We start from the raw sequence: 57,671 nt of genomic DNA, 5'->3' as shown, positions 1-57,671 counted from the left end.
AGAATGGATCCAGTCGGAAGACTGTGCCCGCCACTCGACAGTGGGATCGCAGTGATGCTCAAGGACCAGCCGGATGAATTCAGCTGATTATCCTGCACACGAAATGTGCAATTTGCCAAACTTAAGGATTGCCCAACACCAGTCAATGTTGAAGCGACAGCTACAGAGCTGACCGGATGATCATCCCCTGGAGAATCTCCACCACTGCTGATATAGAGCAATGACCCGATATTGCTCACCGTCACGTTACTTGCCATCGTATTTCCGGCATTATCTTTCACATGAAATACATACGTCCCGTTAGCGTCCGTCTGATAAGTGGCCGTGCTGCCTTCATGCCACACGCCGTCCGGAGTTTCAACTTGATCGACGCCGGAATTTGTATCCGTTCCGTTTACCGTCAGCGTCACCGGGGTATGAACCGTGTGGGTTGGGTTACCTGAAACGCTCAGCGAAGGCACGGTCGTGTCGATGTTGGATATCGTTTTTGTCACCGTGGCCAGATTGCCTGCATTGTCCGCGACTTTAAATGTGTACGTTCCATTCGCAGACACCGTCTGAGATGCCGATGAACCAGACACAACGCTGCCATTTGGCAGCGTAATTGACTTAACCCCGCTACCGCCGATATCCGCAGCCGTTGCCGTCAATTTTACTGAACCGTTCGTCTAGGCCGATGTTGAGGGTGTCACGGAAAGCGTTGGAGCCTGAGCGTCCGTAATAACGAATTTTGTCCGGCCGTCCAGGCCATCTGCCGCCTTCGCGCTTGAGCTGAATGTAATTTTGCGCATGCCACCGTCAGCGGCTTTGAACGTCACAGTCGGCAGCCCTCCGGACGGATAAATCAACTCGTTGTTTGATACGGATGGCGTCCCATTTGAACCACTTACTTCCGTCAGATCATATCGGAACAAATACGGTGTGCCGAGCGACAGGTTCTGAAGCGTGGATAGAGGGATCACAATGTTCTTTTTTCCAAAGCTGAAGCCATCTGAAACACTGTATTCCGTTCCTGATGACGTCGTATATTTAGTGATATAACTGCTTTGCGCTGAAGCTGACTGAACAACGGATGTCGTCAGCGAAATATTGGATAAATTGCTGACACCGGGTACAAGAGGGTTGCCGCTCGTATCCCCCTGATAAAAAACTGTATTTTTAAGGAGTTCTGAGTCAGATGTTTGATCCGTGTTGGGGACAATAGCAGTCCCATGCATGTCCAGATACAATCCATCCGCAGACATGGTTGCACTGATCTGGTTAGCAATAGCCTTTATACTGGCCAATGTCAGCGACACTTTATGATCAGCGTTTGCCGATTGATAGATACGTCCGACCCACCCATGCGCATTATTCCCAATCGTTACCCAACCCGTATCGCTCACAGACGAATTGGGTGAATTGAAATACGTATTATTCGAGTTTCCGGAAACAACGGCGTTGTGGAAAAACAGATAATGCGTCCCTGCCCCACCGACGGACCAGGAAGCAATCGATCCTTCCCAGGAAAACGACTTATGATCGCTTCTAACATTGGTTGATAGATTTTTATAGAGCGTTGGTGTGTCCGAACTGTGGTTATAAACTGCCAGTTGAAACGTGCTTGGAGCCGGTGGGCTCGACGTATAATAATGCTGACCATTGATGTATATATTTTCTGTTCCGTTGACGTTGGCAAAGCCAATACTTGAACTTGACAGCGTCCAGGTTACAGCCAATGCCGGATGCGCTGTCATGCCAAGGATAATCAACCCCACAAGCAGTGCGCCGGCAAAATGTTTCCGACGTGCGTGGATCCGTTGCTTGATCATCGTTTTCTCTCCTCTCGTTCTTAGTTTTTAAGTGAGGATTCAGCTGAATCCTTTTCCTCTTCCTCTTTCTTATGCCGTTTAATGAATATGAAAAACATCAGGAAAACGATCAGACCGCCCAACACAAAAGCGCCGATGAGCCATACCCACCAGTTAATGCCCGGAGCAGCGACGGACGCTCTCCCGTTTCATTTTGATAATTTCTAACGGTCTGATCCGGAACGATAAAGTTAAAGACTTTGCTGAACTTTTTCCCATCGATGGTGCCCTGCATCGAAAGTCTATACTGGCCAGGAGCAAATGTTTTCGCCCGCCAAGGAATCGAATAATAGACTTCAGAGGAAGGAGCCATTTCCATATCCGTTGATTGGCCTTTAAAAATAAGAGTACCGTGTGCATTGAACACTTTGTAATTGAAAGAAACATGCTTGACAATGATCGGCGAAACATTTTTAAGCATTGGAAGAACAAGCGGTCCCGACGGCGTGGTTCGAACAACCGGTTGATTGATTAGAACATTTTCTTTTGGTTGGTTTTTATAAATTCCTTCAATACCAATGACCCGCTGCGGCTGATTGATCAGCAGTTCAGTTAGCTCACCGTTTTTCACTTTTGTCTTTAATTTACTCGTGGTGCGATCCAGAGGACTGCTAAACCCAAGAGCGCCGACGATCAACCCTTTTTTAACATTCTTGGGCGTTTTGAATGCATAAGTGACAACCTTCCGCTCCTTTCCCTGAAGCTTAATCTTTGTCGGTCCGAAAATGTATTGCGACGCAGCACGATTCATATCAATCAACTTAGAATAGGGTTGCTTCGTCTCTGGCTCATACGCAATTCTGCCACCATTGCTTGAAGTCAGAGCATTCAGCTTCTGCACGGTAACAGTCGTTGATTTTGTGCTGCCGTTTTCAAGCAAGAATGAGACTTTGTACGTGCGGCCGGGATCAACGCGATATTGATAATAGCCAACCTGATTCGCTTGCTTCGCTGCAGGCTCGACGCTGAAACTTGGGGTCTGCGCATAAGCGGAAAATCCTGAACCAACTAAAAAACATCCGGCCGCAATCAGTGTGATAAACTTTTTATGCACAATAAATACATCATCCCTTCTCAAATTTTTTGCCTTTCGATTAATTTGAAAGGCTATGTATAGAGGGCTTTTCAGCCCTCATCAGGAATCAAATCAAGGAGCGGTAGACAGATTGTAAGTCAGTGTAGTCGTATAGGTTCCGGCATAAGCAGACGCCGGAATGATCACCGTCAGATTTTTCAGCGCCGCGCTATAGCTGCCCATCCCGTCACCAGCTGCTGCATCAAGCAGAGTCACCGATCCGGTATCCACTGGTGCAACGGAAGACGTACTAATTGCTGGTGTCGCTGAAGAAGTGGTGTCCACTTTGCTGACGGACTGCACTGGATCGAGTTGCACACTGCCGGCCGGCAATGTTTTGGATTCTGCCGAAACCTGTGGCGCATCAATCGTCACATGCCAACCAGCCCCACTGCCAGACGCATCAACAATTCCCAGATTGCTCAGTGCCAAAGCGGTCGTCTGCTGAGCTCCGTTCAGGGTATCCGCGGGAAGAGTGACATCACCACCGGAGGTTATCGTACGCGAGCCTGGATTAATCGTAATGGTTGCCTGTTGGCTCGCGGTCGAACCGGCCGCGTGGCTCGTGCCCCAGAATCCAACAAAAAACAAAGCGGCCACAAGTAACGTGACCGCCATTTTAAACCAAGTGTTCGGTTTGGTTAGAGCGTACATGCAAAACACCTCATTTTATTTTTTCACCGGCTGACCGACGGGAAACAATTCCTCACCTCCTTTCGGAAAATTCATGTGCCCGTCTACTCAGTGACTTACCATAGGAGAATGCGCCCGGTGTTTTCCGGAAACGTTAATTTTGGGGGATCGCCCAGGTAAGGCGTAGGCCGCTGAACCCTTAGCATTGGGGACTGTTTCTCTGGCGTTGGGCTGTTCTTTTCCCTTGGCCAGTTCGCTTTCCAAGGTCGCGATAAAGCTCAGTGACGTCTCGTGGACTTCACCGATCAGTTTCTTTTTATCGGCTAATGTTTTATTTTTCGTCCAGCTAGCTAGATAGTGCAAAGACTCATTCTGAGTGTCAATGCCAAAGTGGGCATGCACAACATATGCAGTCATCTCTGCCTGAAACTCTTTTTCTCTAACGGTCGTTTTGACTCTTTTGTCCTGTGGATGAAGCGCCGCATGTGCCAGCTCATGAGTTAAGACGGTGGCGTTCTCAAACGACGTGTTCCGAGGGTTCAACTCAATCTTATTAAGTTTTGGAATAAAAACGCCTTTAGCTGCGCCGAATGTATAGGGGCTGGTCTCATCAATCGTCACGCCCAGGTTTTTTGCCTCCTGGCGCAAACCACGCATCCAAAGATCAAAATTTTTGATTTCCCCCGTGATATGGCGGTTAGGAAAAAGCTCCGGCAATTTCTCAATCGGGCAGGTTGTTTGAGAAATATCAAAAACCGTTCCGATCGTGTAACTCCTGTGCGCCTCAATTTGCCGGAGTGTGCCCTGTTCAAGCGCAACCCGCTCAGCCTCTGTTGCTTGACGGATAGGTTTCCACTCGCCCGTCTTAGTCTGAAATTTGGCCGGCACCTGAATCGGCACCCAAATTTTCTCGCCATGTTCTCCTTTTCTAACGGTGTAGTCCTTGGACTTCCAAAATTGAAATGAACCGACCGCTTTTGCACCAGGAAACTGCTTTTCAATCAGCGCAACATTGGCCGGCGAATAGCGATGAAACTGGCTCATAAACGAAAGATACTGTTTGAGCTTCTCCGGGTCGACAAAATAGCTGTCCACGGCCTGATCCATCTGACTGACCAAGGCCTGAACCTCCGCTTGTTTTTGCTTAAACGTTTTTTGATGAAAGCTTTTATTCGGCATCGAAAAGTTCCTCCTCTGCCTTGGCCAGTTCCGGAAGCTCGGGCTGGTTCATCCACGCTTCCGGCTGCCCGTACGCGTCAAGTGTCACCGGTGCATCGTGGTCAGACTGGCTATTCGTCTTCATTGATAAGTCCCCTTTCATAACTGATTGTTGAGACTGGAGAGTACGCGTTTTTTATCGCTTAACGAGAGTGCTTCTTGCCCCAGGTGATCTTTAAAACGTTCCAGATCCTGCAGGCGAGATTTAAGTTCCTCTTCGGTCTTTCCAAAAACGCAAAGATAGACATTGCGCATACGATGCTTCTTTTCAATGTAGCGTAACTTTTCCAATTCAAAATTCTGAACGCGCAGCCGATTCGGATCCGTCGTATGCTCAATCTTATATTTCCAATAGTTCTGCTGCTCCTGATTGTCCTCCGGAAAATTGAGGTAGACCTCTTTAAGCGGCGGCGCATACAGTTTGTTTAGATTCCACTGCCCGGACGTCAGCGCATCATACTGCGCGGCGTCGAGTTTATAAAGATCATACTGGCGGACTTTTAGGATCTCGAAAAATCCATCAATGAATCCAAGCGCCTTCGTCCGAACAAAACCCTCATCGGTATAACCACAAACCGGGTAGATCCGATTAATTCCGTTTAACTCGGCAAGTGCTTTCTTCTCGCGGCGATTCTTCGGCTGTCGCGCCTTCTCGCGCTCTTCGATCGCATTAAACGGCATGATCCCTGCCCCCTTCCGCGGATTCCACTTTATCCGGCGGTAGGACGGAGCGGTACACCCCGTGATCACGCAACAGCACAATCAACATTTCCTGCACCATTGACTTGCCCGCAGCATGCCGGCTGGGCATCAGCAGCACGTACAGCGTAATAGGTACTAGGAAAACATAGAGGTACGAAAATCCGGGCAACACGAGAAATTTCGTCAAAAAAGCCATCCCGGCGCTGGCAAAAACAAACAGCCACTGCGGAATCGAAAGCCCATAGAATCCTAGTTTGACCTGCAGATTGTGAGGCGTTTGAATGAATGTGCGCATCTGGCTCACGATTTATCTCCCCTTTTTCTTATTTTGAGAAAGCCATCCCGGAACGCTCCCAGCGGGCATTGTGGTCTGGCTAATGTCGTAGACTTCACCAGAATCGAACCCTGTGACCTTGCCTGCGGCATCCTTGACAGGTACAGAAACAGAAATCGGCCGCGCATCAGGTTGGATGGCCACACCATGACTGCGCCAAAAACTAGCCGATCCTACCGCCTGCGCTCCGGGATACTGCTCTTGAACACTGTTCCAGTTGGCCTTTGAGTATTGATGCAATTCCTGCGGAACGGACGGAACTGCGGACGACTGGAAATGTGCAACCGAGTGCGACGTGTCCGCCGTAGCCGGAATTGAGAGAGAGGTCGGCATAACCGGTGGACCGGCTGAATGACTGGACGAACCCGCAGAACCTGGAGTGGACGACGAACTACCTGAACTGCCCTCATCTTGCACGGGAACACTCTCCGGCGGCGGTCCCGCGATTGAGTTATACGTTAAATCGCGGCTTTTACGATAGGCCTGAAAGGGCGCAGAATCGGAAACACGCTGGGCCATGCCGGCATAGCCGTCAGTCAACTTTCTGCGCGCTGCCTGGCCCAGGGTTTCGCACGTCGTAGGTTTCGGTACGGAAGCTGCGATTGCCTGCTTGCCCGCAGCGGCGCGTTGAGCAACGGAAGCCGGCAAGGTCGCATGCGTTGGCAATGGCGCAGGTCTCGTAGACTGGGGCGAAAATGATGAATGACCAAATCCCGCAAACGCCCCTTTTGCTGCTGAAGCTGGTGTCGTTAGTCCATCAGAAGATGAACCACCCATAGCTGCAGCTGGCGAGGACATGGGTGCATCAGATGCCCCCAGGCTCTCATCAGCCGACTGATCAGACGGCACTGTACCAGCGGAAGAACCAGCCGAGGATTGACTGTTTCCTTGAGACGCGTCTAAGGTCTGACCGGCGCCACGGACGCCCAATCCCGATCCCTGAGCCGCTTTTGCAATCTTGTCTTTCGTTTCCTGTGCTGCTGCTTCGTTGGACAGTGGCGCCTTCATTCCAGACAGGCCTCCAGATGAATCCTGCCCGGAAGACTTGCCAAGTGCACCTCCGAGCTTATCCGCAGCAGTTGAGAAATTGCCGGCATCTCCGGATGCAGCTTTGTCTTTGAAACCATCCAGTGCGCCTTTCCCAGCACCAAGCGCTGCACCACCTGCAGTCGCTGCATGCCCGGCCATTTTCTTGCCGACATCCAGCGCCTTTTTACCAGCACTCGCCATACCACCGGCCGCACGGGAAGCCAAGAAGCTGGCACCCATGAGGCCCATCGCTCCTTTAATTGCGCTACCCATGCCGGCATTGACGCCGAAGAGCTCTTCAATGATATTCGGTCCGTCGATGACTAGGAAACCAGCTGCCACTGTAAAAATCACGCGTACCAAATCGTTTATACCGCCGACACTGCCGATATAATCCAGAAAAACAAAATAAATCTTCAAGGTCAGTGCCATTAAATAAAGGACAATGAAGATGTTCCGGATCTTAAGGATCAGCTTTTTTGTCCGCTGCCCACTCTCAATATCCGTAAATGAGCTGCCGATGGCAATCGCTTTGACAAGAGCGAGCTCTATGCTCAGTTGAGCTACCTTGAACATCGTGCTCAGGACCACCACCATTGTCATCAGCAGGCTGATAATCATGAGAAACGGATGCCAGGAATACCGGTAGTACGCTTCGTCCGCCGTGAACCAATGCGTCTGCATGTCTGCCAACTTTAATTTACCGGATGAATTGCTCAACTTTTTGGCAAGGATCTGTTTGCCATCGTCCGACAGTGGCGAGTCACTGCCAGTGTCCACAGCCTCATTGATGTCCATGACTGAAACATCGCTGTCGCTTGTGATGTAATTCTTACTGCTCATCTTGCTCGCCTTGAATTTTGCCTTATCTAGCAGATAAAGATCGGTGATATTGGACTTAATCACCTGTGTCCCGTCACCCATATGGCTGCTCAGGCTTTTGGCTGAACTGAGATCTTTTTGCCCGGCGTCGACCATCTTGTACATTTGCTGCATGCCCCAGGGCATCGCCGCAAAAAAGGTGATGACAACCAGGGCATTAACGATCAGCTTGTTGTAATCCGTCCGGTGCCGGATGATAATCGTCCAGCCCAGATAGGCAATGGCAAGTCCTGCCATCGTAAAGAAAAATCCCATATAGGGATTGATGAAGCTTTTGAATGCAGCTGAATCGTAAAACGCCATCAGTTTATAAGCCATCGTAACCCCGGCGCTCAATGTATTATCGACCGTAGCAAGTCCTTTAATGATTTGCCATCCCATCCAGCGCAGAATATCCGTCCCAGGCGAATTTAAGCTCAAAAAGTCTAGGATGCTTTTCAACTTAGAAATGATCTGGTCGTCGTTTAGATTCCCCATGGTCAGGCCTCCTTTCGCTCGGGCAGCAAGCTGAGGATCTGTCGAATGCCGTCCGCCTCACGCAGTGCAGCATTGGCTTCATAACCAAAAAACTGCTCGACCGCTTCGACGGTGTCCAGTCGATTAAAGGTTTCCGCGCGATCAGGATCTAATCGGGCAAAAGACCGTCGGAGCAGTTCCAACTGATCACCCGTCAGGACAGTCAGAATGCCAGTTTCCGTCCCAGGGATGCCTTCGATATTCCTGTTTTCCAAAGGATCACCTTCTTTCGTTTTGGAATGGTTTTCGGCAACCGGAGCAGATAAAGGCTCCGTAACAGCTTCCGGATGCTGAAAGTCAATAACCAGTTTGTTAAGATCAATATCCTTGTGTGCTCCCCACAGATTCATTTCCTCAAACGTGCTCGGATGATTGAAACGATGCATCAGGTACTCATGGCGTGCCAGCATCTGCGTCCCATCGGTCACATTCGCAAAAATCGGATAGGCCTTAATTCGTCTGCCCTTCAAATCGCGTCGATGTTTTGTGCGGACCAATACCCACTCGCCATCCTGAAGCGTCATCAGCTCGTCCGGCATGAGCAAGGGACGCGGAGCCTCACGTTCGGAGTACACCTTGTCGATCGCCAGGGGATCGCCTTGGCGATCAGGCGCAATGATCGTCTGAGTGCCAAGCAGTTTAGAAAACTCCTCAGCGTCTTCCTGTCCGTCGGACATGATGAAGTACCTGTTGCCGCAGGCACCAATAATCGCCGCGGCAAGTTCTTTTCCGTATTTATCCTCCATCTGCGCACGGCTCTGAAAGATTAAGTGGTAGAGAATATTACGGCTAAGGCCAACGTTCATTGCCCGCGAAAGGCCTTCAATTGCCGGAATGTTTGCGACTTCCTCCAGCACATAGTGAATGCGCCGGGGTAAACGGCTGTCCTTTGAGAGTGTTGCTTTCTCGCTGAGTACGGCGTTGGCCTGACTCAGGAAAGTTGAGATCAAGCTGTAATTGGAGTCGTCCCAATCGGGATAGACGATAAAAAGCGCAACAGGTTTTTCTCCATACGCCAAATCTTCAAAATTCAGATCATTAGCTGAGGTCATGCGCGCAATCGTGTCATAGGCATAGTTTTTCAGCTTGGCCATCGTGCCGGTGAAGATACCGGATCGCGTGACGCCTTGGCTGAACTGCACCGTTCCGTACTGTAGCTTGGCCGGATCGTTCACCGGAAGACCGCCGAAGAAAGAATCCAAATCGGTCATACCATCCTCGTCCGGATTGCTGCCAAGCTCGTTGAGCATGACGGTCACGGTATACATCGTGATGCATTCCGGATGGCCAATTTTTTCGCAAATCCCGCAAACAGCTAAGATCAGCGCGTTTGTTAGCGAAATGCTCGACTCCTCCCACATCGGATCCTTTGCGTTTGGATTGTGGAATAGTGAGTAGGAAAGCGTATTGCACAGTTGCTGCGCCTTCGCGTAATCCTTCTTAAGATAAGCGCGTTTGATTAGCTCCAAAGGGTTATACGCAATCCCCTGATAGGGCAGAAGCAGGTTAAACACTTTTACGTCGTAGCCATGCGCAATGAATTCAGCGCGCGTGTTCTTCAGCATATCCCCTTTGATGTCAGTGAGAACAACCGAATCCTTTATCTCAGCACGCATGATTGCGTCAATCAAAGGATAGGTGAACGTTTCCGTCTTACCAGACTGCGTAGAGGAATCCACAGCAGAATGCGTATTCATCGTTTCGATGTATAGCCTGTGATTGTAGTGCAGCACAGGATAGCCGGATTTACCAGGATATTCTTTATCATCATCCGCGATTGATTTGTATTGTCCCTTAATCTCCTTTAGCGTCGTCCATCGCCGAGTGCCTTCCGTACCCAGATTGATGTCCCGGTAAGCAATCCGCATTTTATACACCCGAATCGGAAGATAGATGGCTAAAATAATCGCAACGATTGCATAGACGGGAAAGAGTGATAGAATCGGCGTAACCAGCCATTGCGCCCAGCCTTTTAAAAGAGACGGACGATTTGCCGCCTGATCGGCTGCGGTCTGCAGTGTTTCATGCAGGTAACCCGGCAGGCGCGCGAGCATGTTCAGAATAAAGTTAACCGTCAGAAAGGCGAGCCAAATCACGCCAATCGCAAACGTCACGAGAAACCACGGCGCTGCAAGCACTTTCTTCCATTGCTTGTAGCGCCGATTCATTGTCGCGCACTCCGTTCAATTTGATCGGCGGCACGGCGAAGCCGGCTCAGTATCTTAAGAATAAAGACACCAAGCACTATGGCGGCCAAGCCATAAGCTGCCCAGATCGACGGATGGGGAGTGATAAGCCAGGAAGGCGTAAAACCTGAAAGTAAATTGGGCAACCCACCCTGTCCCAGTGAACCGTCGTGTGTCTGAGTCGTCAGCGCACGCAGCGTAACCGGCAGTCGGCCAATCAGTGTCAGGCAGAAATTTGCGGCTGCGTAAGCCAGAATTGCCGCAGCCACAATCCAAAACGGCCACACATAAGGGCGCAGTAGGAAAGCGGCCCAGTTCGTGCTTTTTTTCTTTTTTTCCACTTACCTCGTCCTCCTCTCAATGCAGCCCAAAGTGACCAAAGAGCTGATTTTTAAAGGTCAAAATCATTTCCATCGTTTGATGGGCCGTAGCCGGATGCTGCCATAGCCATAGACCACCGAAAAGCATCCCAGCAACCATCAGGGTGCCGGCAATTGCCCCTCCATGCCCAGAATGCACGCGCGCACCCCGGGCTTTTTTCAGCTCTTGAGCTAGCCGTTCCTCGCGCCGGGCATCTGACTCCACCTGTTTTTTGACCCGGTTCCGGTCCGCCGCCAGCTCCTCATAGAGCCTTGCTTTCTGCTTCTCCCGTTCCAGTTGCACGTCCAGTGCCTTGGCCCGACGTTCTTCACGATGAAACCTGACTGCCTGGTGATGTTGAATCGCACTTTTAATGCCCCGCACTATGAACTGAGTGAAATATTTAGTGACCCGCATCAGTCTCGGTACGCTTTTTCGCCAGGAGGTTCGACAGAATGCGAGCGCCTTGGCAAAGCTGGCTGTTAGGTTCCATTTTTGCCTACCCGAATCAGGAATACGGGAAGGTTCCCCGCGTTCCTGATTCGGTTCCTGAGAGGCAGCTGGTTCCGGCTGCTGATGTGGCCGTTCGTTTTTAATTGGTCGATCATTCGGATCAGTCATCGGTTCATTCCTTTTCTCAAGGGGACTCTTTGGAGGGTTCGGCCTCTGGATTGTTGGCTGATCACGAACCCCAGGTTCATGTTTGAGTACCCGGTAAAAGAAAGGCCGCTTCCCTGTCGCCCGCGGCAGGCCGCCCGTTTGTTCCGGTTCATCCGGATCTCGCATCGCTTCAGCCAGCCGTTGAAGCAACCGGTTTTTATCTGCCTCTGGCTCGCTGGCAAACACTGTCGTGAGAGCCTCCTGTACAAGAAACAGCAGATTGGTAGGCTGTCCAGCGCCAACCGGATGACGGTCTTTAAAGAGCGGACGCTCTCCGTCGTAGATCGTGTAGACGACCGCCTCGGTAAATCCAGCGATTTGCGCGCGTTCCTCCATTTCTTTTAAAATGCTGCTCGCCCGACGCGTGGAAAATGGCTGATTTTTCTTCGCCAATTTCCGAAAGCGCCGGCCAGCTTCAAAATAGACAGTTATCAACTCGGCCCACCCTCTTTTAGAATTTCAGGTTGCCCTGAAGCCACTGCGAGATGGTCAGTGAACTCAGACAAATAGCAAGGCCAATGGCTACGTTGATCATGCCGTCTTTGGCTTCCTGGATCTTCTGCGGATTTTTCTGCATATAGCCAATGGCATAGATGGCCAGTTTTAATGCAGCGTACGATCCGCTAATTGTGGTAACAAAGTTCAAACAAGCAGTGATCACATTAATAACGCCACTCGGCATAGTCAGTCACGTCCTTTTTTCTGATTTTCAATCAATAAATTCAGCGCCGCACCCACCGTTGGCGCACCTTCCTCAATGACGGTGCGGTGCCGCTCGTCCAGCCAGTCCTCATACACGAGGCCTTGAGCCGCCAAAATTTTAACGGCCATTTCCTTCCGTTTGCGCCGCTCCGCGCGTTCTGTTTTCTCAGACATCTGCTGCCTCCTCTCTTCCCCCTTCATGCCAGCTGTAGCTCAATGCCTTCATCCCTGGGCACAAGCCTCAGAAGATGAAAAACGCGGAGCGAATTAATCGCCCCGCAATAAAAAACGACCGGCAAGCGCTCCATCTTTTCGCTCGTCGGCAGCTGGTGGACCGGAAAAGTCCGCTGATCAGAATGCCAGAGAAATCGCTTTTCCCGGTCAATTTTTTGATACTCTGTGAAATTGACATCAATCGTCAAAAACGACCTCCTCATTTTTTTGTTCCCCCTGACTGCTCACCCCTGCCATATCGTGTTAAACCACGTCCACATCGACCCAAGCTCAGTTCCCAGATGCCCGGTCACGGATTGATAAACAATGAGGGTCGCAGCGAGGCCAACAACGACTGCCGCTACCTCCATTATCCAAGTTCGCATGAAATTCACCTCCTTAAAAAGGATATTTAAAATCTATAAAAAGCCTTTAAACAGGGCTTTTTATACATGAAAATTAGGAGCTCTCGCCACGCACCAACGAGACAGCTGATCCACGGATCGTGAGTGGAGTCAGTTTAATGTTCAGCAGTGTCAATCGCTCTGGGACCTTAACCTGATAATTGATCACTGTCCCATAGGGCTTCATGCCATTTCCACTCTCACTCTCCAGTTGATAACGGCCGCCATATTTTTGCTGGTTATAGGCGTTAATTTCAGTAAGCGCATTCGTTGTAAGTCCTCCATTACGCTGAATCTGGTAGTCGACATACTGCCGAAAATCATACGCCTGGCTGCGCTGTGCCCAATAAGCTGCGGATGCGACTAGTGCGGCAATCAAGAGCGCAAAAATAATCAGCGTTGCGATATTAAGTATCCAGGATCGCATAGTTTTCCTCCTTAACCATGAAAGGCCATGATTTTGCTAAAATTCGATAGGTAACTGACGAGCGAGCCGGAAAAAGGGATCAGCATGCCAAGGAAAATCGCAAAGGCCAGATAATTAAACTTGGCGATTCTCATCTCGCGAATCTTTTTTCGGTTACGAAACAGCTCATCGCTGGCTATCCTGGCCAAATTACGTAACACCTTCGGATCCTTGGTATTCTGTTGAAACTCAAAAAGCGCCGTACAGAGCGTGCGTGCCTGATCGCTTCCTGCTCCAGCATGCTCGCCAAATTCCCAAAATACTTTGATGTCGTTTGGCTGCTCAATCATTCGGTCAATAAGCCGGTGCACGTCACCCCGGATGGGAATTTCCGGATTTTGCTTTAGCGCCTGTTCCAAGGCGTTGGTAAAGGACGTCTGTTCCGCAATCGGCGCGAGTACCCGGAAATACAAGGCAAAGTTGACACGTCGTTTAATCACTGACAGCTGGGCAAGTTGCCGGATGTTCACGTAGTGAAGTTTCCAAATCAGAAAAGCGACGCCCAGCGCAATAATCACCGGGAGTACTGATCGCATAATTAAAGCAAAAAAACCGGCAAGCAGAACAAGTAAAAGCGGCACTAGCAGGCGACGGCTCCTTTCCCGTTGCCGTCCTTGCTCCGACGCATACACCGTTTTCAACAACTCTTCATAATCCGGCTCCGAGAGTTTTCCTGAAAACCAGTTCAAGATGTTCAATAGTTAATCTCCTCCACCTCGTCATTGACGTAATTTTTAAAGAAAATGCGAAAGACAAGGCCAATATAGACGAAGTATAGTGTGTTGCAAAACCACCCTATCGGCTGATGGCTGTACAAATTAATCCAGTTCTGCAGTGTGAATACATAACTGAGTACAAAAAAAGCAAAGAAGGTCATAAAAAGCATGATTAAAAGCTCGCTTCTTGGCCCTCTTTTCTCCTCAATATAAATCTCGCGCTCTACAAGAACCTCATTGTGCTGCCGAGTAATCTGATCAAGCACATCTGTGTTGATTCGGCCAAAGGCAAAGATTGTCGCCACCTGTTCCAGATAGTGTACAAAGGAAATGTCTTTCTTATATTGTTTTTTTAGTCCATCAACCGCTGCGATACCCTCCTTTTCGTTCGCTGATCGCAGCTTAGCCGTGAGCGTCGTCAGCTGCTGACCCAGCTCCCCCAACGTGATGCTCGCAATTTCATGAAGGCAGCTAAGAAAGGATCGGGATGGATTTTTAATCATCTGTGTGAATGTGTTTGTGAAGCGGTCTCGCTCGCGATAGGATTGCATCTCATAGATGCGGCGCGCTTCGGCCGGAAGCACCCACAAATATGTGCCCAAGATCCCTATCAGTCCATATATGACAGAAAGCCACCAATAGCGATACAGAATGTAAGACATGATATAGAGTGCAAGAAAGGCAATAACAAACCGGCCCAGAAGCTCACGAGTTCGGATTTTGTGTCCGTACTTCTCGCGCCAGACATTTATTTCCTCAATTGTCCATGTTCGCCGCTTAAACATTGCCAAACACCTCCTTCAGCTCGTCCGTATCCACTTCGTCCACATCCTCAAAGTGCTCCCGAAGCCGGCCGCTGAATGGGTAAAAAGTATCTATGAATTGGCCATTTCGACGTTTTCGTTGAAAAATGGGATGTGCCGTGCAGTCCGGGTAAAACTCAATGAGTTCAGCCAACCAGCGGATCGTCTGGCCGTTTTCCTTCTTCTTTTTCAGGTAACCGCCAATCGGAAAGGCAGAATAAATATCCTTCAGCATCCTTTCCTCATTCACACTGTGATACTTCGTGATCATGCTGAGAAGGCGATCGGGGATCATTGGCGCGCTAAGGACATGCATCGTTGTAAAGACATGCGTGCCCCCAATTGCGCCTTCCACCAGCGTTCCGGTTTCCCGGCCGCGGATCTCAGACGGCATGACCCACACGGCGTCGTTCCGAAAGGCGTCTTCAATGCTTTCTTCATAATTTGCGCCCGGGCCGACCAGCCACTCATAAATGTTCAAGTCTGGAAACAATGTCTTAGCATGGGTTTCGTCTTCATCTTCCAGCAGAATGATTTTTTCTTCCGGGTTGGCCTTGGACAAAACTAGTTTTTGAAAAGATGTTTTGCCAGTACCCATGTCGCCGGCCAGGAGCATGTTAACGTGTCCCCACAGGTTAGCGGCACAGAACTTAAAAATTGACGGCGGGCAAAACGCATCTATATTCTTCTCCGTCATGACCAACTCGGGACGTGACAGACGAATAGAGAAGGTCGGACCGCTGACCGTCATCGTCTGATGACGCGATGAGAGACGCATGTTTTCAATCTGCCCGGAGAGTCTAGGCTCTTTCCTGCTGAAGTCTTTTTTTACCCGGGAAGCCATCCGCTGAAGCAAACGATTGATATAGTCATCACTGATTCGGGAATCGTCAATATAATGGAGCCCCTCGTTGGTCTTTCGAAATAGACGGGATCCATGATAGCCAATATCCGTATTTTCCGGATCCCGTTGCAATTCCTCAATGATTCCTAAGCCGACAATCTCTTGCACAGCGTAAGCAGCCTGTGCCTCCGTTTTGACCAAATCAGGGAACCGTTCTTTGATAACCGGGCCAAGAATGGCCCGAGCTTCCGGCCGTGCCACCGGATCGTCGGAGTAGCAAGCGTTCAATAGTTCGGCGTGGGAGGAAAACAGACTCTCCTCAATAGCTTTTATAGTTGTAGGCAGCAATCGCCTGCTCGGTAAATCTATAACTGTTTCCATTGAAATCTCCTTTCGTTTTAATCGGATGTGGTTATGTTAGGCACATACGTGGTATGGTAATCATTACCTTTACCATCGTGAATTTTGATTTTAACTGCTTTGACCGCGCCGGTTTGGCTATCATTCCGGAAATCAAAGGTGTATTGCACATTCGTCAGATGAATCTCCATGTTCCTCTGAAACAACTGCTCAAAATTTTGTTTAAATGTGCCTTCGTCCACTATCATTTGGCCAGAGTCGATGCGCGAGCGCGAATTAGCTGCCAGAACCGATGCAACATTTGCAGATTCAGTCATATCCGCAATGACTTCTTTATGCTTGTCATCGTAGGAGAGCCAGGTGTTGAGCATGACCATCAGCCCGGCCCAGATAATAAACATAAGAAAGAAGCGTGTATAGACATTCACGTTTTTCACTCACCCCCTTTCAAACAGAAAAAGAGTCATTCAAAAATGGTCCTTTTGAATGACTCTTTTTCTTTTATTTATTAAATTATCAATTTTTATTTGAATTTCTAAATAAAGTAAATTAAAATTTTAGCTGTACGTTATGAATTCAATAGGAAAACGGTGAACTACATGCAGATATTTCAAAGTGTTGTTTCTATTATTAACAGTTTATTGAGCATCGTGCTTATCGTATTACAAATATCGAAGATACATAATAAAAATCCCTCTAAAAATCAGGCGCCAAAACTCATTATACCTCGCACGCCTATAAAAACACCCCCTGTCAAAGTGCATGTCACAAACACGCAGAACGAGAATTTCATGATGGTTCTATGGGGCGTGTTCTTAGTGCTATTATTCGGATTGTACGCTTTATTCTTTAGATACATTTCAATCATCTCAACGACACTATTAACAGTCCTACTCCTTGCCAGTATGATCGTTAGGTACAAAAAGAGATCAGATTTTACAATACCATTTATTGTCGGCGAAGTGATTGCTCTGTTTCTGTTTATGTCAACCTACTATGTTCCCGATCCGATCAAAACAGTATTTAATCGAATTCCTCCTCTTAATTTCGATGGAAAATCTGAATTTGATAATTGGTCTGCAGCCGTTGGGAGCATCGTTAAATCTATTTATGGGACTTATCCCTTTTATTATATTTTTGCGCGCCTTGTTTCTTTAATTGCACTGAGCATAATGACTACACGTTTTTTATTTCACGACAAAAAAGAAGAAAGCTTGAGATTTATAATTGGCTGTTATTTAGGATTTTTCGTGTTTTTTATAGGACTTCATCTAAATCTTACATGGCCGTATCTCAGCACTCTTTTTAGTGAAATATCAGCATGGCTTAATCGTTAATTCATTATCCATTGCAGTGTACAGAGCAACATAAATTGAAAAACGAGCAAACCTACAGTAAATAAAAGAAACCAATAACCCTTTTTCAGTGTTAAAGACATTTTGGTTACTCGGTGGATTAATTTCCCGTTTTCAATTTGTTCTTCTTCACAGAACAGACCAGCAGTCATTTTCTCGGTGATCCTTTCTTTTTTTACACACAAGAAACAAAGCATTAACCCAATAATAGATGTCCAAACTAAGGCACATATGACAAAGGTGATTTGCATGCTTTTCCTCCCTCAATCAATAATTGCGCAGATGTGCTTAATCATTTTTAATCCATTGCTCATCAGCCTTTGTGAATCCAGCCGGCAGACCGTCCGGAAACGGATTGTCGGTGTTTACCGGTTCCATGAGTAGTTCATCTTTGCTGATTGTCGGGCTGCCCATCCAGGCATACATATAGGCTACCAGCCGCAGCTGATCCTGAATCTTCAGCGTCACTTTATTGACGCCAAGCGGATTCGTGGAATAGTCCACAGCGTAGGTTGCGGGAATGTTCTGCGACTTATCCGGCCAGATGGGCGTATAGAACTGATATTTCCCATCATACAGTTTATTTTTAATTCTGCTATCGTGAGCGTTTACTTGTTGGTCGGTGAACAGCTTGCCCGTTTTATCTTCCACATTGACATGCGGAAATTTGAAACCTTCGTTCTTCTGGTAAGCTGAGGCCGAATCATTTATGTTACGGTGTGACAGCATGGGCACATTGACCTTTCCGTTCTTCGTCGGATAGTTCAAATAGGAAGTATCCTGAAGTACCGAAGGGGCCCGGAAAGTAAAGTTGTCTTCAGCGACACCTGTTGCATAATTATAGTCATGACCAAGTTCATTGTTATAGTTGAGTGTGACATCGGCCGCAAAGCCGTATCCCGTTTTCATTTTTGGTATGGGCCGAGCGTAATATTTAAAGGTTTCGTAATGCGTCTCCATCGGTTGACCGACGGCTATCTCTGTCATAACCACCCGTTTCTGCGAATCTTGATGCGAGGAATTGCTGTTTACATTAAATTCAACCGTTTCTTCACTGCTCGTATACCCCTGAGTCGTCAGCTGGCCGCCAGCCGGAGAAACGTCAAAATCATTGGCGCTGAAACCGTCTAATTTAACGGTATAAGGCTTATTTGTATTTCTCGTAAGCACGCTGTTCGGGATTGTAAAAGTGAGATTGGTCGGTATGCTCTTAGCGGCGTACTGTTGCATCGCAAGCTTAGCACTCCCACGATAAAGCGAAACACTGATTTTCTTAGTGCCCATGTCGCCGATCGAGGTCGCATAATTATAGAACACTTTGCCCATAGTCACCTTGACTGGCAGCCCTTCGGAAGCCGGTGCCGTGTAAATCTGAAGTTTCTTCAAGTTTACCTGGGCAAGGGGAATGTCGTAATAATAGTTGATTACAATGTTTCCTGTACCCACGGTTCCCTTCTGCGTATTCCCAGTGGCTTTGACAAAGCGATAGGCATAGTTTTTCCCGTTCTTGGTAGTCGTGATTCCTGGGTGATTCTCCTGGTAGGAATCGCCCTGATGAAGGGTATAGACTTTGCTTGTCTGGATTTTCTTTCCCGTTCGGTTGTCGTAATAATTCACCGTGACGCTGCGCCTCAAAATATAGAGAAAGGTTTGACTTAAATCTTTGTCCGGCTGCTTGCCGGTATAAGTGTAATTTGCGTTTTGAAGGGATCCGTTATTGTATAGATCGTAAGTGTTCCCTCCGGCCGTTACAGATTTGGGAATCGTCCACAAATACGTATTGCCTACTTTTACCTCTTTCGATGCCTGATTGAAAATTTGATGATTCGGATACCTGTTTTGATAGACAACCTTGTTATTCCGGTAACGGTCGTAATAAAACTTGACGTACACATCCGTGCTTCCGGTCTTTCCCGTGACCTTACTTTTTCCGGTTTCTTTGTATGTGGCCCCCTTGGCCCCTTTCGTTCCGTTTCCTGTGAAACCACTTGTTGAAGCTGTAACGCTGTAATTACTACCTATCGTAGATTTTCCTTTAGACTCCTGCCACATGACGCTGTTGTCATAGGTATCAATGTACTGAGCGTAGACGTTGACAGTGCGGGGATAGAAGTTTGCACTAATACCATCAGCAGACGGCGGATCGTCCTCCGGCATATAAACTACAGGCTGATAGGGCTTACCATTAACATCTTTTCCGTTAAACCTAAGAACTAGAGGCTGATAACTTTTAAGATTCCCCTTAACGGCACCACTCGAATAATTATTATCATAACTTAAATTTGCCCAAAGATAGAAAGAGTCTCCACCATGAATGGTTTCATTGCCTGTTCCGTTTGTACTATGGGTTAAGTTTTTTAAGTGCAGGCCTGAAGGCAATTTAATAGTTACATAATTTGAAGAACTTCCGACCAATGTTGTTGTTTGTGAAACTTGTTTATCTCCGTCAACATGAACAGATAAATTTTCATCTGAAAAATGGAAATGATAGTCAGGAACAGAATCAGAATCATTAGCTTTATCCAATAATTGCTGATACCCCCAGGGTGCTTTTCCGTATGATTCTCCATTTACCACTGAAGATAAAGCAAGGGAGGTGGCAACTATTGCAGAATCTCTGCTTGAGCCATGTGCCTTAAAAATATCTTTTGTCCCGTTATACCCATAGTACAAAATTCTCAATACTTTATCATTATTGTAATCGTTTAATCCCTTTTGTGATGTATTAGTTGGTGGTGTTCCATCATCATGTTTAATACAAAATGCTTGCTTTCCATTTATTGAAAAATCTCCAACAATATTTGGTCCAGATGTAGCTGTTCCGTTATACTTAATAATTAACATTTGCGCTTGCATTGTAAGGAAACATTTCCGGCAAAGTAATTAATGCGACTAGCATGACCGATAAAATTAATTTGATGAATTTACCTTGCTTACTATTCATTTCATCACCTCATAAAAATAGAGAGTGTCTCAATAGTCATTTTCTTGACTCTGAGACACTCTCATTAATTATACACAGCCTTAATTCATCAACGTCATTAATTCGTGGAACTGTTTGCGAATACACTTTCGGGACAGCCCCTTTCCTAGTTAAAACGTATTTATACTGTAAAAATTACAAATTAAGGATTGCCTAGTATTGTAAAAAAACCTCCCTCTTCATAAGTATTATCACTATTCTTAATCTTACCAGTCTTAACTGTAGAAACACTACCACTTGTTTTTGCAGAACTTGTACTGCTTGAACTTGTTTCATTTTTACTCTTGTTGTTACCGCTCGAAGTTGATTTCTTTGCCGTGATACTTGCTTTCTTTGTTGTACTACTCGTTCTTGATGTACTCGCCGCTGTTGACGCACTTGAATGAACCGAGCTCTTTGGATGACTTGCCGCTGAAGAAGAAGCTGTCGATCTGCTCGAATGAGAACTCGTCGAGCTTCTTTTAGTCGGCGTGCTTGATGTCGCTGCTGTTGCTGTAGAACTGCTTGTTGCGCTTGAATGGTCTGTTGAAGAATCTTTTGCTGGCGTCGAACTTGATGTTGAAACAGGTGCAGAACTTGAACTCGTCGCAGTGCTGAAATCAGAAGCAGGACTCGAATTGCTGGAATCGGATGACGAGGACTGCGCCTGTTCATCAGCTTCTGATTGAGATTCATTTTTATGTGCTGCACTGGCCGAGACTTTTTTTAGATGAGTTGGCTGCGAAGCTGTATACGCAAGCGCACCGCCGCCAATTCCGATAACGAGCACAGCAGCCAGCACTGACATAAGCACAGGACGCCTGATTTTAGTCTTAAGGTTTCTCACCTGATTCACCATCCTTTCTTTGGTTTTTTTATATGTTATGTGTCGGGCACTAGGAAGTCTGATTCAGGTCTTTTATAACTGCATTATACCATGATTTTCCTGAGCGCAGACGACCTTCGTGCCAATAATAATCGCCACAGTTAAATAGCGAATAGACGTGTGGCGTATGTACGGGTTTCTAGCAGTGGTTTACCCGAAAACTCTATCTCAGCACAGTATCTGACAGCGCCGGAAATCGGCAAAATCACAAATGCGTGTCAAATCTGAGAATGCGCAGCCAAACCTGCCTTAATACTAATCCTCGCTCCCCACCAGGAGGGACCCACTCAACCCAGGACGTATTTTTGCATGGCCGCGTATTATACGCCTGGAGGGACCGCTACGTCCCTGTTATTTGTCCGGCGCTTCGCCGGGCTGCTGCTCCATCACCTCCTTAAAGATTTAATTCATTAATAAACCATCGTGTATTTTTCCTTCGCCAGTCGGGGAAAGGCTCCCTCAACCGCCCACAACTTCCCAACGCGTTTACCAATACGCTTGGCAATGACTTGGCCGTTTTCATTACGTACGTTCCTTATTTCCCAATAAGCACTGGCTATGGATAGAACGGCTCCAGAAGTTAAAAAAACAATATACTTCCCGTCGACTTCTCCGAGATTTCCATTCATCATGCGAACGCTGTGGCCAAAATGCTCAATTTCTCTTGGTGTAAACACGTGTCGAATTGGTGCTCCTGAACGCATCGTTCTCTACATCCTCCTTATGGCTAATTAAAAAGCCATTCAGATCCTGTTTACGATCCGAATGGCTCCATCAGTTGCGCGGGCATCTTGCAACAAACTACAACCTCTACTGCTTTATAGCCAACCCGTTTTGATTATAGTCAAAATGTCGGTTATAATTTGGTTGCATGGTTTGTACGGCCGTGCACCTGAGGGCGGGTTCGTAAACAGCTGTCACTGTTTGTCGAGCTTTAGCCTCTTCGACGAGTTGGCGCTCACCGAAGGGCTGCCCTCCTATTTTTTTGTCTTCACAAGTCAAGATACACCTACACACGTTCGGTTGTAAAGAGAAAAATGCAATTTAAATTATATTTTTTTCAATTGTCTAATTTTTACTTTGAATAAGTTTTTTTAAGTTTTAATAAGTTTATTTTCCCTATATTACCGGGGAAAAATTGATTTTCAGAATTAATATTCAAAAGATAACAACGCATAAAAAAAGATCACATATTTACGATCTTTTTCGGGACTTCGAGATGCATTGCTGTTTCTTTTTTTTACGTTCGTCCAAACATGATCCAATAATTTGCTGCGCCATGTCAAGCCACATTACCGGAAATAAATATAAGGAATGCTTTATCATATAAAGACAGTAAACCTTATTATCATACCAATTAAATTGAGTACATAAATTTCCCTTGATTTCAATGCCCCCTTCAACAAGAATATAATTATTTGTGGGATTAATAAATATGTTCTTTCCCTCTAGTTCACGGAAATTAGCGATCACCTTATATTTTCTAGATTCGTTTTCAAGAGCGTGAGCTTCCATGAATCCTCTAAAATATGGCTCGTTCATTTTATCTTCAAGGTGGAACCAAACAAAGCTTTTAAATTTATCTTTATATTTAAGCCTATAATTCGATTTAGCACTACTATGACCGGATAAATTAATTCTTCCTGTAATCGAGTAATGGTTTTCATCTTCCAAAGTTAATTCGTTGGTATAATGTATGATTTTTTTATTTTTGAAAATGTTCTTCTCTTCATCACGAATAGGCCGTATATAATATCTGTCAGATAAAATCAAAAGCATATATACACAAAGTGGAGCACATAATAACAGAATGATACCTTTTGCCCCGAAAGAACTAATAACAATGCCCGCAGTAATAAGAGAAATAAGTACGAGGGGAAACGTTACTAAACTCATATATAATCTGAATCGAAATTTTGCCACTTTCGCTGTATCACGTTTTTTTGTGCTCAAAATATCACGATCCTTCCACGCTCTTTCTTGTAGAACCATAATCCCCTTTATTTTATTATCGGTAAAATTTCATACAGCGGTAATATTTTCCTCTACCTTTACTCTGTCGGATTGGTATTCGGATGATTTTCAGGATCATTCGGGGCACATTCAAGTTGCCCAGATCATCACGATCAACGATCAATAGACGCGAGGATGATCAAGTCTTCAGAATTGCCGAATCGCGTTTAGATTGATTCAACTAAGAGCGTTGGGAAATCCGCTTTTTCAGCCCTCTAAGTACGTGTTCTTTAAAATTATAGTCATCGGGTTATAATGAATAGAAACAGGTAATATTGTAGATACGGATATTAAGGTGGGAAAGGTTCCCCATGCGCCATCATTGCGATAGTTAAAAGAGATCCTGGGTGCCGTCCAGGTAATATCCGTTACGGTGGGCCCCCATATTAAGGGAGTCCTTTTATTTTTTATGAAATTAAAAAATTCCCTGTAGGCTTTCGGGAACAGGGAAGAAAAATATTAAACGGCTGGCTGGATGATTGTCAATATTCCAAATTAGATGTTTTTCAGGTCAACCTCGTTAAATTACCGGAGAAAAATTGATTTTAGAATTAGCAGCAAACAAGATGATAAATAAAGTTATTTACCCCTGAGACAAATTGTCAAGGAGTTTCCATCAAAATAGTAAAAGCTCTGCAACCATACAGCATTGATAATGAATTTTACGAGATAGATATCATGACATCATTTCTATTCTTAATTTTCACTGGTTCCAGAACTCTGTATTCATTAAGGATATCCTCATACAAATTACCTGTGTACTTGGGAATATCAATCGTCACAACTACTGCATAATCCATTCGATCATTACTACCATCTCTTCCAAGGGCGTGTAAGACGAGAAAGGGGTTATGCAAAGATAGTGGACGCATACTCTTCCATCTTTTAACAACAGTGTCCCATTTTAACTCTTCTCGCCTTGCAAGTTCAGTCTGATATTTTTCAGGAGTTTTTGATACAGGAAGAGTGCTCAATTTGTATCCCTTTTGGATGTATTCTTCTATTGTTGTTGAATCTGTATCAATGTTTACTTCAATTGACTTATTTATTCCAGTATTACTTAATTTATATTTCCTATCATGAGGATAAAAAGTATCCTCAATAGCTGATTCAGTGTAATCTTCAGTATGTGAGTTATTGGTTTTAGATAAAATTGCAATAGTCCAAGAAATCTTTATTGTTGTCGTTATATTTGCATTTAGAGGTAATGGGATTGGAAGTTTTGCAAGACCCTTAGGGTTCATTGAATTTGAGTAAATAATATTTACTCTATTTCTATCACATCTCAAAATATCGTCAACACTTTGATTTAAAAACCCGTAACCAATTTCTTTATCAACTTTATTTGGGTTTATTGCAGAATTTATCAGTAAAGCTCTGGCAACTAATGGATTAAATCTTGGACATCTCCCCAATAATTCAGCTGCTTTTGCCGCAACTATTGGGGCTGCAAAACTTGTGCCTGCTGCCAACCATTTAAAATTAGAATCGCTCGCATTTAATAGATGGATTGGAAAATGTTGGTCCCCGCCAAATGCACATAAATCAGGTTTTACTTTACAGCCTTCTCTGCCATCTCCAATGCAGCTATAGCTTGCTCTTTCCAATTTCGATGAGGTCTGATTAAATGTATAAGCTCCAACACTCAGACCATTTACAATGTCCGAAGGAGCTTGAATACGATTGAGAGGAGCTGGCCTTTCTCCATCATTTCCAACTGCTACAACGAACAATTTACGATCATTCCAAGCTAAGGTGTCCAAAGAGAAAGTAAATCTCGTAATTTCATCATCAAGAATTGGACCAACAGGGCCAAATGATAGATTATAAACATCAATATCATGTCTTTCTGGTACAACTTTCTCAATGAAATCAATTACTTCATACAAATCAAAATCAGTAGGGTCGCTTACTGGTAATACTCGAAAACTTTCTACATAAACAATCGGATCAATTAGTCTTGATTTTGCTTCATACTGATTTAAATCACCATATAGGGCGACCCCGGCAACTGCAGTTCCATGTTTTATGCCGTCCGAGATTGCAAATGAACTGATCGATTTATTTTGATGAGTAAAATTTTTCAAGAAAGGATGGCTCTCATCAATTCCACCATCAAATATTCCAACTTTGATCTGCGATACCTGTTCAGCTTTAGGGGGATAAAGTAAATTTATATCCGCCACATTGGATCTTAGCTCTGGGAAGAAATTAACTTTTAATGGATGAACTGTCCTTAAAGGATTGAAGTCTGCGATTCCATTAATTACATTCTTTTTCACCTGTGCGCTTACAAATGTTGGACCTCCAGCATAAGTCTTTATTTTTAATCTATCTGTATCTACTCCAAGCTTTTGTAAATTTAGTTTAAATTTATCTATCATTTTATCAGTGTTTTTTCCGTAAGGATGAAGAACAAATTCAACTGTTCCTTCGTCCCATTCTCCACTAAATCCTTGAACAACTTCATTTTTTGAAAGAAGTGAAATTTGTTCTATTTTTCTAATATCATTTTTAAAATTATCTGGAATTTGGCTTTCATTCGTATCAAGTATTTGCTCAAATCGAGTCAAAACATTATTATTCAGCATTAAAAAATGAAGTTTACTATACTTCTTTTCTTCATTTTCCTCAAATACCCAACGCCTCGAACCAATGTTCTGGAATTTTGCCTGTTTGAATAAAGTTTCAGGTACATAGGACTTAGCTAAAAATTTCTCATTCAACCTTAATGTAATTACAAAGTCATCCATTCTCTTTTCCATAGGAACATTAGCTAAATTCCTTCTAACTACGCTCAGTTGAGTTTTAATTCTATTCTTAGCTTCACCATAAGTTCTTGGATATGCAGGTTGTCCTCCAAAGAATGTTTTGCTAATGGGCTCAATTAAATTTTCTCCACTACCTATTATTGGTAAATAATCATTTGTATCATCCGCCATAATATTCCTCTTTTCTAGATGTCATTTTACTTACCCTTTAAATGGTGGCTAACGGTCGATGGACTTATTCCTAACATCTTGGCTATTTTTGCCTGTGATATTTTGGTTTTATATACCTCTTTTAAATTCTTAACCATTATTTTATTGAATAATGTACTGTCTTGCTTACCAAGTTCTTTAAGCTGTGATATCAAATTTTCAATGGGATCTACATCTTCCACCAAAACCTGTCTTAAAACTCGTTCAGAAATTTGCTTAATATCTGACGGGCTTAGTTGTTCAAATGATTTAGCAATTGTAGTTAAGAATAAATGATCTATCTTAATGACATTTTTCTTGTTCAAATAAATGTCCCATAACTTTATTCTTTCCCCTTCATCAGGATAGGAAATTTCTATTTTAATATCGAAACGTCTCCAAATAGCTTTATCTAGAAATTCTGGGTGATTTGTAGCGGCAATGATAATTGATTGATATGGCCATTCTTCAAGTTCCTTAAGCAACACATTAACAATTCTTTTCAGCTCACCTAGGTCAGAAGGATCATCCCTTCTTTTTGCAACAGCGTCAAATTCATCCAATAATAACACCGATGGTGCACTCTTTCCATATTCAAGAACCTTTTTAAGATTTTTCCCTGTCGAACCAAGATAACTTGATATAGCTGATGATAAATCTAATGATATTAAAGGTAATCTAAGCTTATGGGCTATATACTTAGATAGTAATGTTTTTCCTACTCCTGGAGGACCGTAGAATAAAATACTATTCGGTGGCTTAACATCATTAGCTATTAATTTGGCTATCGCCTCTCTCTCTTTTAGGAAATTCGATATGAGATTATTCAATGCTGAATTAAGCACAACAATCTCATCAAACTCAGACTGATCGCTAATATTTACTAATGACATAAAGGAATCCTTATCAACGGGGGGGGGATCTATTCCCATTGATCTTGTCATAGGTGCACCAGCATTATAGGTTGCCAATATTTTTGCCAATTCTGAAGATAATTGTGGCTCTTCTTTTTTTAGCTTTCTTATAATGGACAAGGTAGATAATTCAACAGTTCTTTTTTCTCCATCTAAAGATGCTCTAATTAACGTCGGCAAATGTTTTAAAACCGTGTTCATTCGATGACGTCCTTTCTTTGGTTTCTATCGAACGATATTATTATAGCTACAATAAAGGATTTTAGTCAATGTAATTCGATGTATATATTTTTCTATGTTCCGTCGAATTTTTATTCAGAAGAATTTATTCTTCATAAATCAAAAAATTCCCTGTGGGTGTTCGGGAACAGGGAAGAAGAATATTAAATATGCTGATTGGATGATTGTCTATATTCCAAATTAAATGTTTTTCAGGTCAACATCATTAAGAATATCGTCAAGTTCACTTGACTTTGAATCTGTGCCATCAAAACGCACAGGTGGAGAAGAAGACAGTTTTTCTCTCGACTCTGTCAGATTTTCTGAAGACGACGGCAAAAGATTAAGTACATCCGCATAGAGTTGTTTCTGCACCTCATAGTCCATAACATTTTTATTGCCAAATCGATCGGCGAAGTACAGAACAAGCATTTGCAAAGAATCCCGAACATTGTTCTGTTGATCCATCCAATCATTTATACGTTGCCGGGCATCCGGATCCCCGTCGTAGCGCCAGAAATAGGTGCTCCGTTCTTTCTTTTCCATTTTTGTCTCCGCCCCCTCAAACGACCGTTATGGCGACGTCTTTATAGAACAGATGACGATTCAGAATGTCCATGCCTTTTGCATTCATAGTAACAGCGTACTTTTTGGGCACCCACAGCAGATTCGTATTGACACGTTTGGCGAAGATCTTCAGTCTTTCATACAGTGGATCATAAAAAGCAATACTGCCACCGCCGTAAACCATGATATAATCCAACGAAGCCGACAGCTCCATGAACTTTTCCTCTACATCCTGCTGAATCTGTTCCGCCTGGGTAAGCAAGGTTTCAGAAAAATATTCTTTAGCCTCTGAATAATAGTTATTTTCGGGATCAGCAAGGACATCCATGTACTGCTGGCGTGTCAGCTTCACATATCCATCGGTTTGATGAGATAGCATCTTGATTGCCTCTTCAGTCGCATGTCCCACACCACGCCGGGCGCCGCTGCATTTATCCGGCACCGGGTTGACACCTTCCGTATAGATGTACTCCGTTGTTCCATCACCAATGTCTATGTGCAATGCACGTTTATTTTTAAAATCCATAGGCGATTTTTCAGGCCCTTCGTAATCATTAAGAATATCCTTATCGGCCTGCAGCAGGGCGTAAAGAGCCGGGATCCCTTCCTGAGTGATCTTTACTTGTCTGAAAAAATGAGTTACTGTGACAATCTCATTGAGCGCATGAACAGTGACAATATGAGGTGACGCCATGTATTTTTCTTCAAGAGCTCTGGCGATTCTTGGAGTGTATTCGCTGGCAGGAATTGCCCCCGTCATGAAATCTTCTACCGTAAGCGAACTGGGCAGCTCATGCGTTTGGAAAAAACTCTTCTGAACCGCTTTCGCCGCCGCCATACCTAGCGTCGTAATCACCGGAATATCACTCTCGGCTTTCCGACCAACATGAATGTTCATGGACTCCGATCGCGTACTCGAAGCTTTTGCTCTCTGGCCAATCATATAGAGTCCATTCCTTCGAAGCGCCGGTGACGAGAGATCAACAAGCAACTGGTTCATTAATCCACCCACTACTTCATTCATTGTGCCTTCTGAGCTATTTGGAGTCGAGGGCAGGTGGCGTACTGTGGTCGGTTGCTGGAGTAGCTCGCCATTCAAAATCATTTTTGTTGTAGAGTTACCATTGTCGTCTGCAATCATCATTTTCATTTGCTATCTCTCCTCTATCTAATAGATGTTTTTTTATATCTCATTGTCTTACCTTTGGCTTGACCGGCAAATAATCACGCATTTTATATATCTCTCAGCTATTTATTTGATATATTCTTTGATTCAAAGGCGTGGAATACTTCTTCTGAATATCATTTATACATCATTTTTCAATTGCCAAAGATTCGTTCTAAACGCTCATATTCAGCAGGCGTCAACCGCTGCGATTCCATGCACTCTTCATACGAATAGCCTCTTCCATCGCACATGCACTGCAAAGAGTGTGTCCCTCGTCTACCCACCAACAAGGTCCGTAGTCCGTCATACAAGCATGATCATCGGTGCAGCCGCACACTTTGCAAGTTCCATACGCCATTATTCATCACGCTTCTGTTCTGATGAAAGATCAAACGGGTTCCAAACACTAAATTGCTTTTTATTACTTAGATCTAACTTGACAACTTGGTCATCAAATCGCTCTACAAGTTTCTCATATGAATCGCCTTTTTGGGGATTCGCTTCCCTAATATGAAAGCCCACTCCTTTTCCCATCTTCCCGATTACAAATTCATTTTGTTGATTCATGCTTAGTCCCCCCTCGTTAAAGTTAATAGATGTCCACGATCCTAGTTATTAATACGAATAGCGTTTCTATTATCAAAGTCAGTAGGCAAAATGCCAATGCATAAGTCATGATCAAACCCTTTATTTTGCTGATTTCTTTGCGAAAATGAATGGCGTTGCCGATCATTATCTCAATTTTTATTTTCTTTTTGTGCTCGCTTTTTTTGTACTTAATTATTTGAGCCGCAAAAATTAATAGCATCATGATATAGAGAGACATCGCAATCATTCCGGCTGCCATTGCAAGTTGTCCCAAAACATATTTCACACTTTGTCCCGTCCTTTCTGCAAAAGCCTATTCGTTATATTCTCATTGAATGATATTCTGGTTGTTTTCAACCTTTCTTTGATTTAGAAGGGCAGATCATCCTCCGAAATATCGATCGGCTGGCTGCTGTTTGCAAATGGATCGTCAGCGGCTGCGGAAGAGCCAGCACCTGGCCCAGCTGTACCGGCATGGTTAGAAACAGATCCATCCTGCTCTTGTGCTGCGCCATGCCGGGTTCCTTTTGGCTCAAGAAATTCAACTTGACGGGCGACCACCTCCGTCACGTAAACGCGGCGACCTTCGTTATTTTCATAGTTTCGCGTCTGAATCCTCCCTTCAACGCCGGCTAAACTGCCCTTTTTCAAATATTTAGCCGAACTTTCGACCGTACCCCGCCAGGCAATTACGGAAATAAAGTCTGCCTGTCGCTCACCATCCTGCCCAGAGAATGGCCGATTCACTGCCAGCGTGAATTGAACTACCGCAACACCATTCGGCGTGTAGCGCAGTTCTGGAGCCCTTGTCAGTCGTCCAACCAGTGTCACATTATTAATCATTTGAATCCTCTCCCTTGCCCTTTTTTAGAATGTTCAAATTCCCGGCGCTCCTGTTCTAAAATCAATTCAAAGTCGCTGATTCCCTGCCGGATCTCCCGACGTTTTCCCTGATACTTTTTGGCAAATTGTCGATCAGTCATACGCATTTCTCCCTGATGAATGGCGATGAATGTTGCAGTAATTGGATTCATGAGCTTCTCATCCTACGATTCACAGGCTTTTTGCGAACCTTTTTCTGACGAAATTTGCTCTGGTCAAACTGAAAAACCAATTTTCCCTCCTGGATCGTCAAAACCGCGTCAAAGGATTTTCCGGTTTTGCTTTTAAAACCCTTCAACTTGCGTGTTTTTTTGCCGGAAAGCAACGTTCTAATGATTGACGGGTCCAAGTCTTTTGAGAGTAATTCTTTCGGCAGCGTAAACTTGCATCCGCTGACATAGCCCGCACAACCGTAGAATTTCCCTTTATCAAGTACCGGCTGGCCGCAAAGCGGGCAGCGACCCATCGACTGCGCTGTTACCACTTCTTCCAGCTGGTCTGTGGACGCTTGCAGGGCCTTGGGGGCTTCGTCCATTAAATACTATGAATCGTTGGATTCCGCTGAGAAAGCGCTCCTGAGTACCTTCATGAAGTCGGATTTTTTTCAGGTAAGTCTCCCATTCGGCCGTAAAAGCAGGACTGGTAAGCTTGCTGCCGGAGAGCACATTGCAGAGCAGCATGCCCTTCTTCGTGACCGATACCGTGCTCTTCCGGACCACAATGTAATTCTGCCGTTTAAGTGTTTCAATAATGCCTGATCGCGTCGCCTCCGTGCCGAGACCTTCCGTCTCTGCCAATGTCTTGCGGGCCGCTTCGTCGGCTGCATCTAACGTGCGCCCTGCGGTCTTCATGAGCGTAATCAGCTGGCCTTCCGTATAGGGCTTAGGCGGCGTGGTCACTCCCTCTTTCTGCGCAAGCGTCGTGGTTACTCCCTCTTTCTGCGCAAGCGTCGTGGTTACTCCCTGTTCCTCGCTGACCTGGGGCAAGGGCCGATCCTTGTCCGGTTCGGATGAAAAAAGTATCTTCCAACCCGGATCCCGTTCGACTTTTCCTTGAGTTTTGAAGATGAGACCACCAGCGTTCGTCAGAATGATCGTTTCCTCATAAACATGCGGTGGATAGAACATGGCGGCGGTATTTGCCAGTACATCCTGGTAAATCGTGCGCTGCGTCGCTGGAAGTGCATCGAGATCCGCCGCAGACGGCAAGTTTCGAGTGGGAATGATCGCGTAATGCTCCTGGACCTTCTTCCCGTCCACGTAGCGTTTTTTTGCATTCATTTCGGGATTATGCAGCTCCACGCCAAGCAGCAGCAGATAGCTTGAAAGATTGGCCGATAAATAGGTGAATTCACCTTCTGTAATGAAGTTACAATCCGTTCGCGGATAGGACAGCAGCTTAGCTTCATAGAGTGCCTGCACAGCTGCAAGCGTGCTTGCCGGCCCGATATGATAGACTTTATCAACCCGTGCCTGCAGATCGCTCAGACTGTAAAGGCGTGGAGAAGCCTCTCGTTTTTCTTTCTTTGCTACCGTCTGAACGGTCGCCGGCGAAGGCCGGCCAATTGCTAAACCGTGCTGGTCGAGCAGCGCTTCAGCTTCATCCGCAGAGGGAAAACGTTGATCTAGTTTCCCAGAATAACTTCCGTTATCCGTTTGAAAATCGCCATGAATTTCCACAAATTTTTCAGGTTTGAAATTTTCAATCGCCTGCTGACGAGCAGCAATCATGGCTAAAGTCGGCGTCTGAACACGGCCAACGGAATAAGTGCCCTGCAGACCTTTTTGCCGAAGAAGCAGCGTAAACAGCCGGGTAGCGTTCAACCCCACGAGCCAGTCCGCAATCTGCCGGGACTGGGCCTCCCAGTAACTGGATACAAAATCCGCGCCGTCTTTCAGTTCCGCAAAACCACGGCGAATCTCATCCGTTTCGAGTGAGTTGATCCACAATCGCCGGATGGGCTTATCTGCATTTCCGGACTGAGTGATGATAGATCGAGCAATGTTTTCCCCCTCGCGATCACTGTCCGTAGCAACAATGATCGCGTCTGATCGATCCAGTAACCGTTTGACGATCGCAAACTGCTTCTGCTTGTCCGTCGGTACGCAAAAACGGTAATGTGAAGGCAGCATAGGCAACGTGTTCAGCGACCATTTTTCCCAGGCTGGATCATAGACAGCTGGTTCGACGAGTTCCACTAAGTGCCCAAAGCCGTAGGTTAAAAAAACAGGTTCGTTAAAAAGGTCGTCGATGACTTCAAAGTAGCCGTCCTTACGCGAAGCGCGGTCGAACGCCGCTGCATAATGGCGTGCCTGATCTGGTTTTTCCGCTAAAATAGTGATCATGTGATCACCTCCTATCCTCGTTGTTTATCGTTTTAACTTCCCCGCCTTGACCTTTCTTTTCTGACTTTCGACCCAATGATAGCCCCGCGCATAAACCAGGCGTTCGGGATATTTAATCATTCCGGGTAGGCCATACTTACGGTGCACATCCGCCAGTTCAGCCGATGTCAGCTGGTAGGTGATGACTTCACCGCTCGCGGGTTCCTGACTGCATATCTGTTTTTTCCTGGCGAGCGTGTGCCTCGTCAGTGCCTGACCTTGTGCCATTGGCTATCCCTCGCTTTGGTCTTTGCCTGCCCTTCCGCTTCGCAGAAGGCCCACCAGATACTCTGCAAACCGCCGAGCCATCCGAAGGCCTCCAGCACACCTGCGCTAAAACGCTCACGCCGATACTGTGCCCAAGCTTGTCCGGTTAGACGGTCAAGTTCGGAGGCCACCACCTGCTCAAGTACCGCAGCCTGTTTGTGCTGCAAAGCAATCCACTCAGGTTTTTCCGCCTGTCTTGTGGCCACCGGCTGAAAAAGTTTATAAAGAGCCTGAGCCTCATGCGGCAGACTGTAGAGCAACTGCATCATGATTTCTGCCTGCACCGCAGTCATTTTTACCCGAATCCCAGAATCTGTTTGCCTCTTGCCGTTTCTGATTACCTGTGATGCGCGATTGGGCGCTTTGCCGTGTATCATGACTTAATCCATCTCCCATACGGTCGTGGCTTTTTCCTGTAAAGGTCGAGTCATTCCTCGCTTTTTGTTGAGCCAATTCATAAAGTTGACCGCCTGCCCTAAGGCCTCGGAAAACGAGACGTCTTTTGCCAGGACGGTTATTTTCGAGCTGGCTTTGCGCCCCGGTGGGTAGTTCTCCCGCCAGGCACTCACACTCTCCAATCCTCCCGGTAAAGGAAAGCGTTCGATATACAGGAACGATCCCTTGCCGTATTGCTGTTCATAGAGCATGCCGTGCGCGTAGACGAGAAATCCTGATCGCCGAGCCTCCGCGTTCTCCAGATAGCGCCGCGTGAGATCCTCTCGATTTACGCGAAGGGCTTCTTTGAACGCAAAAGCGAGTTTTTGAGAAGAGAAAAACTGATAGCTTTTATTCTTCTGAATCATTTTGATGTTTTTTTGATACACCTGATCAATAAGAGCAGTATTCATAAACAAACCACTCCCTATTTTTTCTAAAAGTTACTAAGTTACTGAAGTTACCGATTTTCCCCTATTACCTCTATAAAAATTTATATAGAGGTATATAGGTTTTTTGGTAACTTTGGTAACTAAGTAACTCCTGTTTCTTTAAAAAGTTACTAAGTTACTGTTTTTTCCCTATTACCTCTAAAAATTTTATAGAGAGGTATATAGATTTTTTAGTAACTTTGGTAACTAAGTAACTGGAAAAGCTTAAAAGGTTGCACGAAATTAAGAGAACTGACTAACCTGGGCAGGCTCTTCATGGGCTAAGGTGATGCCGAAGAAGAACATCTTATTACCCGATCCCCGGCCCTTCACAAACCCACGCATCTCCATCTTGGTGTTAAACGCACGCTGTTTCATTTGAAATTCGCTGTTCTCTTCTGCCCAGCGGATGTACGCCTTGTGCAATACACCGGCCAGCACTTTGGCCGAATCACTAACCACGCAACAATCTGCGATGAAGTTGTGAAGTAAATCCATCTCTTCCTTGTAGTCGGCCGTGGCCTGTCGCACTTCGTTGGGTGCCTTTAGCCCATCTTTCTGCCATTTCAGACAGCCTTCAATCGCCCAGTTCAGAATACCTGGGAGTTCTTTTATCAACTTGTCCGGTAATTCTTTATCCACGTGTTCCGGACAGACCTTATGATCAAAAGGAATCAACCGGATGCGTCGCCAAATACCGTCGTCGCTGCCCCGAACAATAGGCTTGTAGTTGGTGGCGAAAAAAATCTTAAATTCTGGCGTATACTCAAAGAACTCTTTTCTTAAAAAACGTGCTGTGACCGCTTCACCACCGGTTAGTTGTTTGACTAACGCTTCAGACAGCTTTTTGCCCTCTTCCGATTCAGTCGCTGAAACAAATCGTGCACCGTTCAGACGGGCAATATCATTATTGATGGCGTTGCCGGTGTCGGCCTTAAACGTAAATGTTTCCGAATTGGTCTGCATGGCGTAATCGCCCAGCATGGCCTTAATAATATTAAGCAGCGTTGACTTCCCGTTATTGCCCTGGCCCCAAAGGAAGAAAATCACCTGTTCCCGCGTGTCACCCGTCAATGCGTACCCAATGGCGCGCTGCAGGAAATCGATCAGAGCCATTTTCGGCGTTCCGTCTGCTGTGCATAAAATACTTTTTAAAAAAGCTATCCATGTCGGACAACGTGCCTGTGCGTCGTAACTGACATGGGTGTTCATTGTCATTAAATAGCGCCGTTCCGGGTTTAATAATTTCCCCGTGCGCAGATCCAATACGCCGTTTTGACAATTAAGCAGAAAATGATCGGTGTTTAGCTGCCGCTGACTGATGGGCAGCATGGCCTCCGCACGGTGGATGCTGTTAAGAAAGACATTGCTTTTCTCGCTTGTCTTCGCCCATTTAAACAGCTCCTGGCGGCGCGTATCATCATGTAATTCCGAAGCTTCTTTATACATTGCCCGAAACGTGCTGAGGGCCACACGTTCGATACGTTTCATTTTGTCTTCAATCCACGTATGCCCGTCCCACAGTAACCAGGCTTCAAATTCGACGCAGTACCGCAAGTTTGGGCCGTTAAAATGCACCAAGCGCTCGGCATTACCGACTTCGGTCAGCTTAAAACTTTTGGTTGCTTCCTGATCCACAGCAGCAGCCTGTTTCTCTGGAGGCGATCCGGCATAGATTTTGCCGCTCGCCTGTTTATTCAGTGCACTGTCTATTGAGTGCGCGACTTCATCCTCCGGCAGTGCCGGGGAGAGAAAATAACGATTCATAAAGGTTGTGATCTGCCGAATCTGGTCGGCTGTATAACCAAGTTCCACCAGACGGCAAGCGTGCTTGTAAAGTGCATCATTGCGTCCGCCCTCAGTGATTGGCAACTCAAACGGCCGAGGCTGAGTGTTGACGCTGAATAGCCGGTAAAAATACACCGGTACTTCTGACAAAGGGTCTCTTTCGGTGCGCACCCAGATTCTGTCCAGTGTTTGCTCTGAAGGCAAAACGATTTGTCCACGATCAGCGGTCCGATAATCACCGGCACAACCACAGGCCATGAAAAGCTTAGTGCCTTGCTTGCGGATGGCTGCGGTGCTGTCCTTAAAAATAAACTGACAGCCATGCGGCGTTCGGATCGCATGAAATTTCAGGCCTTCTTCAGTCAAGGCGTGAAGAACCAGTTCGCCCTCATCTTTGTCATCAATATCAATGACAACATATCCGGCAGGGATGACCATTCCGGTCCATCCCTGCTGTTCCAGCCATTTTTGAGCGGCTTCGGGGCTGAGCCCAGGCTTTTGAAGATTCGACCAGTCGCGCATGCAGGGCCTTTTTGCGGCCTGATAACGCGCACTGGGAGTCGGGGCCTTGTTCTGTCGCCTGTACCCCATTAGGCGAATGATTTTAATTGACGTTTGCGGAAACATTTCCGCGAGATTAACTCTTTCCACGGGCCCTATTCCTTTCTCTATAAAAGTCTGTTAAAAGAAAAGAAGCAGGCATCGTTTCCGGGATGGAAACCGAAAAATGGCGTCTTGATCGAGCCGGGTCGGTGATATAATTACCGGATTGTATTGTAATAACGCATTCAGCATTTTCTTAATCTGATCGCGTTCCTGCTCAGTAAAGGTTTCTGTTGCTGTTTCACACTTCTGTTTTGCTATCAAGCGATTAAGGGTTTCAACCGTCTCAGCCACTAGAGATTCTGCCGTCTTCAGATCATTGTCCACAATGGCAGTTTGAAAATGGCAGACCGTTTTGATTAAATGAGCTTTCAATTCATTCATGACTTTCAACTCCTCGCCTGGTAAAATTTTTAAAAGTGATGGGCTGCTTACAAATCTTCTTTCCAGCTCATGTACGTACGTTGAAAATACCGGTTGGCCAAATCTCGTTCATCACTGCCGTTCGTGCGATTGGCAGTACCTAACAGGTCGTGACAAAAATTTCCGAGGATTTCAGCAGGCGTACAGCGATAAAGCTTGGCAAAGGCCTTCAGCTTCTCAAGTTCATCACGATCAATGTCAACGGACAGCTTCAACCCGATCCCTCCCTTTTTATCTGGCCTGTTTCATCTGATGGAAATACCGAGACTTCATCTTCAGGGCAAAACGGGCAGCTCCATGGCAGTGTTTGGCCACCATTTGTGTTTGAAAATCTGCAAAGAAAAGGAAAAGCTCTTCAGGCGTTTTCATGCGTCTCACCCCCTTTTAGTTGTGTACCGTTATCTGACCTCATGTAGGCCTCCAGATCGGATCTCCAAAATCTTATAAACCGGCTACCAATACGTTTGTACGGTATTGCATTCTGGCGAACAAGACTGTAAACATGACCTTTCTTCATACTTAAAAATTCTGCTTCTTCTTCCACTGTCAGCACTGATTTCCTATCTTTCGTTTTGCGACTTGGCACTGAATTCGCTTCCTTTCGATGATTGCTTATGCGGGTTACAATTAAGGCTAAAGCAATCTATATTTTTTATTAATTCTTTAATTCTAAGAAATTGTCATCAAAAAAATATGAAGTGGGTAACTCAAGAACCTTGCATATTTTTTCATATTCGTCAGTTTTGATAGCTTGCTGGTTAGTCATCATTCTCGAAAATTTGGAGTCATCAATAGATGCCCGCTCAGCAATAAAGCTAAATTTCAAGCCTCTATTCTCAATATATTGGCGGATGCGATTATTGATCTTCATTTTTAACACCTCTTTTTTCTTAGTAATTAAGAACTTCATGTGAATAATATACTTCTTAAAATCTAAGATGTCAACATATAATTCTAATTATCTAAGAATATTTTCTTTAATATTAGGAATCAGGATATAATCTAAGAAACGAGGTGAAACGAATGTCTGTTCTATCAGAACGGCTGAAAGAAGCAAGAGAATGCAGCAATCTTAAACAAACACAAGTAAAAGAAAGAACGGGAATAAATAATAAAACCTTAAGCGGTTATGAGAATGGGGTAAGTGTACCCGATCCGGATACTCTATCCAGACTTGCCGATCTATATGATGTATCTGTTGACTATCTTTATGGTCGCACTGACAAAAAACATTATCATGAATTCACTGAAAAAGATGAAAAAGATGTAGCCAAGCGTCTTGAAAAGGTAAAAAAGGATCTTGAAGATGCTGGAGATGGGGATGGATACATGCTGATGGGCGAACCTATCAGTGAAGAGGCAAAGCAGTCGATCATCGAAGCGATGGAATTCGCTATTCGGCAATCAAAACGAATTAATAAAAAATACACTCCAAAGAAGTACCGCAAGGAGTGATTCTATTGAGCAGCCGAATAGACCAAATTGTCGCCGCTCATATCAAAAGATTTAAAACGAACGATCCCTTTAAAATCGCTGCGGCAAATAACATAATGGTAAAATTTTGGACTTTCAATAACAACGAAGTTTTCGGTATCTACCGATATGAGCGTCGGAATCGTTTCGTATTTATTAACCGTAATCTTCCGATAAGCCAGCAGATATTCACGTGTGGCCATGAAGTTTTTCATGCGCTCTACCATACAAGAATGAACACACTGTTTTTAAGTAAAAATACATTATATCCTGTTGGTAGATTTGAGCGTGAGGCCAGTGAATACTCCACAAAATTGCTGCTTTATGGAGTCTCAAAAAATAGTGATATGACTAAGGAGAGTGTTTGCAAAGAATACGGCATTCCTTATGAAATGCAACAATACATGTAAATGCCTGTACCCCAAGAACTGGATACTTGTTTATTAATCCGGTATTTTAATTACTAAAATACAGAACATATGTTCTTTAAGCGAGGATGATCTTAAATGCAATGCGAAGCTCAGTGGCTGAGTAAGGGTACTTATAAACTTATTATTTCACTCGGCAATGATGGTTCCGGACGTTATCCACGAAAAACCAAAAAAATAGAGAGCATAAAAAATAAGGGACAACTTGAAGAGGCGAAGGCTGGTTTCATCTACGAAGTTTCTCATGGATTAATTGATGATCAAGGCGCGATGCTCTTTCGCGATCTCGTCAAAGATTGGTACGAGAATCATCTCAATGATAAGTCGCCAAGAACGATAGAGGGCTATGAATCTAACTTACGCTTGCGCATCATTCCGACCTTTGGATTGATGCGCACTGACAAAATCGAAAAATATCACATCCGGCGATTTTTTGATAAGCTGCAGCAACCCGAATGCGAATTTAACAGCATTTTAATGAATCCGGAAGTTAAAGCCAAAGACCGGACGGGTGATTATTTTACTTCGACAGACCCAAATGATTTTATTATAAAAAAGAAAAAATATAATTTGTCTGCAAAATCAATCGACAACCACAAGATTTGTATGAATAGTATCTTTTCATATGCAGTTTATAAAGGCTGGCGTAAAGACAGTCCTATGAAGGGTGTTAAAACCCCAAAAATCAAGAAGGTGCGACCGGAGATTTACAACCGCAAAGACCTTGCGGCACTCTTTCAGGCCCTTGAGAGCGAGCCGCTGTTGTGGAGAACTATCGTATGGTTTGCGATTGGTACGGGCGCACGTGAAGGAGAAATTGCGGGCTTCGATCGACGATACATGAATCTTGATAAGGGCTTTGCCCTTATCTGTCAGGCAGCCATACGCGTGAAAAAACAAGGTGTAAAGATAAAATCAACAAAAAGTGGAAATGAACACATAAATAATCTGCCATCCTTTGTGATCCAGTTGCTCGAGCTGTATGATGCAGCACATGAAGCGGACAAAGATGCAGCAGGCGATACCTGGATAAAAGAATGGAAAGGAGAGCCATGTGACTTTCTTTTCACTCCAGACGGCTCCTTTGGCCGTCCAATGCGTCCTGAAAGCATCTCACAATGGTGGCGCCGGTTCTTGAAAAGAAAAAATTTAAAACATATCAAATTTCATGCGCTGCGGCATACCTCCGTTTCCCTGCTGATTGATGAGGGCGACAGCATGAAGGCCATCAGCGAGCGCGTAGGGCACGCAAAGATCGACACGACGATGGACATCTACGGTCAACTTTTTGAGACCGGCAATGAGCGATCAGCACGGCTGCTCGACAAGGCAATCAGCGAGATCAAAAAGGCTTCAATTAAAAAATAAAAAAAGGCCTTTTTGCACACGATTTGCACTCTTGTTACGCCCCATAAATGCTATTAATCAGTATTAGCAAGTAAACATATTATGTTAAGACAATAATGGACAAAACAAAATACACTTCTAATAGTTTTGAAGGAAGCTATTTTATTCACTAGCAGCTGAATAATGAAATAATTTTAATTTTGTGAAGAATCGATACCCCTCTGGGCACTGGCGCTCTCGGAGTAAAATAAAAATTGATCCGTCATTTGCCAATCATACATTTTTTTTACAAATTCATATTCACTCTGTGGGACACTATAGCTCTGAAAATTTTTATTTTGTAAATCCGCAAGCCTACCTAGCCATTCCGTTTTGACCATTTTTCCCCCTCTCTTTTTCTGATTATTTGAAAATGCATAAGTCGATTCAAACAGCTCTGCCCAGTTTCCGCTCTTAACAGCTATTGATCTACAATCATTTAATCTAATAAAATCCCAAGGCTCCTTATTTTGTCCAGTGGATCCACGTTCGTAATTATAATCTGAAGCGAGTTTATTTGCACGGTCATAGACAGCTTTAGGTAAGCCGCTAACAAACCAATTTTCACCATACTTCTGCTGCAATTTATCTCGTATATCACTTTTTATAAACTGAAAAATTTCATTTAACTTTTTATATGTGTCATCGTTGTATACACGCTTATTTGCAAAAATCCATTCGTGAAGTCCAGGCGGCAAAAAATCAGGTAATTCACTATTAATAGCTTGCTGTAGAGTTCGCCAATAAACACTTCTTCCCCCGCTACCACGCTGTTTCCTTAATTGCTCACGTTCCTTAGGTGAAATATCTTTGTAAAAACGGACCAATGGAATAAGGTATTTTTCTACAGCGTCGACTGTAGTATCAAGTCTATCAGAGGTTGGATTAATTTGCTTCTGATCAACTAAATGTTCGACAATATCATTGAGTACTTTAATAAGTCCATAGATACCAAGATTAATAGTTAATATTCCATTATCCGATTCACCTTTTTCCCATTCTTCTTGTAAAGAATTGTTTATATATTCTAAGCAATTCTTTACAAACGGATAGAATAAGTTAAATGAAGCATCGTTTTTGCCAAAATCAAAAGTCCCATTATTAATTATCAAATTTCTATGATCATACCGAGTAAAAAAAGTACTTGTGCTCAGAGCACTTTGTATAGAATCAATCGTAATACAACAAGTCACACTTTTTTCATTTTCTCCGATTAGAACGCGATTATAAAGTGGAGAAAACTTATCATCACCCAAACGCTGAGCAATACGCAATTGTAACGCTTTACGCTGGTTACTTAAAATAGGAGAATCCCAAAAAAGATCTGTCTCAAGCGTTAATCTTAAATTCTTAGATACCATTTTTTGATTTTCATTGATATCCATAAATAATTTAACTTGTTCTTCTTTCGAAAGATCAATAAATGCGACAACAGGAAGAGTATTCTTAGAAGCATATTTGGAATCAGCATATCCATATAAACGATGTTGTCCATCGATAATATAAGCAGATCTATACACCTGTGGCAAATGTAAAAGACCTATTTTCGCAATTGAATTCTCTGCATGTTTATCTGAGAAATCAAATTGCAACTTTCTACCATTCGTATCAAGATTTATAATTATAGAATTTGGAAAGAATCCCCCATTATCCACAAAATTTTGGACAGACTTTAGACGAGATTTCTTAATAATACGTTGATAGGTCGGCATTAAATCATTATTGGCATTATTTCTATGCAAGACATACCCGATTTTTAACAGTTTTTCAGGTTCAATAGAAAAAGAGTAATATGTATGCCCTCCCATTTTTCCTTCAATAGCAGGAATTACGTTATCTATCCCGGGAATTTTTTGACCAGCAAACAGGTTGCCCAATAGTTGAAAACGAGCGCAATGACCTAAATGCTTTCCGAGTTCTCGATAGTAACGTATATCATTTTCATCAAAATGTAGAATATTGAAACTTTCCAAACGTTTAGCATCTGGTTCTGATAAATAACAATTTTTAGTTGCAAATATAAATTTATATTTTCTGTTTGGGTATTTTAATTTTATAGCACGAATTAATCCTTGTTGTATTCCACCAAAGGCCTCAATTGCATCTTTAAAGTTACCTTTTTTAATTTTTTCAGAGGTCTTACATTCTACAATAATAACTGTTTCATCATCAGCCGCGAATACGTCTATTTGCTTAGTTGCACTTTCATTACTAGGGTCATACTGTATTTCAAACTTTCGATCTTGATTTAAATTCTTAAATCCAAGATTAGCAAAAATCATCCAAACTTCGTCTTCAAATTGCTCATCAAGAGATTTTAATTTTCTTAAACGTATATTCTTTTTATATTCTTTATCAAACTCCCATCCTTCAAGCAGTTTTTCATCTTTCTGTGACTTTAAAAATTTCTCTGTAGTATGAATTTTACTGCGTTGCCGTTTTGTTACTATTAAATCTTTTTCTGAAACTATTTTCTCCCAAAATCCCATACGCTTACACCCAATTCATATATTAGTGAAAACATATTCAGAAACTTTTCCTCGATGTGCATGTTCTCCGCCAATTAAACTTGATCTACTCATTTCAATCATTCGATCACCATTCTTTTTAAAAATGATTTTGATTGTTTCATGGGCAGCGTTAGTTAAAATATAATAAGCACCACGTTCTTTGATAAAATCTATTAGGAGGCTAAGTCTTTTTTGATCTTCCAAAGAAAATAATTGTTGATTATATTTAATAAAGCCATTATTATTATGCGAAACAGTATATGGCGGATCTAAAAATACAAGGTCGCCTTCACTTATATTTTCTTTAATACATGTAAAATCAGCACATATTATGTCAGCATTTTGAAGCTTTTTGCTTGCTAGTATAATTTTTTCTTCTTCTAAAAAATTCTTGGATCGAAATCCATATGGTACATTGTACTCGCCTTTTTGGTTAACTCTATATAATCCGTTATAAGATGTTTGATTTAAAAATATGAATCTTGCAGCACGTTGTACTGCATCTGTAAAATTTTTTTCACGGATCCGATAATAAAACTCTTTGGTGTTCTCATAATGCTTTAATATCGAAATAACTTCAAAAGGATTGTCTCTTACTTCTACATATGTATTAACTAATTCTTCATTGAGATCTGACAAAAACGCTCGTTTAGGATCTGCTACTGCAAGGAATACAGCTCCGCCTCCTAAGAAAGGTTCATGATAATTATTAAAACTTTTATCTAGAAGGATTTCTTCTAGATATTTTACTAACCACGTCTTTCCACCTGCCCACCTAAGAAATGGCTTTGTCATATTTACACTAAGTGAAAGGTTCATATATAAATCTCCAGTTATTGCAAATGAAAATAGAGTTCAATATAATGCATTTATTTAAATATTTAAAGTATATTTATGATATTTTATCACAATTTGCCGAAATTGACTATCATTCTAGTCAATTAGTACAATAGCAAGAGCACTAGATTGTTTTTTAACACTTGAATCCGCGGTTTAAGTGTAACATTTAAAAATAAAAAGACTCATCACTGAGCCTTCCGTGTGATTTACAAAAACTATTGAAAACAAGAAAACAGCAATGGATCACTATCACCATCTTAATCCATTTGAATGAGAAAATATACTGAATAATGTCCCTTTGGGCAAGTTCATACGTTCACCGGCAACGCAAGCAATGAAAGGACGATCAGCCTGTTGTGCAAATATTTTCCCACGGGTATGTTCTAATGCAAGATTCCGATGTCCAACCATCCAACACGAGGTTAATGGATTGAACCATCCGTCCACACAAATATCTGGGATGATGAGCGCCCTTTGAAGTTTTTTATCATCGGGTGTTACACTTAATTTAATAAATTCAAGGTTTTAAAAAGTTTTGATTAAATTTGCACCCGATTTGCACCTGATGCTTTTCCAGTTATCTAATTCTAAACCAACACTGCTTATTTTTCCTATTATATCAATGTTTTTCTAATGGCCCTGGCAGGAATCGAACCTGCGACGCACGGTTTAGGAAACCGACGCTCTATCCACTGAGCTACAGAGCCGCAGTTCACCATTTTTGCGACATAGATTATTATATGAAGAAAACCGGCCGATGGCAAGCCCTATGCACGTCCAAGAAGTTTGTTGTAATAAATCAAGACTGCCTGGATTCGAAACGATTGCAGATGTGACCCTTTTTCGGATCGCCAGTGCGATACAAAAAAAGGTTTTGAATCAAACGCAGCCCTTTAGGAGCACAAATAAAAGCAGCCCTTTTTTAGAGAGGACTGCTTCCGCATCATCGGTTATGGCCGAAGATCACAGTTTTGTAACGTTTGCTGCCTGAGGTCCGCGGTTGCCTTCAACAATGTCAAAGCTAACTTCTTGACCCTCTTCAAGCGTTTTGAAACCGTCGCCTTCGATTGCAGAATAGTGTACGAATACATCATTTCCGCCATCAACTTCAATGAAACCGTAGCCTTTTTCTGCGTTGAACCATTTTACCTTACCGTTTTGCATGTGTAACTGCCTCCCTAAAACGTTGCGCTGCCCGCGCGTGAACTAAAACCATTCACCAGTTAAAAAAACTCGCATATAAAAAACAGACCCTTCTAGAAGTAAAAACTACTACACTTCGAAGAAGGGTCTTCATTCTTACATCCAGATCTTATATTAAGTAGTAAAATGGTTTATTTCAATATAGCACAATCACCAATATGTGTCAATGAAATCACAAATTTGTAAGCGGATACTACCTTGCTGTATCAACATTTTATTGTCAAGTGCTCCGATCATGAACTTGGTTCTCGCGCTATACTCATAATCGACCAAATTTGCTTTTTTATACATCGTTCATTGACATTCTTCAACTTTTTTCACTTTTTTTTGCGCTTTTTAGGTGTTACACTTAATAATCGTATAACTTGAGGTTACGAAAGGACGTCATGAATGATTCACTCCGAAATACCATCGAATAAATTAATATCGGTCGCCGGAATGGTCGGGATCGGCAAAACAACTTTTGCCACTGCTATCGCAAATCGTTTGGGGTATCGTACCTCTTTTGAAAAAGTGGATGAAAACCCTTATCTTGATCTATTTTATAAAGATTTCAAGCGCTGGGCATTTCATCTGCAGATTTTCTTTCTTGGAGAGCGATTTAAGGAAACACAGAAGATCGTGACAAGCGCTGACAACTACATTCAAGACCGCTCTATCTATGAAGACACTGGAATATTTGCAAAAATGCATTATGAAAAGGGCACGATGTCTAAGGAAGATTACCAAACCTACTCCAGTCTCTTTCAAGCAATGGTGATGACACCCTATTTCCGCCATCCGGATTTATTGATCTATCTTCACGGTTCATTGGACGCAACCATCAATCGAATTTGCCGGCGTGGACGCGGAATGGAAAAAGAAACGCCACGCAGTTACTGGGAAGAAATGTTTCACCGCTATGAGCAATGGATTGGCCATTTTTCAACTTGTCCAGTACTGAAAATTAATATTGAAGACTACGATGTGGTCAATGATCCTAAATCTGCGGATGCAATTGCAGCACGTATTCAAGATTCGTTGAAGAGTAAAGCAGGGCACACAAAATAAAAAATGCGCAAATACGGGCTGAACTCGTATTTGTGCATTTTTTATTTTGTATCTTTGTATGTGGAATCCTTTTTTTCAGTTTGGTTTTTTTTATCTTTGGAAGCTTTTGGTTCATTTGGATTAAGCGTAATACCCAGATCATCAATCATTTTCGTTAACCTGGCATCCGTATTCACTTTCTGATGAAGAGCCATAGCGCACCTCCTACGATTTTAGTCAACCTTAGTCTTTCGGAACAATTTTCTCTAAATTTCTCATATACGGGCGCAGTGCTTCCGGTATGATCACGCTGCCGTCTTCTTGCTGATAATTCTCCAGAATTGCAGCAACCGTACGTCCGACTGCCAGACCGGAACCGTTCAATGTGTGTACAAATTCAGGCTTTGCTTTCGGCGTGCGTCTGAAGCGAATATTCGCACGGCGTGCTTGGAAATCTTCGAAATTACTGCAAGAAGAAATTTCACGATATGTGTTCTGGCTCGGAATCCACACTTCAAGATCGTATTTTTTTGCTGCTGTAAAGCCAAGATCTCCGGTGCAAATGGCAACAACACGGTAAGGGAGATTGAGCAGACGCAGCACTTCTTCCGCGTGACCAGTCAGTTTCTCAAGTTCATTGTATGAATCCTCAGGCTTCACAAACCGAACAAGCTCAACCTTATTAAATTGGTGTTGGCGAATGATTCCGCGTGTATCGCGTCCTGCCGACCCTGCCTCAGAACGGAAGCAGGCACTATAGGCAGCAAATGCGGCCGGCAGCTGATCGCCGTTTAAGATCTCATTACGATAATAATTCGTTACCGGTACCTCGGCTGTTGGGATCAAGAAGTAATCTCGATCATCTGCAATTTTGAACGCATCTTCTTCAAACTTCGGAAGCTGACCGGTACCGGTCATGCTCGTACGGTTAACCATGTACGGTGGCATGATCATCTCATAGCCATGCTGATCCTCGTGAAGATCCAGCATAAAGCTGATCAGCGCACGTTCCAAACGAACGCCAAGTCCTTTATAAAAGACGAATCGGCTGCCTGTTACTTTTGCTGCACGCTCAAAATCGAGAATACCCAAATGAGTGGCCAGATCCCAGTGTGCCTTTGGTTCATAAGCAAATTGGCCAGGATCTCCCCAAAAACGAATCGGCTTGTTGTCATTCTCATCCTCGCCAACCGGGACTGTTTCATGTGGAACATTTGGAATCGACAGCATGACTTGTTTTAAATCTTCTTCTACCTGGCTCAGCCGTCCATCCAGTTCTTTGATACTGGCGCTGACTTCACGCATCGATACAATCAGCTCCTGCGCATCTTCCTTCGCCCGCTTTTTTGCAGCAACCTGCGCGGATACTTCATTGCGCTTTGCTTTCAGAACTTCCGTTTGACTGATTAATTCACGACGCCTGTCGTCTAATTCAGGAAAACGCTGAAAGTCGGAGAGGTCTTCACCCCGCTTATTTAATTTTTCCTTGATTTCATCATAATGATCTCGCAATCGTTTCATATCAAGCATCATTTTCTGCCTCCTAAAGAAAAACTCTGTGATTGACAGCGGCCAATCTTTCGTTTTTCTTTTCCTAGATAAAAAAATAGAAAATCTCGTCCCCTTAATTAGTAAAAGGGACGAGATATACCCGCGTTGCCACCCAAATTGCCGACATGCCGCATCGCAGTTTGCCGGCCGCTTTAGTCATTGATAACGGTAATGATCCGTGTGATCGGCACCTTCTCCGATCCAACTCTCAGGGATGGATTCACATCTGCTCCTTCACCGTCTTCCACCAACCACGGCTCTCTATTCAATGAGACAAGTGTTACTTTTTCCCATCATCAAGCGAATAAATTTGACTAACATAAAATCTACACTACTGTAAAAAAAAAAGCAAGCGGTTAATTATATTCGTTCACCATTCGGACAAAATAACGATGCATGGCAGGATTATCCGTCAATTCAGGATGAAAAGCACAGGCAAGAAAGCGGTCTTGCTGGCACGCCACAATATGACCTTCATACGTAGCAAGCACATCCACGTTTTCGGCAGCACTTTTGATATAAGGTGCGCGAATAAACACGCCGGTATACGCTTCACTAATCCCCTTGATTTCCAGATCGGCTTCGAAGCTGTCGACTTGGCGGCCGAATGCATTCCGCTTAACATCAATATCAAGCAAAGCCAGATGAGGACCGCGTCTGCCTTCAATTTGCTTCGCCATTAAGATTAGGCCTGCACATGTGCCGAAAACAGGTCTCTGCTCAGAAAAATCTTTGACTGCTTCAAATAGATCATAGCGATCCATAATTCTGCGCATCATTGTACTTTCTCCGCCAGGAAGCACAAGTCCGTCCAGACCATCCAGATCACGGGTATTTTTAACAAGAGCTGTTTGCGCACCTGATGCCTCAAGCGAGCGAACATGCTCGCTGACAGCGCCCTGAAGCGCAAGTACGCCAATTTTAACAGACATTATATGTCACCTCTCAGATTCCACGATCCTGCATGCGTTCCGCAGGTTCAAGCTGGCTCATGTCAATGCCTTTCATCGGCGTCCCCAGTCCTTTAGACAGTTCAACAATTCGATCATAGTCCTGATAATACGTGGTTGCCTCAACAATTGAACGGGCGAATTTGGCCGGATTTTCTGATTTGAAAATGCCTGAGCCGACAAACACACCATCAGCGCCGAGCTCCATCATCAATGCGGCATCGGCAGGAGTGGCAACACCACCGGCAGCAAAGTTGACCACCGGAAGTCGTCCTGCCTCACGAATTTGCAGGAGAATTTCATAAGGAGCGCCGAGTTCTTTCGCAAACACCATCACTTCATCCGGTGCCATTGCAATTACTTTGCGCACTTGGCTATTCACAAGTCGCATATGGCGCACAGCTTCTACAATGTTTCCGGTTCCCGGCTCGCCTTTTGTTCGCAACATAGCCGCGCCCTCGCCAATTCTGCGTGCTGCTTCGCCAAGATCACGGCATCCGCAGACAAATGGAACGGTAAACGCTTTTTTATCTATATGAAAAACATCATCTGCCGGAGTAAGCACTTCACTCTCATCGATATAATCTACTTTCATTGCCTCAAGAACGCGTGCTTCCACAATATGTCCGATTCTTGCTTTTGCCATAACCGGAATGGAGACCGCATTCTGAACCTGCTCCACAATGGTAGGGTCTGCCATTCGAGCAACGCCGCCCGCCTTTCTGATATCAGAAGGAACCCGCTCCAGCGCCATTACCGCTGTTGCACCGGCTTCCTCGGCAATTTTTGCTTGTTCGGCATTGACCACATCCATGATCACGCCGCCTTTTTGCATTTCAGCCATTCCGCGTTTTACGCGTTCCGTACCTTTCTGTACCACCATAATCCCTCCAGTTTCTTTCCTTGTAAAAAATAATTTCAAGTATCTATAGTGTACAATAAAACCTAGTAAATAAATATGTATAAAAGGCGATTGGTTCATTTTTCTTTTTTTCTTGTATATCTATATCGCGCAGAAGGAGCTTCGCACCCCCCAAGCAGATCATGATGTTTTACTTGTTAGAAAAACCGGGTAAAAAGTGCCCGGTTCTTACTTCTGCAGGATGCCGTGGCTTTCACGTTGCGGACAGGACATGATGACTTTCGCTCCAAATGCGGTTTTGAATCATCAATCTCGAACAGACATTTCTATTTCATAAATCACTTTGGTCCTTTATTAAGTAACGAAGTAAAATAAGCGGAGTTTTTCGGTTATTTCTCAGATTGGGCGCTTACCTGATCGCCCAACCGAATCTTATGACCTTATCGTCGTATCAACAGGCCAAAAGGCTAAACTTTCTTATCTTGTTAGAAAACTTGGCCTCGCCAACTCTCTGGCAACGGCAAAGTCTTAGTTGCGCTTACACTAAATTCATCTAAATCTTTATATTTTCTTATTTGTGTAAAAAGCCGGGATATTCTCCCGACTTCTCTTTAATCTCTCTATAATTCTATCTTAATTAATCTGCGCTCTTAAAAGAGTCCTGCAATCCAAGAAAAAATGGATGAAAAGAAGCCGCCGATTCCCTTTAGCATACGAACGAACCAGTTGTTTTGATCAACCTGTTCTGCGGCAATAACCGGTATTTTGCTGTTTGTATTATAGAGATAGCCGTAATGTGTTTCTCCTTTATGAGAAAGCGTCACATAACCGATTTTCTCACCTTTCTTTACCGGAGCTTCCAGGGAACCGTCCTTGTTCAGTTTTGATTTATCCAATACAAGGTTGAAGTCGGTAGCAATTTTTTCGCCACTCGCAACAGCCGTTTTATATGAATCTCCGAATGCTACCTTTACTTCGCTTTTTTTGCCATTGTGAACAGGAACCGATTTATTTCCTTTAATTAACTGTCCCTTTTTGGCAATCGTTTTTTCATTAAATTGCTGATAACCGTAATCAAAAAGCGCACGCGTCTGTTCGAAGCGCTGAGCATCTGAATCAGTTCCCATAACAACGCTGATCAGACGATGACCGTTGCGATTAACCGTTCCGGTAAAACAATAGCCGGCGAGATCGGTATATCCCGTCTTCAAACCATCAACGCCATCATATTTAAATTTACTCATATTCGCACCAAATCCGGGAAGCATGTAATTCCAGTTCACCATCTGAATCGGAGCATTTACACCGGCTGTGAAATTCTTTAAGGGAATCTTGGATATTTCAAGTGCGTCAGGATAATCCTTGATCAAATGATAGGCCAACTTAGCAAGGTCCAAGGCAGAGAGCTGATTGCTTGCCTTGCTGTCACCGTATGGCGCAAATTTGCCTAAATCCTCATTTTCAAGACCTGAGCTGTTAATATAGTGAGCACCCGTCATGCCGAATTTCTTTGCTGTTTTATTCATGAGATCTACGAAATTCTTTTCTGTTCCGCCGACTTTTTCAGCAAGAGCGATTGTCGCTCCGTTTGCCGAATAGATCGCCATCGCTTCGTATAATTCCTTAACCGTATACTCATAGTCTTTTTTAAGCGGCACATTGGAGTAAGCACGGTTCTGAGAAACCTGGTAGACATAGTCGCTGATCGACACTTTCGTGTTCCAAGTCAGTTTTTTTGAATGAAGTGCCTGCATGACCAAGTATTCGGTCATCATTTTCGTCATGCTGGCCGGTGGATAAACTTTGCTTGCGTTATTCTCATAAAGAATCTGACCGCTGTTAAAATCCACAAGAATCGCTGACTTGGCTTTTAAACCAAGCGGATCCGAAGCCGCCTCGGCCTTTGAAGCAAACGGCGCTTGAAAGGTCAGCGTCAAAGTAAGTACAAACGCTAGGCTTACCGCCGCAAAGCGGCCCAGCTTTTTTCTGAAATTCAACCCCTACACCCCCGAAAGTATTCATGCATCATCAATCAGCGTAAGATAGAAAACCGAGGCGATACATGCCGTCTCGATTTTTCTTTCCTACGTATCTCTTTTTCTAGATAATTAACATAGGCGGTCATGCAGGTTCGTACATTTAGTACATAACGCCATAGAAAACGAAATCTACATCATTTAATAGAATAGTTCGGTGCTTCTTTGGTTATCTGAACGTCATGCGGATGACTTTCAAGTAAACCCGCATTAGTAATTTTTGTAAAACGCGCATTTTCTCTCAAATCTTGCAAATTCGCTGCGCCGCAATAACCCATGCCGGAACGCAGACCACCGATCAACTGATAAATCGAATCGGCCAGCCGTCCTTTATAAGGGACACGTCCTTCAATGCCTTCCGGAACTAATTTCTTTGCATTTTCCTGGAAATAACGGTCTTTGCTGCCGTGTTCCATCGCGCTTACCGAGCCCATGCCGCGATAAACCTTGAACTGTCTTCCTTGATAGATTTCTTTTTCTCCCGGAGTTTCATCCACCCCGGCAAGAAGTCCACCAAGCATCACGGCGCTGCCGCCCGCTGCCAAGGCTTTGACGATATCTCCTGAATATTTTATACCACCGTCCGCGATAATTGCCACACCGTGTTTATCTGCTTCGTTTGCACAGTCATAAACGGCTGTAATTTGCGGAACACCTACGCCGGCTACGACACGTGTCGTACAAATAGATCCCGGTCCAATACCGACTTTGACGACATCGACGCCGGCATCAATCAATGCCTTTGTTCCTTCCGCCGTCGCCACATTTCCAGCGATCAGGCTGACCTTCGGAAATTTAGAACGGATACCGGCAACCTTCTGCAGCACGCCCTTAGAGTGTCCATGCGCCGTATCAATCACGATGGCATCTGCACCGGCATCAACAAGCTTTTCAACACGCGTCAGCGCATCCGCCGTTACACCGACTGCCGCAGCTACGAGCAATCTTCCGTGTTCGTCTTTTGCCGAATTCGGGAATTCAACAACTTTCTCGATATCCTTCGTTGTGATTAATCCTTTTAGTACACCATTGTCGTCAACCAGCGGTAGCTTTTCAATCCTGTTCTTGTTCAGAATTTCTTCAGCTTCTTTTAAACTCGTCCCGACCGAAGCCGTTACCAAGTTGTCCTTGGTCATCATATCGCCGATTTTAGCCGAATAGTCTTTGACAAAGCGCATATCACGGTTCGTTAAAATGCCTACAAGATGCTGTTCTGTTGTATTATCAACGATCGGAACGCCGGAAATCCGATATTTATTCATCAAATGCTCTGCATCAAAAATCTGATTTTCCGGAGTCAGAAAAAACGGATTGGTAATGACTCCGCTTTCAGAACGTTTCACCTTATCAACTTGTTCCGCCTGTTCTTCAATGGACATATTCTTATGAATGACACCCATGCCGCCTTGTCTGGCCATTGCGATAGCCATTGCTGCCTCAGTGACCGTGTCCATACCTGCGCTAATAATCGGTATGTTCAGATTCAGTGTACGAGTCAAAGCTGTCTGAACGGAAACATCTCTTGGCAAGACCTCGGAAGCTGCCGGAATGAGCAATACATCATCAAAGGTCAGCGACTCTTTTACAAACTTATCTTCTCTCATCAATGTTAGATTACCCCCATGGAATGGTTGTCTTACTATCCGAAAATTTTATTGATAGCTTATCAAGTGCGCATGCACCTGTCAAGAATACGGGACGAAGTTGAATTTTTCTAATAACAATCTTACAGAAAAATGGTTTTACTTTCTATTCACTGACCATTTTATAATGATTTTCCCACCGAAGTCTTGTACCTATCAACTAAGGAGCAGCCAACCGCGTAAGATCGGATGCACCCACTCATTATAAACCGAATAAGAACGATGTGCAGGTGGTTTCTTTTTCTAATTATTTCTAGTGAAGGGCCCAGATGCAAAAAAGAATCGCCACCACAATCACAGAAAGCGATCAATAGTGACGTTACTGAATTCAGTCAGAGCATACACACGATTATCGGTAAGATGGATCATTGGTCGAGTCGGTTCTTTGGCTGGTATAAAGGTTATTTCTCCGGCCTGCCCGTCAGAAAGCTGAACATTCATGCCAACAAACAGAGTCATTAATTCATAACAAAATTTATCCAAAAGATAGCGTGACAGTCTTCCATAAGATGAGATTCTTAAATGGTCAAGAACAGTGGGCAGGCTGCCGGAGCGTTCTATTGTCATCTGGGTCAGAAAACCGTCACAAATGGCTAGGATCTTTCCATTCATACTTATCTGAGAGCCATCAATATTGAGTGGAAAACCGCTTCCGTCCTCACGTTCATGGTGCTGAATCACAGCAACCAATGTCTCATCCTTAAGTGTCGGAATCCCTTTAAGCATTTTGTAACTGTCAATCACATGCCGTTCAAAAGTATTTTTTTCACTGCCGATGAGTTCTTTTTTACCAAGCAGAGATGGAGAAAGCTTGGCAAGCCCGCAATCAGCCAGCATGCCCGCAAGTCCGAGCTGAATGCTGTCACCGGAACCGGAGCCAAGGTTGGATTTTTTAGCAAAGAAAGTAGCCAATAACCCAAAAAGAACACTGCGTTCAGCAATATTGGGAATTCGCCTGTGCTTAATAAGATGGGAAGCAAGCCACATCGGATCATCAAGTGCGCCTGTAATCAAAGGCATCATGGCAGCTCTGAAATCACCGATGGAAACACCAGCTCCCGACTGCCATTGATAAAAGAAATGCTGATAGTCGCTTACCGACTGGTGATATTTTTTGTCCAGCGGGCTGCGCGTCGCCTCGGGTTTTGGAACAGTCAAAGAACTGTTCTCAAGGTCAAGATCTGAATTTTTTTTGACTGAACGCTTTACGGAAGAGCGCACAAAATGATCAACATCAACATGTTTGATTAAAAAGGCCCTCAGAAACGCAATATGTGTTTCATTAAGTACTGTTCCTGCTTTCATCAGTGGCTTAACTGATTTGGAATAGACATCCTTCCGCAGGATGCATCCCGCTTTAAGTTCATCGCTAGTTACAATCATGCCGGCTCACCTCGCCATTGTGAATCTTCGTGTCGTTACGCTTCACTGTCCCCAGTTTTTTCCGGTTCATCATCATTATTTTGAATGCGGGCGATTGTTGCGATGCTGTCTCCTTCATCAACTCGGATCAAGGTAACGCCCATCGTATTTCTCCCAAGTTTGGAAATTCCGGATACGGGCATACGAATGATGACACCGTTTGCCGTAATGATCATAAGGTCTTCCGTTTCTTCAACCGTACGGAGGGCAACCAACTCACCATTTTTTTCTGTAATATTGCAAGTCTTAAGCCCTTTGCCGCCACGTGTCTGCAGTCGGTATTCATCACTTGCCGTACGTTTTCCGAATCCGTTTTCCGTAACAATTAACACGTCCATACCGTCGTCTGCAATACCCATTCCGACGACTTCATCGCCTGCGTCTAAGGTGATTGCTTTGACGCCTGCCGCTGTGCGTCCCATCGCGCGCACATCCGTTTCATGATAACGGATTGCCATCCCTTTTTTCGTGCCGACAATAAGGTCGTGACTTCCGTCTGTTAGACGAACAGCGATCAGTTCATCTTCATCCCGCACGGTAATCGCGAATAAGCCGGTCTTTCGAATATTCGAGAAATCAGAAAGAGGCGAGCGCTTTGTGATGCCGTTCTTTGTCAGAAAAACAAGATAATGTTCATCATCGAATCCTTCGACCGGGAAAAAGGCGGTAATCTTTTCGTCTTTTTCAATTTGAATTAAATTAATGATCGGAATGCCCTTTGCCGTTCTGCCCAGTTCCGGAATTTGATAACCCTTAAGCTGATAGACACGCCCCTTGTTCGTGAAGAACAGGATATGATGATGCGTGTTGGTCTGGAATAAATGCTCGACAAAGTCATTTTCGTTCGTCCCCATCGCTTGAATCCCGCGTCCGCCTCTATTTTGGCTCTTATACGTATTTACCGGCATACGCTTCACATATCCGTTATGCGAAACGGTGATGACAATGTCTTCACGCTCGATCAAGTCTTCGTCCTCAATCAAGTCATCGCCGACGGTGATTTCCGTTCGGCGCGCATCATTAAATTTTTCTTTGATTTCACGTAGTTCTTTACGGATGATATGCAGTACTTTCTGTTGGTCAGCAAGAATTTCCTTAAGCTCAGCAATTTTCTTGACAAGTTCAGCATATTCCTGCTCAATTTTCTCACGTTCCAGTCCTGTCAGACGCTGCAACCGCATATCCAAAATTGCTTGAGCCTGCACTTCACTGAGTGAGAAATTCTCCATTAATCCTTGACGTGCAATGTCTGCCGTCTTCGAGCTGCGGATTAAGGCAATGACTTCGTCCAAATGATCCAAAGCGATACGCAATCCTTCAAGAATATGCGCTCGTGCCTCAGCCTTTTTCAGTTCGAATGCTGTTCTGCGGCGAATAACCGTCTCCTGATGTTCGAGGTAGTAGTTCAAGCATTCCTTCAATGTCAGGACACGCGGCCTGCCGTCTACAAGTGCCAGCATGTTAATACCGAAGCTTGTTTGCAGCCCGGTATGCTTATACAAATTGTTCAGAAGCACATTCGCGTTCGTATCACGGCGAACCTCAATCACTATGCGCATGCCTTGACGGTCTGATTCATCGCGCAGATCGGTAATGCCTTCGATTTTCTTATCGCGTACCATTTCTGCAATGCGCTCGATCAATCTCGCCTTATTTACCTGATAGGGAAGTTCGGTCACAATGATGCTCTGTTTTCCATTTGCGTTTTCTTCAATTTCAACTTTTGCGCGAACAATAATCGATCCACGACCGGTGCGATACGCGCGGCGGATGCCTTCGCGTCCCAAGATCAATCCACCGGTTGGAAAGTCAGGTCCCGGTATCAATTGCATTAATTCCTGAACCGGAATTTCTGGATTCTTGCTGATTGCCAGAACAGCGTCAATGACCTCGCCCAATTGGTGGGGGGGAATATTTGTTGCCATACCCACGGCAATTCCTGAAGCGCCATTGACCAGCAGGTTAGGAAAACGCGAAGGAAGTACGACCGGTTCTTCTTCATTCTCATCGTAGTTCGGAACAAAATCAATCGTATCTTTACGAATATCGCGTACCATTTCCATGGATATTTTCGACATACGTGCTTCCGTATAACGCATTGCGGCCGCTGGGTCACCATCGACGGACCCGAAGTTTCCATGACCGTCCACTAATTCATAACGATAGCTGAAATCCTGAGCCATGCGCACCATCGTGTCATAAACAGCCGAATCACCGTGCGGATGATACTTGCCGATAACTTCACCGACAATTCGCGCCGATTTTTTATAGCCTTTATCCGACGTAATGCCGAGTTCATTCATGGCGAAAAGAATGCGCCTGTGCACCGGTTTCAGTCCGTCGCGCACATCAGGCAATGCTCGACTGACAATAACGCTCATCGCGTAACTCAAGAACGAATCACGCATCTGTTTGCCTATATTGACCGGCTTGACCCGCCGTTCATCTTGCTCTGCCATTTTGTTTCCTCCTTGCTTTACTCAAAAGATTACATCCGCAGATACTGCTGATCAAACGTCCAGGTTTTCTGCATAACGGGCATTTTGCTGGATAAAATCACGGCGCGGTTCGACCCGATCACCCATCAGCATTTCAAAGGTTTGATCCGCCTCAATTGCATCCTCAAGATTTACCTGCAGGACAAGACGATTTTCCGGGTCCATAGTGGTTTCCCATAATTGTTCCGGATTCATTTCACCGAGACCTTTGTAGCGTTGCAGTGCCGGTTTTACCGTTGGCGGCAGCTCGCTCTGAATCCGTTTTAATTCCAGATCGTCGTATGCATACATAAGTGTCTTTCCGTATTGGACACGGAAGAGGGGAGGCTGTGCAATATAAACATAGCCATTCTCAAGCAACGGCCGCATAAAGCGGTAAAAAAACGTAAGCAGAAGGGTACGAATATGCGCACCGTCAACGTCCGCATCGGTCATAATAATAATTTTATGATATCTTGCCTTTTCCAAATTGAATTCTTCGCCAATGCCTGTGCCGAGCGCCGTGATCATGGCTCGGATTTCTGCATTGGATAAGATTTTGTCAAGACGCGCCTTCTCAACATTAAGAATTTTGCCGCGCAGCGGGAGAATCGCTTGAAACAGGCGGTCCCTGCCTTGTTTCGCCGAACCTCCTGCTGAATCGCCTTCGACAATGTATAATTCCGAAATACTTGCGTCTTTCGATGAGCAATCCGCAAGCTTGCCGGGGAGCGAAGATACTTCCAGGCTGCTCTTTCGCCGTGTCAACTCACGCGCTTTTTTTGCCGCCGATCGTGCTCGTGAAGCTACAATACCTTTTTCGACAATGAGCCGCGCGACATCAGGATTTTCAAGTAAAAACCGCGAAAATGCTTCTGAAAAAAGTGTATCCGTAATCGTTCGTACTTCAGAATTGCCCAGTTTGGTTTTGGTCTGTCCCTCGAATTGCGGATCCGGATGCTTGACTGATACAATCGCGGTCAGACCTTCGCGCACATCGTCCCCAGTCAAATTGGAATCGCTGCCCTTTATAAATTGATTTTTGCGTCCATAATCATTAATC

At 44.3% G+C, this 57,671-nt stretch carries 61 protein-coding genes, 1 tRNA gene, 1 pseudogene and 1 other annotated feature (2 of these 64 cut by a window edge); of the genes and pseudogenes, 4 read left to right on the top strand and 59 right to left on the bottom strand.

Annotated elements, in window-relative coordinates:
• The 46 genes and pseudogenes from NIE88_RS10300 to NIE88_RS10090 form a co-directional block, all read right to left on the bottom strand.
• Window positions 1–650 carry the 5' portion of a WxL domain-containing protein gene (locus NIE88_RS10300; RefSeq protein ID WP_253061840.1) on the bottom strand. 223 nt of this gene lie to the left of the window's left edge, so 650 of the gene's 873 nt are visible here — the first part of the coding sequence; the start codon lies at window positions 648–650; its stop codon lies off the left edge, out of view.
• A gap of 18 nt (window positions 651–668) precedes the next feature.
• Window positions 669–1,811, bottom strand: a complete 1,143-nt coding sequence (locus tag NIE88_RS10295; RefSeq protein ID WP_253061838.1) for a hypothetical protein — start codon at window positions 1,809–1,811, stop codon at window positions 669–671.
• Window positions 1,812–1,920: 109 nt separating this feature from the next.
• Window positions 1,921–2,904 carry a WxL protein peptidoglycan domain-containing protein gene (locus NIE88_RS10290; protein ID WP_253061836.1) on the bottom strand — a complete coding sequence of 328 codons (984 nt, stop codon included), beginning with the start codon at window positions 2,902–2,904 and terminating at the stop codon, window positions 1,921–1,923.
• Window positions 2,905–2,997: 93 nt separating this feature from the next.
• Window positions 2,998–3,579 (bottom strand): WxL domain-containing protein, encoded by a 582-nt coding sequence (locus NIE88_RS10285; RefSeq protein ID WP_253061834.1) that lies wholly within the window; start codon window positions 3,577–3,579, stop codon window positions 2,998–3,000.
• Between the two features lie 87 nt (window positions 3,580–3,666).
• Window positions 3,667–4,737, bottom strand: a complete 1,071-nt coding sequence (locus NIE88_RS10280; RefSeq protein ID WP_253061832.1) for an ArdC-like ssDNA-binding domain-containing protein — start codon at window positions 4,735–4,737, stop codon at window positions 3,667–3,669.
• Entirely contained in the window at window positions 4,727–4,861 is a 135-nt protein-coding gene (locus NIE88_RS22410; RefSeq protein ID WP_290446413.1) for a hypothetical protein, read from the bottom strand. The genes NIE88_RS10280 and NIE88_RS22410 overlap by 11 nt, the downstream gene beginning before the upstream one ends.
• Before the next feature lie 14 nt (window positions 4,862–4,875).
• Window positions 4,876–5,457, bottom strand: a complete 582-nt coding sequence (locus NIE88_RS10275) for a hypothetical protein (protein ID WP_135348082.1) — start codon at window positions 5,455–5,457, stop codon at window positions 4,876–4,878.
• A complete protein-coding gene (locus tag NIE88_RS10270; protein ID WP_507237322.1) occupies window positions 5,447–5,773 on the bottom strand; it encodes a DUF5592 family protein in 327 nt (108 codons plus the stop codon). Before NIE88_RS10270 ends, NIE88_RS10275 begins: the two co-directional genes overlap by 11 nt.
• Window positions 5,774–5,785: 12 nt before the next feature.
• Window positions 5,786–8,200 carry a pLS20_p028 family conjugation system transmembrane protein gene (locus NIE88_RS10265; protein ID WP_253061828.1) on the bottom strand — a complete coding sequence of 805 codons (2,415 nt, stop codon included), beginning with the start codon at window positions 8,198–8,200 and terminating at the stop codon, window positions 5,786–5,788.
• Window positions 8,201–8,202: 2 nt separating this feature from the next.
• Window positions 8,203–10,407, bottom strand: coding sequence for a VirD4-like conjugal transfer protein, CD1115 family (locus tag NIE88_RS10260; RefSeq protein WP_253061826.1), 2,205 nt, complete (start codon window positions 10,405–10,407; stop codon window positions 8,203–8,205).
• The gene (locus NIE88_RS10255) at window positions 10,404–10,766 is read right to left on the bottom strand and encodes a heme exporter protein CcmD (protein ID WP_253061824.1); all 363 of its coding nucleotides are present in this window, start codon (window positions 10,764–10,766) and stop codon (window positions 10,404–10,406) included. The genes NIE88_RS10260 and NIE88_RS10255 overlap by 4 nt, the downstream gene beginning before the upstream one ends.
• Window positions 10,767–10,782: 16 nt before the next feature.
• Entirely contained in the window at window positions 10,783–11,880 is a 1,098-nt protein-coding gene (locus NIE88_RS10250) for a hypothetical protein (protein WP_253061822.1), read from the bottom strand.
• 16 nt (window positions 11,881–11,896) lie between these two features.
• Window positions 11,897–12,127 carry a pilin gene (locus NIE88_RS10245; protein ID WP_253061820.1) on the bottom strand — a complete coding sequence of 77 codons (231 nt, stop codon included), beginning with the start codon at window positions 12,125–12,127 and terminating at the stop codon, window positions 11,897–11,899.
• A gap of 2 nt (window positions 12,128–12,129) precedes the next feature.
• On the bottom strand, window positions 12,130–12,321 hold the full coding sequence (locus NIE88_RS10240; RefSeq protein WP_253061818.1) for a hypothetical protein: 192 nt from the start codon (window positions 12,319–12,321) through the stop codon (window positions 12,130–12,132).
• Between the two features lie 23 nt (window positions 12,322–12,344).
• Window positions 12,345–12,584 (bottom strand): hypothetical protein, encoded by a 240-nt coding sequence (locus NIE88_RS10235; RefSeq protein WP_253061816.1) that lies wholly within the window; start codon window positions 12,582–12,584, stop codon window positions 12,345–12,347.
• A 21-nt stretch (window positions 12,585–12,605) separates the two neighbouring features.
• The gene (locus tag NIE88_RS10230; protein WP_253061814.1) at window positions 12,606–12,746 is read right to left on the bottom strand and encodes a hypothetical protein; all 141 of its coding nucleotides are present in this window, start codon (window positions 12,744–12,746) and stop codon (window positions 12,606–12,608) included.
• Between the two features lie 73 nt (window positions 12,747–12,819).
• The gene (locus NIE88_RS10225; RefSeq protein ID WP_253061812.1) at window positions 12,820–13,191 is read right to left on the bottom strand and encodes a hypothetical protein; all 372 of its coding nucleotides are present in this window, start codon (window positions 13,189–13,191) and stop codon (window positions 12,820–12,822) included.
• A gap of 11 nt (window positions 13,192–13,202) precedes the next feature.
• Window positions 13,203–13,928 (bottom strand): hypothetical protein, encoded by a 726-nt coding sequence (locus tag NIE88_RS10220; protein WP_253061810.1) that lies wholly within the window; start codon window positions 13,926–13,928, stop codon window positions 13,203–13,205.
• Complete coding sequence (locus tag NIE88_RS10215; protein ID WP_253061808.1) at window positions 13,925–14,731, bottom strand: hypothetical protein; 807 nt, start codon at window positions 14,729–14,731, stop codon at window positions 13,925–13,927. Before NIE88_RS10215 ends, NIE88_RS10220 begins: the two co-directional genes overlap by 4 nt.
• Window positions 14,724–15,974: an ATPase, T2SS/T4P/T4SS family gene (locus tag NIE88_RS10210; protein ID WP_253061806.1), complete on the bottom strand. Its 1,251-nt coding sequence runs from the start codon at window positions 15,972–15,974 to the stop codon at window positions 14,724–14,726. The genes NIE88_RS10215 and NIE88_RS10210 overlap by 8 nt, the downstream gene beginning before the upstream one ends.
• Before the next feature lie 17 nt (window positions 15,975–15,991).
• Window positions 15,992–16,381, bottom strand: a complete 390-nt coding sequence (locus NIE88_RS10205; protein WP_135348095.1) for a pXO2-26 family protein — start codon at window positions 16,379–16,381, stop codon at window positions 15,992–15,994.
• A 905-nt stretch (window positions 16,382–17,286) separates the two neighbouring features.
• Entirely contained in the window at window positions 17,287–17,559 is a 273-nt protein-coding gene (locus NIE88_RS10200; RefSeq protein WP_253061804.1) for a hypothetical protein, read from the bottom strand.
• Between the two features lie 37 nt (window positions 17,560–17,596).
• On the bottom strand, window positions 17,597–19,834 hold the full coding sequence (locus tag NIE88_RS10195; RefSeq protein WP_253061802.1) for a MucBP domain-containing protein: 2,238 nt from the start codon (window positions 19,832–19,834) through the stop codon (window positions 17,597–17,599).
• A 45-nt stretch (window positions 19,835–19,879) separates the two neighbouring features.
• Window positions 19,880–20,152: pseudogene (locus NIE88_RS22795) on the bottom strand (thioester domain-containing protein); the annotation flags it as partial.
• Window positions 20,153–20,433: 281 nt separating this feature from the next.
• The gene (locus tag NIE88_RS10190) at window positions 20,434–21,117 is read right to left on the bottom strand and encodes a hypothetical protein (protein WP_253061800.1); all 684 of its coding nucleotides are present in this window, start codon (window positions 21,115–21,117) and stop codon (window positions 20,434–20,436) included.
• A gap of 449 nt (window positions 21,118–21,566) precedes the next feature.
• Window positions 21,567–21,860: a hypothetical protein gene (locus tag NIE88_RS10185; RefSeq protein ID WP_253061798.1), complete on the bottom strand. Its 294-nt coding sequence runs from the start codon at window positions 21,858–21,860 to the stop codon at window positions 21,567–21,569.
• A gap of 490 nt (window positions 21,861–22,350) precedes the next feature.
• Entirely contained in the window at window positions 22,351–23,148 is a 798-nt protein-coding gene (locus NIE88_RS10180; RefSeq protein ID WP_253061796.1) for a hypothetical protein, read from the bottom strand.
• A 683-nt stretch (window positions 23,149–23,831) separates the two neighbouring features.
• Window positions 23,832–26,111 (bottom strand): S8 family peptidase, encoded by a 2,280-nt coding sequence (locus tag NIE88_RS10175; RefSeq protein ID WP_253061794.1) that lies wholly within the window; start codon window positions 26,109–26,111, stop codon window positions 23,832–23,834.
• Between the two features lie 26 nt (window positions 26,112–26,137).
• Window positions 26,138–27,244 (bottom strand): AAA family ATPase, encoded by a 1,107-nt coding sequence (locus NIE88_RS10170; RefSeq protein ID WP_253061792.1) that lies wholly within the window; start codon window positions 27,242–27,244, stop codon window positions 26,138–26,140.
• 219 nt (window positions 27,245–27,463) lie between these two features.
• Entirely contained in the window at window positions 27,464–27,808 is a 345-nt protein-coding gene (locus NIE88_RS10165) for a hypothetical protein (RefSeq protein ID WP_253061790.1), read from the bottom strand.
• A 16-nt stretch (window positions 27,809–27,824) separates the two neighbouring features.
• Window positions 27,825–28,979, bottom strand: coding sequence for a ParM/StbA family protein (locus NIE88_RS10160; protein ID WP_253061788.1), 1,155 nt, complete (start codon window positions 28,977–28,979; stop codon window positions 27,825–27,827).
• A 375-nt stretch (window positions 28,980–29,354) separates the two neighbouring features.
• Window positions 29,355–29,564 (bottom strand): hypothetical protein, encoded by a 210-nt coding sequence (locus NIE88_RS10155; protein WP_253061786.1) that lies wholly within the window; start codon window positions 29,562–29,564, stop codon window positions 29,355–29,357.
• A 22-nt stretch (window positions 29,565–29,586) separates the two neighbouring features.
• The gene (locus NIE88_RS10150; protein ID WP_253061784.1) at window positions 29,587–29,871 is read right to left on the bottom strand and encodes a hypothetical protein; all 285 of its coding nucleotides are present in this window, start codon (window positions 29,869–29,871) and stop codon (window positions 29,587–29,589) included.
• Window positions 29,872–29,954: 83 nt separating this feature from the next.
• Window positions 29,955–30,428, bottom strand: a complete 474-nt coding sequence (gene ssb / locus NIE88_RS10145; protein ID WP_253061782.1) for a single-stranded DNA-binding protein — start codon at window positions 30,426–30,428, stop codon at window positions 29,955–29,957.
• A complete protein-coding gene (locus tag NIE88_RS10140) occupies window positions 30,425–30,619 on the bottom strand; it encodes a hypothetical protein (RefSeq protein ID WP_253061780.1) in 195 nt (64 codons plus the stop codon). Before NIE88_RS10140 ends, ssb begins: the two co-directional genes overlap by 4 nt.
• Window positions 30,616–30,933: a topoisomerase C-terminal repeat-containing protein gene (locus tag NIE88_RS10135; RefSeq protein WP_253061902.1), complete on the bottom strand. Its 318-nt coding sequence runs from the start codon at window positions 30,931–30,933 to the stop codon at window positions 30,616–30,618. The genes NIE88_RS10140 and NIE88_RS10135 overlap by 4 nt, the downstream gene beginning before the upstream one ends.
• Window positions 30,896–32,812, bottom strand: a complete 1,917-nt coding sequence (locus NIE88_RS10130; protein ID WP_253061778.1) for a DNA topoisomerase — start codon at window positions 32,810–32,812, stop codon at window positions 30,896–30,898. Before NIE88_RS10130 ends, NIE88_RS10135 begins: the two co-directional genes overlap by 38 nt.
• Before the next feature lie 24 nt (window positions 32,813–32,836).
• On the bottom strand, window positions 32,837–33,079 hold the full coding sequence (locus NIE88_RS10125; protein ID WP_135348107.1) for a hypothetical protein: 243 nt from the start codon (window positions 33,077–33,079) through the stop codon (window positions 32,837–32,839).
• Window positions 33,058–33,495, bottom strand: coding sequence for a hypothetical protein (locus NIE88_RS10120; protein WP_253061776.1), 438 nt, complete (start codon window positions 33,493–33,495; stop codon window positions 33,058–33,060). Before NIE88_RS10120 ends, NIE88_RS10125 begins: the two co-directional genes overlap by 22 nt.
• Before the next feature lie 3 nt (window positions 33,496–33,498).
• Window positions 33,499–33,966 carry a hypothetical protein gene (locus NIE88_RS10115; protein WP_135348109.1) on the bottom strand — a complete coding sequence of 156 codons (468 nt, stop codon included), beginning with the start codon at window positions 33,964–33,966 and terminating at the stop codon, window positions 33,499–33,501.
• A 261-nt stretch (window positions 33,967–34,227) separates the two neighbouring features.
• Entirely contained in the window at window positions 34,228–36,423 is a 2,196-nt protein-coding gene (locus NIE88_RS10110) for a phage/plasmid primase, P4 family (RefSeq protein ID WP_253061774.1), read from the bottom strand.
• A gap of 30 nt (window positions 36,424–36,453) precedes the next feature.
• A complete protein-coding gene (locus NIE88_RS10105; RefSeq protein ID WP_253061772.1) occupies window positions 36,454–36,759 on the bottom strand; it encodes a hypothetical protein in 306 nt (101 codons plus the stop codon).
• A 47-nt stretch (window positions 36,760–36,806) separates the two neighbouring features.
• A complete protein-coding gene (locus tag NIE88_RS10100) occupies window positions 36,807–37,013 on the bottom strand; it encodes a hypothetical protein (RefSeq protein ID WP_253061770.1) in 207 nt (68 codons plus the stop codon).
• 16 nt (window positions 37,014–37,029) lie between these two features.
• Window positions 37,030–37,167: a hypothetical protein gene (locus NIE88_RS10095; protein WP_253061768.1), complete on the bottom strand. Its 138-nt coding sequence runs from the start codon at window positions 37,165–37,167 to the stop codon at window positions 37,030–37,032.
• Complete coding sequence (locus NIE88_RS22790) at window positions 37,154–37,342, bottom strand: helix-turn-helix domain-containing protein (RefSeq protein ID WP_373689426.1); 189 nt, start codon at window positions 37,340–37,342, stop codon at window positions 37,154–37,156. The genes NIE88_RS10095 and NIE88_RS22790 overlap by 14 nt, the downstream gene beginning before the upstream one ends.
• Before the next feature lie 111 nt (window positions 37,343–37,453).
• Complete coding sequence (locus NIE88_RS10090; RefSeq protein ID WP_135348114.1) at window positions 37,454–37,669, bottom strand: helix-turn-helix domain-containing protein; 216 nt, start codon at window positions 37,667–37,669, stop codon at window positions 37,454–37,456.
• Window positions 37,670–37,821: 152 nt separating this feature from the next.
• Between NIE88_RS10090 and NIE88_RS10085 the strand changes: the two genes are divergently transcribed.
• From NIE88_RS10085 to NIE88_RS10075, 3 genes are all read left to right on the top strand, one after another.
• Window positions 37,822–38,253: a helix-turn-helix domain-containing protein gene (locus NIE88_RS10085; RefSeq protein ID WP_253061766.1), complete on the top strand. Its 432-nt coding sequence runs from the start codon at window positions 37,822–37,824 to the stop codon at window positions 38,251–38,253.
• 5 nt (window positions 38,254–38,258) lie between these two features.
• Window positions 38,259–38,681, top strand: a complete 423-nt coding sequence (locus NIE88_RS10080; RefSeq protein ID WP_253061764.1) for an ImmA/IrrE family metallo-endopeptidase — start codon at window positions 38,259–38,261, stop codon at window positions 38,679–38,681.
• Window positions 38,682–38,969: 288 nt separating this feature from the next.
• The gene (locus tag NIE88_RS10075; protein ID WP_253061762.1) at window positions 38,970–40,067 is read left to right on the top strand and encodes a tyrosine-type recombinase/integrase; all 1,098 of its coding nucleotides are present in this window, start codon (window positions 38,970–38,972) and stop codon (window positions 40,065–40,067) included.
• 173 nt (window positions 40,068–40,240) lie between these two features.
• Here NIE88_RS10075 and NIE88_RS10070 read toward each other — a convergent pair whose 3' ends face one another.
• The 4 genes from NIE88_RS10070 to cspD all read right to left on the bottom strand — a co-directional run bounded on the left by NIE88_RS10070 (window position 40,241) and on the right by cspD (window position 44,599).
• Entirely contained in the window at window positions 40,241–42,574 is a 2,334-nt protein-coding gene (locus NIE88_RS10070) for a DGQHR domain-containing protein (protein WP_253061760.1), read from the bottom strand.
• 15 nt (window positions 42,575–42,589) lie between these two features.
• A complete protein-coding gene (locus NIE88_RS10065) occupies window positions 42,590–43,414 on the bottom strand; it encodes a DNA adenine methylase (RefSeq protein ID WP_253061758.1) in 825 nt (274 codons plus the stop codon).
• A gap of 655 nt (window positions 43,415–44,069) precedes the next feature.
• Window positions 44,070–44,142 (bottom strand) — tRNA-Arg (locus NIE88_RS10060).
• Window positions 44,143–44,398: 256 nt separating this feature from the next.
• Window positions 44,399–44,599, bottom strand: coding sequence for a cold-shock protein CspD (gene cspD, locus NIE88_RS10055; RefSeq protein ID WP_253061756.1), 201 nt, complete (start codon window positions 44,597–44,599; stop codon window positions 44,399–44,401).
• Window positions 44,600–45,028: 429 nt separating this feature from the next.
• Here cspD and NIE88_RS10050 point away from each other — a divergent pair, with 429 nt between their 5' ends.
• Window positions 45,029–45,688: a deoxynucleoside kinase gene (locus NIE88_RS10050; RefSeq protein ID WP_253061754.1), complete on the top strand. Its 660-nt coding sequence runs from the start codon at window positions 45,029–45,031 to the stop codon at window positions 45,686–45,688.
• 41 nt (window positions 45,689–45,729) lie between these two features.
• Here the strand turns inward: NIE88_RS10050 and NIE88_RS10045 are convergent, their stop codons facing one another.
• From NIE88_RS10045 to gyrB, 9 genes are all read right to left on the bottom strand, one after another.
• The gene (locus tag NIE88_RS10045; protein ID WP_253061752.1) at window positions 45,730–45,882 is read right to left on the bottom strand and encodes a hypothetical protein; all 153 of its coding nucleotides are present in this window, start codon (window positions 45,880–45,882) and stop codon (window positions 45,730–45,732) included.
• Between the two features lie 28 nt (window positions 45,883–45,910).
• Complete coding sequence (gene serS, locus NIE88_RS10040) at window positions 45,911–47,197, bottom strand: serine--tRNA ligase (RefSeq protein ID WP_253061900.1); 1,287 nt, start codon at window positions 47,195–47,197, stop codon at window positions 45,911–45,913.
• Between the two features lie 103 nt (window positions 47,198–47,300).
• Window positions 47,301–47,524 (bottom strand) — a binding site (T-box leader).
• Between the two features lie 50 nt (window positions 47,525–47,574).
• Window positions 47,575–48,150 carry a pyridoxal 5'-phosphate synthase glutaminase subunit PdxT gene (gene pdxT, locus NIE88_RS10035; RefSeq protein WP_253061750.1) on the bottom strand — a complete coding sequence of 192 codons (576 nt, stop codon included), beginning with the start codon at window positions 48,148–48,150 and terminating at the stop codon, window positions 47,575–47,577.
• Between the two features lie 13 nt (window positions 48,151–48,163).
• The gene (gene pdxS, locus NIE88_RS10030) at window positions 48,164–49,051 is read right to left on the bottom strand and encodes a pyridoxal 5'-phosphate synthase lyase subunit PdxS (protein WP_290446409.1); all 888 of its coding nucleotides are present in this window, start codon (window positions 49,049–49,051) and stop codon (window positions 48,164–48,166) included.
• A 629-nt stretch (window positions 49,052–49,680) separates the two neighbouring features.
• Window positions 49,681–51,027: a serine hydrolase gene (locus NIE88_RS10025; RefSeq protein ID WP_253061746.1), complete on the bottom strand. Its 1,347-nt coding sequence runs from the start codon at window positions 51,025–51,027 to the stop codon at window positions 49,681–49,683.
• Between the two features lie 176 nt (window positions 51,028–51,203).
• On the bottom strand, window positions 51,204–52,670 hold the full coding sequence (gene guaB, locus NIE88_RS10020; protein ID WP_253061898.1) for an IMP dehydrogenase: 1,467 nt from the start codon (window positions 52,668–52,670) through the stop codon (window positions 51,204–51,206).
• 333 nt (window positions 52,671–53,003) lie between these two features.
• Window positions 53,004–54,092, bottom strand: coding sequence for an HD-GYP domain-containing protein (locus tag NIE88_RS10015; RefSeq protein ID WP_253061744.1), 1,089 nt, complete (start codon window positions 54,090–54,092; stop codon window positions 53,004–53,006).
• 35 nt (window positions 54,093–54,127) lie between these two features.
• Window positions 54,128–56,590 (bottom strand): DNA gyrase subunit A, encoded by a 2,463-nt coding sequence (gyrA, locus tag NIE88_RS10010; RefSeq protein ID WP_253061742.1) that lies wholly within the window; start codon window positions 56,588–56,590, stop codon window positions 54,128–54,130.
• A gap of 51 nt (window positions 56,591–56,641) precedes the next feature.
• Window positions 56,642–57,671, bottom strand: the 3' portion of a protein-coding gene (gyrB, locus tag NIE88_RS10005) for a DNA topoisomerase (ATP-hydrolyzing) subunit B (RefSeq protein ID WP_253061740.1). It continues 890 nt past the right edge of the window; 1,030 of the gene's 1,920 nt are visible here — the last part of the coding sequence; its start codon lies beyond the right edge, outside the window — the gene reads right to left on this strand; its stop codon occupies window positions 56,642–56,644.

The organism is Sporolactobacillus shoreicorticis (genome assembly GCF_024125445.1).
Classification (GTDB): Bacteria; Bacillota; Bacilli; order Bacillales; family Sporolactobacillaceae; genus Sporolactobacillus; species Sporolactobacillus shoreicorticis.
Note: the sequence above shows the minus strand (reverse complement) of the source record. Positions and strands in the feature narration are given on the sequence as shown.

Coding starts and splice junctions, on each gene's coding strand:
- NIE88_RS10295 (WP_253061838.1), bottom strand. CDS start 1,811: ATGATCAAGCAACGGATCCACGCACGTCGGAAACATTTTGCCGGCGCA.
- NIE88_RS10285 (WP_253061834.1), bottom strand. CDS start 3,579: ATGTACGCTCTAACCAAACCGAACACTTGGTTTAAAATGGCGGTCACG.
- NIE88_RS10280 (WP_253061832.1), bottom strand. CDS start 4,737: ATGCCGAATAAAAGCTTTCATCAAAAAACGTTTAAGCAAAAACAAGCG.
- NIE88_RS22410 (WP_290446413.1), bottom strand. CDS start 4,861: ATGAAGACGAATAGCCAGTCTGACCACGATGCACCGGTGACACTTGAC.
- NIE88_RS10275 (WP_135348082.1), bottom strand. CDS start 5,457: ATGCCGTTTAATGCGATCGAAGAGCGCGAGAAGGCGCGACAGCCGAAG.
- NIE88_RS10270 (WP_507237322.1), bottom strand. CDS start 5,773: ATGCGCACATTCATTCAAACGCCTCACAATCTGCAGGTCAAACTAGGA.
- NIE88_RS10265 (WP_253061828.1), bottom strand. CDS start 8,200: ATGGGGAATCTAAACGACGACCAGATCATTTCTAAGTTGAAAAGCATC.
- NIE88_RS10260 (WP_253061826.1), bottom strand. CDS start 10,407: ATGAATCGGCGCTACAAGCAATGGAAGAAAGTGCTTGCAGCGCCGTGG.
- NIE88_RS10245 (WP_253061820.1), bottom strand. CDS start 12,127: ATGCCGAGTGGCGTTATTAATGTGATCACTGCTTGTTTGAACTTTGTT.
- NIE88_RS10240 (WP_253061818.1), bottom strand. CDS start 12,321: ATGTCTGAGAAAACAGAACGCGCGGAGCGGCGCAAACGGAAGGAAATG.
- NIE88_RS10235 (WP_253061816.1), bottom strand. CDS start 12,584: ATGAGGAGGTCGTTTTTGACGATTGATGTCAATTTCACAGAGTATCAA.
- NIE88_RS10230 (WP_253061814.1), bottom strand. CDS start 12,746: ATGCGAACTTGGATAATGGAGGTAGCGGCAGTCGTTGTTGGCCTCGCT.
- NIE88_RS10225 (WP_253061812.1), bottom strand. CDS start 13,191: ATGCGATCCTGGATACTTAATATCGCAACGCTGATTATTTTTGCGCTC.
- NIE88_RS10215 (WP_253061808.1), bottom strand. CDS start 14,731: ATGTTTAAGCGGCGAACATGGACAATTGAGGAAATAAATGTCTGGCGC.
- NIE88_RS10210 (WP_253061806.1), bottom strand. CDS start 15,974: ATGGAAACAGTTATAGATTTACCGAGCAGGCGATTGCTGCCTACAACT.
- NIE88_RS10200 (WP_253061804.1), bottom strand. CDS start 17,559: ATGCAAATCACCTTTGTCATATGTGCCTTAGTTTGGACATCTATTATT.
- NIE88_RS10185 (WP_253061798.1), bottom strand. CDS start 21,860: ATGCGTTCAGGAGCACCAATTCGACACGTGTTTACACCAAGAGAAATT.
- NIE88_RS10180 (WP_253061796.1), bottom strand. CDS start 23,148: ATGGTTCTACAAGAAAGAGCGTGGAAGGATCGTGATATTTTGAGCACA.
- NIE88_RS10175 (WP_253061794.1), bottom strand. CDS start 26,111: ATGGCGGATGATACAAATGATTATTTACCAATAATAGGTAGTGGAGAA.
- NIE88_RS10170 (WP_253061792.1), bottom strand. CDS start 27,244: ATGAACACGGTTTTAAAACATTTGCCGACGTTAATTAGAGCATCTTTA.
- NIE88_RS10165 (WP_253061790.1), bottom strand. CDS start 27,808: ATGGAAAAGAAAGAACGGAGCACCTATTTCTGGCGCTACGACGGGGAT.
- NIE88_RS10160 (WP_253061788.1), bottom strand. CDS start 28,979: ATGAAAATGATGATTGCAGACGACAATGGTAACTCTACAACAAAAATG.
- NIE88_RS10155 (WP_253061786.1), bottom strand. CDS start 29,564: ATGAATCAACAAAATGAATTTGTAATCGGGAAGATGGGAAAAGGAGTG.
- ssb (WP_253061782.1), bottom strand. CDS start 30,428: ATGATTAATAATGTGACACTGGTTGGACGACTGACAAGGGCTCCAGAA.
- NIE88_RS10140 (WP_253061780.1), bottom strand. CDS start 30,619: ATGAATCCAATTACTGCAACATTCATCGCCATTCATCAGGGAGAAATG.
- NIE88_RS10135 (WP_253061902.1), bottom strand. CDS start 30,933: ATGGGTCGCTGCCCGCTTTGCGGCCAGCCGGTACTTGATAAAGGGAAA.
- NIE88_RS10130 (WP_253061778.1), bottom strand. CDS start 32,812: ATGATCACTATTTTAGCGGAAAAACCAGATCAGGCACGCCATTATGCA.
- NIE88_RS10125 (WP_135348107.1), bottom strand. CDS start 33,079: ATGGCACAAGGTCAGGCACTGACGAGGCACACGCTCGCCAGGAAAAAA.
- NIE88_RS10120 (WP_253061776.1), bottom strand. CDS start 33,495: ATGATACACGGCAAAGCGCCCAATCGCGCATCACAGGTAATCAGAAAC.
- NIE88_RS10115 (WP_135348109.1), bottom strand. CDS start 33,966: ATGAATACTGCTCTTATTGATCAGGTGTATCAAAAAAACATCAAAATG.
- NIE88_RS10105 (WP_253061772.1), bottom strand. CDS start 36,759: ATGAATGAATTGAAAGCTCATTTAATCAAAACGGTCTGCCATTTTCAA.
- NIE88_RS10095 (WP_253061768.1), bottom strand. CDS start 37,167: ATGAAAACGCCTGAAGAGCTTTTCCTTTTCTTTGCAGATTTTCAAACA.
- NIE88_RS10090 (WP_135348114.1), bottom strand. CDS start 37,669: ATGAAGATCAATAATCGCATCCGCCAATATATTGAGAATAGAGGCTTG.
- NIE88_RS10085 (WP_253061766.1), top strand. CDS start 37,822: ATGTCTGTTCTATCAGAACGGCTGAAAGAAGCAAGAGAATGCAGCAAT.
- NIE88_RS10075 (WP_253061762.1), top strand. CDS start 38,970: ATGCTCTTTCGCGATCTCGTCAAAGATTGGTACGAGAATCATCTCAAT.
- NIE88_RS10070 (WP_253061760.1), bottom strand. CDS start 42,574: ATGGGATTTTGGGAGAAAATAGTTTCAGAAAAAGATTTAATAGTAACA.
- NIE88_RS10065 (WP_253061758.1), bottom strand. CDS start 43,414: ATGAACCTTTCACTTAGTGTAAATATGACAAAGCCATTTCTTAGGTGG.
- cspD (WP_253061756.1), bottom strand. CDS start 44,599: ATGCAAAACGGTAAGGTAAAATGGTTCAACGCAGAAAAAGGCTACGGT.
- NIE88_RS10050 (WP_253061754.1), top strand. CDS start 45,029: ATGATTCACTCCGAAATACCATCGAATAAATTAATATCGGTCGCCGGA.
- NIE88_RS10045 (WP_253061752.1), bottom strand. CDS start 45,882: ATGGCTCTTCATCAGAAAGTGAATACGGATGCCAGGTTAACGAAAATG.
- serS (WP_253061900.1), bottom strand. CDS start 47,197: ATGCTTGATATGAAACGATTGCGAGATCATTATGATGAAATCAAGGAA.
- pdxT (WP_253061750.1), bottom strand. CDS start 48,150: ATGTCTGTTAAAATTGGCGTACTTGCGCTTCAGGGCGCTGTCAGCGAG.
- pdxS (WP_290446409.1), bottom strand. CDS start 49,051: ATGGTGGTACAGAAAGGTACGGAACGCGTAAAACGCGGAATGGCTGAA.
- guaB (WP_253061898.1), bottom strand. CDS start 52,670: ATGAGAGAAGATAAGTTTGTAAAAGAGTCGCTGACCTTTGATGATGTA.
- NIE88_RS10015 (WP_253061744.1), bottom strand. CDS start 54,092: ATGATTGTAACTAGCGATGAACTTAAAGCGGGATGCATCCTGCGGAAG.
- gyrA (WP_253061742.1), bottom strand. CDS start 56,590: ATGGCAGAGCAAGATGAACGGCGGGTCAAGCCGGTCAATATAGGCAAA.